The sequence below is a fragment of the Allobosea sp. 01N443 genome (assembly GCF_056399325.1).
This window is the reverse complement of the sequence record NZ_JBFTRC010000034.1, coordinates 1-54625: the sequence shown is the minus strand read 5'-3', so window position 1 is coordinate 54625 and position 54625 is coordinate 1. Positions and strand designations below refer to the sequence as shown.

At 65.5% G+C, this 54625-nt stretch carries 58 protein-coding genes, 2 pseudogenes and 1 riboswitch (1 of these 61 cut by a window edge); of the genes and pseudogenes, 31 read left to right on the top strand and 29 right to left on the bottom strand.

Going from position 1 to position 54625, the window contains the following annotated elements:
* Positions 1-150, bottom strand: partial view of a class I SAM-dependent methyltransferase gene (locus AC1DRP_RS11680; RefSeq protein ID WP_476768560.1) — the 5' end (the start) only. 1107 nt of this gene lie to the left of the window's left edge; the window shows 150 of its 1257 coding nt (coding positions 1-150); it begins with the start codon at positions 148-150; its stop codon lies off the left edge, out of view.
* Between the two features lie 196 nt (positions 151-346).
* On the opposite strand from AC1DRP_RS11680, the gene AC1DRP_RS11675 reads away from it, so the two are divergent.
* Positions 347-1039 (top strand): methyltransferase domain-containing protein, encoded by a 693-nt coding sequence (locus tag AC1DRP_RS11675; protein ID WP_476768559.1) that lies wholly within the window; start codon positions 347-349, stop codon positions 1037-1039.
* 108 nt (positions 1040-1147) lie between these two features.
* Here AC1DRP_RS11675 and AC1DRP_RS11670 read toward each other — a convergent pair whose 3' ends face one another.
* The 4 genes from AC1DRP_RS11670 to AC1DRP_RS11655 all read right to left on the bottom strand — a co-directional run bounded on the left by AC1DRP_RS11670 (position 1148) and on the right by AC1DRP_RS11655 (position 4761).
* On the bottom strand, positions 1148-1555 hold the full coding sequence (locus tag AC1DRP_RS11670) for a GtrA family protein (RefSeq protein WP_441505268.1): 408 nt from the start codon (positions 1553-1555) through the stop codon (positions 1148-1150).
* A gap of 188 nt (positions 1556-1743) precedes the next feature.
* Entirely contained in the window at positions 1744-3045 is a 1302-nt protein-coding gene (locus AC1DRP_RS11665; RefSeq protein WP_441489405.1) for a hypothetical protein, read from the bottom strand.
* Between the two features lie 54 nt (positions 3046-3099).
* Positions 3100-4314 carry a zinc metallochaperone GTPase ZigA gene (zigA, locus tag AC1DRP_RS11660; protein WP_476768558.1) on the bottom strand — a complete coding sequence of 405 codons (1215 nt, stop codon included), beginning with the start codon at positions 4312-4314 and terminating at the stop codon, positions 3100-3102.
* Positions 4315-4404: 90 nt separating this feature from the next.
* Entirely contained in the window at positions 4405-4761 is a 357-nt protein-coding gene (locus AC1DRP_RS11655; protein WP_476768557.1) for an ArsR/SmtB family transcription factor, read from the bottom strand.
* A 122-nt stretch (positions 4762-4883) separates the two neighbouring features.
* On the opposite strand from AC1DRP_RS11655, the gene AC1DRP_RS11650 reads away from it, so the two are divergent.
* The 5 genes from AC1DRP_RS11650 (at position 4884) to AC1DRP_RS11630 (ending at position 11325) form a co-directional block, all read left to right on the top strand.
* Entirely contained in the window at positions 4884-6095 is a 1212-nt protein-coding gene (locus tag AC1DRP_RS11650) for an MFS transporter (protein ID WP_441505265.1), read from the top strand.
* 147 nt (positions 6096-6242) lie between these two features.
* Positions 6243-9575 (top strand): carbamoyl-phosphate synthase large subunit, encoded by a 3333-nt coding sequence (carB, locus tag AC1DRP_RS11645; RefSeq protein WP_476768556.1) that lies wholly within the window; start codon positions 6243-6245, stop codon positions 9573-9575.
* Between the two features lie 102 nt (positions 9576-9677).
* Positions 9678-10151, top strand: coding sequence for a transcription elongation factor GreA (gene greA / locus AC1DRP_RS11640; RefSeq protein WP_113513985.1), 474 nt, complete (start codon positions 9678-9680; stop codon positions 10149-10151).
* 76 nt (positions 10152-10227) lie between these two features.
* On the top strand, positions 10228-10737 hold the full coding sequence (locus AC1DRP_RS11635) for a hypothetical protein (protein ID WP_441489410.1): 510 nt from the start codon (positions 10228-10230) through the stop codon (positions 10735-10737).
* A 126-nt stretch (positions 10738-10863) separates the two neighbouring features.
* Entirely contained in the window at positions 10864-11325 is a 462-nt protein-coding gene (locus tag AC1DRP_RS11630; protein ID WP_441489411.1) for a hypothetical protein, read from the top strand.
* On the opposite strand, the gene AC1DRP_RS11625 is transcribed toward AC1DRP_RS11630, so the two are convergent.
* Together AC1DRP_RS11625 and AC1DRP_RS11620 are read right to left on the bottom strand one after the other, a co-directional pair.
* Positions 11310-11705 carry a GNAT family N-acetyltransferase gene (locus AC1DRP_RS11625; RefSeq protein ID WP_476768555.1) on the bottom strand — a complete coding sequence of 132 codons (396 nt, stop codon included), beginning with the start codon at positions 11703-11705 and terminating at the stop codon, positions 11310-11312. The two genes, AC1DRP_RS11630 and AC1DRP_RS11625, sit on opposite strands and share 16 nt — an antisense overlap.
* Before the next feature lie 185 nt (positions 11706-11890).
* Positions 11891-12355 carry an Lrp/AsnC family transcriptional regulator gene (locus AC1DRP_RS11620; RefSeq protein ID WP_441489413.1) on the bottom strand — a complete coding sequence of 155 codons (465 nt, stop codon included), beginning with the start codon at positions 12353-12355 and terminating at the stop codon, positions 11891-11893.
* Positions 12356-12441: 86 nt separating this feature from the next.
* Here AC1DRP_RS11620 and AC1DRP_RS11615 point away from each other — a divergent pair, with 86 nt between their 5' ends.
* The 3 genes and pseudogenes from AC1DRP_RS11615 to AC1DRP_RS11605 all read left to right on the top strand — a co-directional run bounded on the left by AC1DRP_RS11615 (position 12442) and on the right by AC1DRP_RS11605 (position 15378).
* Entirely contained in the window at positions 12442-13425 is a 984-nt protein-coding gene (locus tag AC1DRP_RS11615; RefSeq protein ID WP_476768554.1) for a mitochondrial fission ELM1 family protein, read from the top strand.
* A 92-nt stretch (positions 13426-13517) separates the two neighbouring features.
* Positions 13518-14344: pseudogene (locus tag AC1DRP_RS11610) on the top strand (FAD-dependent oxidoreductase).
* A gap of 143 nt (positions 14345-14487) precedes the next feature.
* Positions 14488-15378, top strand: a complete 891-nt coding sequence (locus AC1DRP_RS11605; RefSeq protein WP_043233503.1) for a LysR family transcriptional regulator — start codon at positions 14488-14490, stop codon at positions 15376-15378.
* Between the two features lie 324 nt (positions 15379-15702).
* Here AC1DRP_RS11605 and AC1DRP_RS11600 read toward each other — a convergent pair whose 3' ends face one another.
* Positions 15703-16263 (bottom strand): NADPH-dependent FMN reductase, encoded by a 561-nt coding sequence (locus tag AC1DRP_RS11600; RefSeq protein WP_441489416.1) that lies wholly within the window; start codon positions 16261-16263, stop codon positions 15703-15705.
* 128 nt (positions 16264-16391) lie between these two features.
* Here AC1DRP_RS11600 and AC1DRP_RS11595 point away from each other — a divergent pair, with 128 nt between their 5' ends.
* Positions 16392-16736 (top strand): winged helix-turn-helix transcriptional regulator, encoded by a 345-nt coding sequence (locus AC1DRP_RS11595; RefSeq protein WP_441489650.1) that lies wholly within the window; start codon positions 16392-16394, stop codon positions 16734-16736.
* A gap of 9 nt (positions 16737-16745) precedes the next feature.
* Here AC1DRP_RS11595 and AC1DRP_RS11590 read toward each other — a convergent pair whose 3' ends face one another.
* The 4 genes and pseudogenes from AC1DRP_RS11590 to AC1DRP_RS11575 all read right to left on the bottom strand — a co-directional run bounded on the left by AC1DRP_RS11590 (position 16746) and on the right by AC1DRP_RS11575 (position 21201).
* A complete protein-coding gene (locus tag AC1DRP_RS11590) occupies positions 16746-17312 on the bottom strand; it encodes a methylated-DNA--[protein]-cysteine S-methyltransferase (protein WP_476768553.1) in 567 nt (188 codons plus the stop codon).
* 26 nt (positions 17313-17338) lie between these two features.
* Positions 17339-18295, bottom strand: coding sequence for a protein-methionine-sulfoxide reductase catalytic subunit MsrP (gene msrP, locus AC1DRP_RS11585; RefSeq protein ID WP_441505261.1), 957 nt, complete (start codon positions 18293-18295; stop codon positions 17339-17341).
* Positions 18296-18461: 166 nt separating this feature from the next.
* A pseudogene (gene leuB / locus AC1DRP_RS11580) lies at positions 18462-19329 on the bottom strand (3-isopropylmalate dehydrogenase).
* Positions 19330-19611: 282 nt separating this feature from the next.
* Positions 19612-21201: an ABC transporter substrate-binding protein gene (locus tag AC1DRP_RS11575; protein WP_476768552.1), complete on the bottom strand. Its 1590-nt coding sequence runs from the start codon at positions 21199-21201 to the stop codon at positions 19612-19614.
* A 156-nt stretch (positions 21202-21357) separates the two neighbouring features.
* Positions 21358-21469: riboswitch (TPP riboswitch) on the top strand.
* Positions 21470-21535: 66 nt separating this feature from the next.
* Here AC1DRP_RS11575 and thiB point away from each other — a divergent pair.
* From thiB to AC1DRP_RS11560, 3 genes are read left to right on the top strand one after another with little or no spacing between them, the layout of a single operon-like run.
* On the top strand, positions 21536-22555 hold the full coding sequence (gene thiB / locus AC1DRP_RS11570) for a thiamine ABC transporter substrate binding subunit (RefSeq protein WP_441489421.1): 1020 nt from the start codon (positions 21536-21538) through the stop codon (positions 22553-22555).
* Between the two features lie 4 nt (positions 22556-22559).
* Complete coding sequence (locus AC1DRP_RS11565; protein ID WP_476768551.1) at positions 22560-24101, top strand: ABC transporter permease family protein; 1542 nt, start codon at positions 22560-22562, stop codon at positions 24099-24101.
* Positions 24094-24792, top strand: coding sequence for a thiamine ABC transporter ATP-binding protein (locus AC1DRP_RS11560; RefSeq protein ID WP_476768550.1), 699 nt, complete (start codon positions 24094-24096; stop codon positions 24790-24792). Before AC1DRP_RS11565 ends, AC1DRP_RS11560 begins: the two co-directional genes overlap by 8 nt.
* A gap of 15 nt (positions 24793-24807) precedes the next feature.
* Here the strand turns inward: AC1DRP_RS11560 and AC1DRP_RS11555 are convergent, their stop codons facing one another.
* Both AC1DRP_RS11555 and AC1DRP_RS11550 read right to left on the bottom strand, forming a co-directional pair.
* Positions 24808-25209 carry a RidA family protein gene (locus AC1DRP_RS11555; protein WP_476768549.1) on the bottom strand — a complete coding sequence of 134 codons (402 nt, stop codon included), beginning with the start codon at positions 25207-25209 and terminating at the stop codon, positions 24808-24810.
* Positions 25206-26384, bottom strand: coding sequence for a lytic murein transglycosylase (locus tag AC1DRP_RS11550; protein ID WP_476768548.1), 1179 nt, complete (start codon positions 26382-26384; stop codon positions 25206-25208). Before AC1DRP_RS11550 ends, AC1DRP_RS11555 begins: the two co-directional genes overlap by 4 nt.
* A 137-nt stretch (positions 26385-26521) precedes the next feature.
* On the opposite strand from AC1DRP_RS11550, the gene AC1DRP_RS11545 reads away from it, so the two are divergent.
* From AC1DRP_RS11545 to AC1DRP_RS11530, 4 genes are all read left to right on the top strand, one after another.
* Positions 26522-26782: a SemiSWEET transporter gene (locus AC1DRP_RS11545; protein ID WP_476768547.1), complete on the top strand. Its 261-nt coding sequence runs from the start codon at positions 26522-26524 to the stop codon at positions 26780-26782.
* Positions 26783-26852: 70 nt separating this feature from the next.
* Positions 26853-27209 carry a DMT family protein gene (locus AC1DRP_RS11540; protein ID WP_476768546.1) on the top strand — a complete coding sequence of 119 codons (357 nt, stop codon included), beginning with the start codon at positions 26853-26855 and terminating at the stop codon, positions 27207-27209.
* 5 nt (positions 27210-27214) lie between these two features.
* Positions 27215-27976, top strand: a complete 762-nt coding sequence (locus tag AC1DRP_RS11535) for a class I SAM-dependent methyltransferase (RefSeq protein ID WP_476768545.1) — start codon at positions 27215-27217, stop codon at positions 27974-27976.
* Positions 27977-28137: 161 nt separating this feature from the next.
* Positions 28138-28440, top strand: coding sequence for a hypothetical protein (locus AC1DRP_RS11530; RefSeq protein WP_069879702.1), 303 nt, complete (start codon positions 28138-28140; stop codon positions 28438-28440).
* Between the two features lie 17 nt (positions 28441-28457).
* Here the strand turns inward: AC1DRP_RS11530 and AC1DRP_RS11525 are convergent, their stop codons facing one another.
* The 3 genes from AC1DRP_RS11525 to AC1DRP_RS11515 all read right to left on the bottom strand — a co-directional run bounded on the left by AC1DRP_RS11525 (position 28458) and on the right by AC1DRP_RS11515 (position 32083).
* Positions 28458-29591 carry a PQQ-dependent sugar dehydrogenase gene (locus tag AC1DRP_RS11525; protein ID WP_476768544.1) on the bottom strand — a complete coding sequence of 378 codons (1134 nt, stop codon included), beginning with the start codon at positions 29589-29591 and terminating at the stop codon, positions 28458-28460.
* Between the two features lie 49 nt (positions 29592-29640).
* Positions 29641-30945: an NAD(P)H-dependent oxidoreductase gene (locus tag AC1DRP_RS11520; protein ID WP_476768543.1), complete on the bottom strand. Its 1305-nt coding sequence runs from the start codon at positions 30943-30945 to the stop codon at positions 29641-29643.
* Positions 30946-31108: 163 nt separating this feature from the next.
* Positions 31109-32083, bottom strand: coding sequence for a Bug family tripartite tricarboxylate transporter substrate binding protein (locus tag AC1DRP_RS11515; protein ID WP_476768542.1), 975 nt, complete (start codon positions 32081-32083; stop codon positions 31109-31111).
* A gap of 141 nt (positions 32084-32224) precedes the next feature.
* Here AC1DRP_RS11515 and AC1DRP_RS11510 point away from each other — a divergent pair, with 141 nt between their 5' ends.
* Positions 32225-33037 carry a crotonase/enoyl-CoA hydratase family protein gene (locus AC1DRP_RS11510; protein WP_476768541.1) on the top strand — a complete coding sequence of 271 codons (813 nt, stop codon included), beginning with the start codon at positions 32225-32227 and terminating at the stop codon, positions 33035-33037.
* A gap of 60 nt (positions 33038-33097) precedes the next feature.
* Here the strand turns inward: AC1DRP_RS11510 and AC1DRP_RS11505 are convergent, their stop codons facing one another.
* The gene (locus AC1DRP_RS11505) at positions 33098-33577 is read right to left on the bottom strand and encodes a YaiI/YqxD family protein (RefSeq protein WP_476768540.1); all 480 of its coding nucleotides are present in this window, start codon (positions 33575-33577) and stop codon (positions 33098-33100) included.
* 133 nt (positions 33578-33710) lie between these two features.
* Between AC1DRP_RS11505 and AC1DRP_RS11500 the strand changes: the two genes are divergently transcribed.
* The 4 genes from AC1DRP_RS11500 (at position 33711) to AC1DRP_RS11485 (ending at position 34920) form a co-directional block, all read left to right on the top strand.
* The gene (locus tag AC1DRP_RS11500) at positions 33711-33896 is read left to right on the top strand and encodes a hypothetical protein (protein WP_441489433.1); all 186 of its coding nucleotides are present in this window, start codon (positions 33711-33713) and stop codon (positions 33894-33896) included.
* A gap of 10 nt (positions 33897-33906) precedes the next feature.
* A complete protein-coding gene (locus tag AC1DRP_RS11495; protein WP_441489434.1) occupies positions 33907-34137 on the top strand; it encodes a hypothetical protein in 231 nt (76 codons plus the stop codon).
* 137 nt (positions 34138-34274) lie between these two features.
* A complete protein-coding gene (locus tag AC1DRP_RS11490; RefSeq protein ID WP_476768539.1) occupies positions 34275-34586 on the top strand; it encodes a hypothetical protein in 312 nt (103 codons plus the stop codon).
* Between the two features lie 199 nt (positions 34587-34785).
* Complete coding sequence (locus tag AC1DRP_RS11485) at positions 34786-34920, top strand: hypothetical protein (RefSeq protein ID WP_280114129.1); 135 nt, start codon at positions 34786-34788, stop codon at positions 34918-34920.
* Between the two features lie 291 nt (positions 34921-35211).
* Here the strand turns inward: AC1DRP_RS11485 and AC1DRP_RS11480 are convergent, their stop codons facing one another.
* Positions 35212-36024 carry a transglutaminase-like domain-containing protein gene (locus AC1DRP_RS11480; RefSeq protein ID WP_441505244.1) on the bottom strand — a complete coding sequence of 271 codons (813 nt, stop codon included), beginning with the start codon at positions 36022-36024 and terminating at the stop codon, positions 35212-35214.
* A gap of 249 nt (positions 36025-36273) precedes the next feature.
* Between AC1DRP_RS11480 and AC1DRP_RS11475 the strand changes: the two genes are divergently transcribed.
* Positions 36274-37476: a pyridoxal phosphate-dependent aminotransferase gene (locus AC1DRP_RS11475; protein ID WP_476768538.1), complete on the top strand. Its 1203-nt coding sequence runs from the start codon at positions 36274-36276 to the stop codon at positions 37474-37476.
* Between the two features lie 51 nt (positions 37477-37527).
* The gene (locus tag AC1DRP_RS11470) at positions 37528-37950 is read left to right on the top strand and encodes a rhodanese-like domain-containing protein (protein WP_476768537.1); all 423 of its coding nucleotides are present in this window, start codon (positions 37528-37530) and stop codon (positions 37948-37950) included.
* Here AC1DRP_RS11470 and trmD read toward each other — a convergent pair.
* The 6 genes from trmD to ffh form a co-directional block, all read right to left on the bottom strand.
* On the bottom strand, positions 37941-38639 hold the full coding sequence (gene trmD / locus AC1DRP_RS11465; protein WP_441489438.1) for a tRNA (guanosine(37)-N1)-methyltransferase TrmD: 699 nt from the start codon (positions 38637-38639) through the stop codon (positions 37941-37943). The two genes, AC1DRP_RS11470 and trmD, sit on opposite strands and share 10 nt — an antisense overlap.
* Positions 38636-39313 (bottom strand): HAD family hydrolase, encoded by a 678-nt coding sequence (locus AC1DRP_RS11460; protein ID WP_476768536.1) that lies wholly within the window; start codon positions 39311-39313, stop codon positions 38636-38638. Before AC1DRP_RS11460 ends, trmD begins: the two co-directional genes overlap by 4 nt.
* On the bottom strand, positions 39303-39827 hold the full coding sequence (rimM, locus tag AC1DRP_RS11455; RefSeq protein ID WP_476768535.1) for a ribosome maturation factor RimM: 525 nt from the start codon (positions 39825-39827) through the stop codon (positions 39303-39305). The genes AC1DRP_RS11460 and rimM overlap by 11 nt, the downstream gene beginning before the upstream one ends.
* Positions 39828-39939: 112 nt before the next feature.
* The gene (gene rpsP, locus AC1DRP_RS11450; protein WP_043233545.1) at positions 39940-40299 is read right to left on the bottom strand and encodes a 30S ribosomal protein S16; all 360 of its coding nucleotides are present in this window, start codon (positions 40297-40299) and stop codon (positions 39940-39942) included.
* Positions 40300-40311: 12 nt separating this feature from the next.
* Positions 40312-40845 (bottom strand): GNAT family N-acetyltransferase, encoded by a 534-nt coding sequence (locus AC1DRP_RS11445; protein WP_441489441.1) that lies wholly within the window; start codon positions 40843-40845, stop codon positions 40312-40314.
* Positions 40842-42416: a signal recognition particle protein gene (gene ffh / locus AC1DRP_RS11440; RefSeq protein WP_476768534.1), complete on the bottom strand. Its 1575-nt coding sequence runs from the start codon at positions 42414-42416 to the stop codon at positions 40842-40844. Before ffh ends, AC1DRP_RS11445 begins: the two co-directional genes overlap by 4 nt.
* Before the next feature lie 294 nt (positions 42417-42710).
* Here ffh and AC1DRP_RS11435 point away from each other — a divergent pair, with 294 nt between their 5' ends.
* The 5 genes from AC1DRP_RS11435 to AC1DRP_RS11415 all read left to right on the top strand — a co-directional run bounded on the left by AC1DRP_RS11435 (position 42711) and on the right by AC1DRP_RS11415 (position 46281).
* Positions 42711-43310, top strand: coding sequence for a CAP domain-containing protein (locus AC1DRP_RS11435; RefSeq protein WP_476768533.1), 600 nt, complete (start codon positions 42711-42713; stop codon positions 43308-43310).
* A 35-nt stretch (positions 43311-43345) separates the two neighbouring features.
* Positions 43346-43780: a hypothetical protein gene (locus AC1DRP_RS11430; RefSeq protein WP_441505239.1), complete on the top strand. Its 435-nt coding sequence runs from the start codon at positions 43346-43348 to the stop codon at positions 43778-43780.
* A 108-nt stretch (positions 43781-43888) separates the two neighbouring features.
* Positions 43889-44515 carry a LysE family translocator gene (locus AC1DRP_RS11425; protein WP_476768532.1) on the top strand — a complete coding sequence of 209 codons (627 nt, stop codon included), beginning with the start codon at positions 43889-43891 and terminating at the stop codon, positions 44513-44515.
* Positions 44516-44532: 17 nt separating this feature from the next.
* Positions 44533-45135 carry a class I SAM-dependent methyltransferase gene (locus AC1DRP_RS11420; protein ID WP_476768531.1) on the top strand — a complete coding sequence of 201 codons (603 nt, stop codon included), beginning with the start codon at positions 44533-44535 and terminating at the stop codon, positions 45133-45135.
* Positions 45136-45222: 87 nt separating this feature from the next.
* A complete protein-coding gene (locus AC1DRP_RS11415; protein WP_441489447.1) occupies positions 45223-46281 on the top strand; it encodes an MBL fold metallo-hydrolase in 1059 nt (352 codons plus the stop codon).
* Positions 46282-46356: 75 nt separating this feature from the next.
* On the opposite strand, the gene AC1DRP_RS11410 is transcribed toward AC1DRP_RS11415, so the two are convergent.
* On the bottom strand, positions 46357-47283 hold the full coding sequence (locus tag AC1DRP_RS11410; protein WP_476768530.1) for a GyrI-like domain-containing protein: 927 nt from the start codon (positions 47281-47283) through the stop codon (positions 46357-46359).
* A 139-nt stretch (positions 47284-47422) separates the two neighbouring features.
* Here AC1DRP_RS11410 and dapF point away from each other — a divergent pair, with 139 nt between their 5' ends.
* Positions 47423-48307, top strand: a complete 885-nt coding sequence (dapF, locus tag AC1DRP_RS11405; RefSeq protein ID WP_441489449.1) for a diaminopimelate epimerase — start codon at positions 47423-47425, stop codon at positions 48305-48307.
* Positions 48307-49581, top strand: coding sequence for a tRNA (N(6)-L-threonylcarbamoyladenosine(37)-C(2))-methylthiotransferase MtaB (gene mtaB / locus AC1DRP_RS11400; RefSeq protein WP_441505235.1), 1275 nt, complete (start codon positions 48307-48309; stop codon positions 49579-49581). The genes dapF and mtaB overlap by 1 nt, the downstream gene beginning before the upstream one ends.
* Before the next feature lie 24 nt (positions 49582-49605).
* Here the strand turns inward: mtaB and AC1DRP_RS11395 are convergent, their stop codons facing one another.
* The 3 genes from AC1DRP_RS11395 to AC1DRP_RS11385 form a co-directional block, all read right to left on the bottom strand.
* A complete protein-coding gene (locus tag AC1DRP_RS11395; RefSeq protein ID WP_476768529.1) occupies positions 49606-50712 on the bottom strand; it encodes a sulfite oxidase in 1107 nt (368 codons plus the stop codon).
* Positions 50713-50820: 108 nt separating this feature from the next.
* On the bottom strand, positions 50821-52536 hold the full coding sequence (locus AC1DRP_RS11390; protein WP_476768528.1) for an AMP-binding protein: 1716 nt from the start codon (positions 52534-52536) through the stop codon (positions 50821-50823).
* Positions 52537-52694: 158 nt separating this feature from the next.
* The coding region (locus tag AC1DRP_RS11385) for an elongation factor G (protein ID WP_476768527.1) at positions 52695-54625 on the bottom strand (1931 nt) is incomplete at its 5' end.

Genomic DNA, 54625 nt, shown 5'->3' with positions numbered 1-54625 from the left:
CACGGTGACAGCCGGCGCCGTCTTGTTCTGACCTGCGAACAGGATCGCCCCTGGGCCCGGCCCGAAGACATGGCGCTTGTCGTCCGGGGTGATCACCGTCAGGCGTCCTTGCCTGACGAAGCGTTTCAGAAGTCGCGGCAACAGCAGCATGCAAGCCTCCCAGCCTTGCGCGACCTTAAGCCGAGCGGTCGGCGCAGGGAAATGCCGAGCCGGCAGAAGGATGCGGAACTGGCGAGGTGTTGCGCGAACTCCATATCGGCGGTTGCCGATACCCGCAGCGACAGCGTAGTCCTGAGGCCGAAACGGGCGCCCGTGTGTCCGTCACTGAGCGGATGACGGCGAGACGATGTCCTGGCGCGATTTCTGGAACAGCGAGCACGCGATCTATGTCTCGCCCCGTCACAAGCTGCTGCATTACCGCCAGATCGCCACCGACCTGATTCGCCATATCCCCTCGCCCGAGGCGGTCGTACTGGATCACGGTTGTGGCGAAGCCCTCGCCGCCGATCGCGTCGCCGCAGCCTGCGCCAGGCTCTATCTCTGCGAGGCCGCCCCGAGCGTGCGTGAAAAGCTGCGCGCGACCTTTGGCGCGATCCCGGCGATCACCGTCGTCTCGCCGGAGGAGATCGAGGCACTGGACGACGGCGCGCTCGATCTCGTCGTCGCCAACTCGCTGATCCAGTATCTCGACCGCGAGGAGCTGGCGCAGTTGCTCCTGCTCTGGMGGCGCAAGCTGAAGCCCGGCGGACATCTCGTCATCGCCGACGTGATTCCACCCGATGTCAGCGCGCTGACCGACGCCACGCAACTGCTCTCCTTCGCCTGGCGCGGCGGCTTCCTGATTGCCGCGCTCGGCGGGCTCGTACGCACCGCGTTCTCCGACTACCGGAAGCTGCGCGCCGAGTACGGGCTCTCGACCTATAGCGATACCGCCATCGTCACTTTGATCCGAGAGGGCGGGTTCGACGAGATCGAGCGCCAGCCGAACTTCGGCCACAACCCCCACCGCATGACCTTCCGCGCCCGCAATCCGGGCTAAGCCGCCACTAGATCATCGGCCCGGAAATCGTATCCGGACAGATGATCTAACCCTTTGTGTTTGCATCGGCCTTCCCGAAAACCGCAATCCACATTTCGGGCCGATGCTTTAGACGCCTTCGCGATCCGCGAAGGAGAAGAATTTATGGCCGAGGAAGGAGAACACCATCACGAGCAGCGTCGTGACGATCTGCATCGGCAGATAGGGTAGGCCAGCCCGCGTCACGAAGATATGCATCAGGATGCCGGTCAGCACGAAGCCGCCCGCTGCGATCAGCGCAAAGCGCCAGGTCGCTTGGGCGTGGCTGTGCGTAGCGTCAAAGGTCAGCCAGCGATTCAGCGTATAGGACACGACCGCGCCGAGCGTGAAACCGGCAAGCGTAGCCGGCACCGGGGCGACCCCGCCAAGCTCGACCAGTCCGATCAGCAGCGCATAATGCGCCACCGCCGTCACGCCACCGGAGAAAACATAGGCCACGATCTGGCGCGACTGACGGGGAAGACGAGAGAGAGGCATCCCCGCCCTCTACAGCATTTTCCTGCTGGCCAGTACCGGCTCGCGTGAAGGCCCGCGCAAGCCCCGCATGGCACACTCAATCAAGGCAGCCCAGGCAAGGCGCGAGGCGGCGCAGGTCCGGAAGTCATCAGATCGCGGTGTGCCGTGATGGCTTCCGGAATTCCGACCGGAACGCTCCGCGCAGCCCTTCAGCCGGCATCGCCACCGCCGGCGAGATTGGCGGGCATCCCGCCGACCGGCATGTCGAGCCCCTGCTTCAGCGTATCCAAATGAAACTCCCTGATACGACCGCTCGTGGGATCGCTGACGAAGGCGCTGTTCCCGACGATGCCCAGGCTCGGCGTCGGCGATTTCGCGCCGTACTGGCAATCGAAGGCGGGTACCGCGTCGAAGCTGGCGAGTTCTCGCCAGGCCGGCGCGATTTCATAGACGCGGAGCTTGCCGTCCGGTGTGAGGTTCGCCAGGCGGTCGCCACCAGCGTCGAGATCGAACTGGCAGGCTGGCTGACCGCCTGGCACCGGCAGGACATCCGCGACCGAGAGCAAGGTTGCGGCAGGGTCGATCCGCAGAAGCGCATTGTATGGCCCCTTCAGCCCGTAATTGGCGACGGCATAGCGCGCGCCCGTGCGCGCCTTGATGGCACTGACGCGCCGCTCGTCGGGATAGGCGATCTTGCGCGCAGTCCAGCGCCCGGACGTATCCCGGGCGAGGACGAGAACGCCGCCATCCACCCCGTCATTGCAGCCGAAGACGTGGCGCCCCTTGCTCTCGGCATAACCGTGGAAGAGCTTGCAGGAGGCGTCAGTGCGTGCAGGATCGTTGAAGCTTGCGACCCGCTTCCAGCCCTTGCCGCGCTCGAGGATTTCAAAGCCGTCCGGCCGAGACGAGGCGCTGCGGTCCTCGCCCTTGGCGTAGATCGCATTCGGCACCGACATCAGCCACTGCCGGCGCCCGAGCGGAATGGCAATGCCGTGCTGCGGCGCCGGGCTTGGCCATATCTTGCTGACGGGAGACTTGCCATCCAGGCTCTTGAGATCGACCAGCACCGCCTTCGGCTCGCTCTTGCGCTCCCAGGGCCTGTCTCCGTCGAAGAACAGCGCAATCTGCCCATGCCTGGAAACGACATGGGCCGGGCGGTCGCCCTTCACGGCGAAGTCGAGCAGCCTGACCGGCCCCTTGTCGACATCGACGTGATCGCCATGAGATTCATAGCGCAGTCCGCTATCGAGGAAGCGGATGGTGCCAACCTCGTCGCCTGTCTTGATGACGATGAAACGGCCGCCCTCGGCGCTGGCGAAGGACGGGTTGGGTTTCGGCACATCGAAGCTATGCGTCACCTCGCCGGAGTCGAGGTCGAGCACGCGCACGACCGGCTTCTCGTGATCTGCAAAGACGAGCCGGCCACGCAAGGTGGCGTGATCATGGGCAGAGGCCGCAGCTGCGGCGAGAACAAGGGTAAGCGCAGCTCCCGCTGCGAACTGAAAACGCATCGTTGTCTCCTGTGAACGAAGGGCAAAGGTCCGCCGGTATGCGGACCGGATCTCTCAGGCCGCAGCGGCCCGGCGCCAGACCGGAAATGGGTCAGGCAGGTCGCGGTAGCGTTCCGGTTTGAAGCTGATGGTCGGCGTCTCGCCGAGCAGGCAGGCGTCGAGCGCGCTGGTGATGGCCTGCTGGTCCATGCCCGAGCCAATGAAGACCAGCTCCTGCCGCCGGTCGCCCCAGACCGAATGCCAGTGTCGGTTCAGGATTGCGTTCCATTCGGGATGGTCGGGCCAGCGGCTGCGCGGCACGGACGCCCACCAGAACTCCATCGCCTCGGTTCGGCAGACGCTGCCAGCAAGGCTCATCTCGCCGACCCATTCCGGCCGGGTCGCCAGCCAGAAATGGCCCTTGGCACGGATCAGGCCGTCCCAGTCGCGCGCCAGGAAGGCGTTGAACCGCTCCGGATGGAATGGCCGCCGGGCGCGGTAGACGAAGGAGGAGATGCCATACTCCTCGGTTTCCGGAACATGATCCCGGCGGCCATGGAGCTCCTTGTACCAGAGCGGATGCTGCTCCGCCTTCTCATGGTCGAACAGGCCCGTATCGAGGATCGCTGCGAGCGGAGCACGCCCGAAATCGGTTTCGACCAGCTTTGCATCGGGATTGAGCGCCCGGATGATCTTGCGCACCAGATCGCGCTCTTCCGGCGCGACATCCGACACCTTGTTCAGGACGACGACATCGGCGAACTCGATCTGCTCGACCAGGAGATCGACCAGGGTGCGCTCGTCGTCCTCGCCCGCCGTCTCGCCGCGCTCACGCAGGAAGTCGCGCGAGCCATAATCCTTCATCAGGTTGATGGCATCGACGACGGTCACCATCGTATCGAGCCGCGCGAGATCGGAGAGGCTGGCGCCATCCTCGTCGCGAAACTCGAAGGTCGCGGCGATCGGCAAGGGCTCGGCAATGCCGGTGCCTTCGATCAGCAGGTAGTCGAAGCGTCCTTCCCCGGCGAGGCGACGCACTTCGGCGAGCAGGTCATCACGCAATGTGCAGCAGATGCAGCCATTGCTCATCTCGACCAGCTTCTCGTCGGTGCGCGAGAGCTTGCCCCCGCCCTCCCGCACCAGATCGGCGTCGATATTCACCTCGCTCATGTCATTGACGATGACCGCAACCTTGCGGCCTTCCCGATTGTTGAGGACGTGATTGAGGAGCGTGGTCTTGCCGGCCCCGAGAAAGCCGGAGAGCACGGTGACGGGAAGGCGGGAATCCATTCGGCATCCATTATGTTATGTTACAACATAACATAAACAGCGATGCGAAACATTGGCAAGCCGGTTTCGACCGGGATGGGCTGATGCCCCCTACGGAGCGAGCAGCTTGTCTTCGGAAAACCGGGGAAGCGACGGATCGCGCCGCGCCGTCGCAATGATGCTGTCGAGCAGCCCGGGGAAGCGGCCGTCGAGTTCTCCGCGCCGCAGGCTGATGAAGCGGGACGTGCCCTCCGCCCGGGCCCGGGTTATGCCCGCCTCGCGCAGCTTGGCGAAATGATAGGCCAGCAGCGAGGGGGAGGCGAAATCCGTAAAACTTCCGCAGCGCGCCTCGAACTCCTCGGAGTCGGCCAGCGCCAGGACGATGGCGAGCCGCGTCGGATCGGCAAGCGCGCCAAAGACCGTCGCTGCGTCAATGCCGTCCATGTCGGGATGAAAGATCGGCTTCATGCCCCGGACATAGGAGATTGCGGCACTCCTGACAATATTCAACGTTCATTGAAATTAAGATTGACAGCAGATCGAACACGATCTTAAATTCAACGATCATTGAAATTTTGAAGGAATGTCCAATGGACACGCGTCTCGTCTGGCTCGCCGGCGGCGCCTTCGTCATCGGCACGGGAAGCCTGATGATCACCGGCATCCTGCCGAATCTGGCGGCCGCCTTCGGCACCTCGATCGATACGGCCGGCTTGCTGATCTCGATCTTCGCCGTCGCCTATGCATTAGGCTCCCCGGTCCTTTCCACCCTGCTGGGCGACGTCGACCGCCGGATGGTCCTCGCCGGCTCGCTCAGCGTCTTCGCCCTTGCCAATCTGCTTGCCGCTTTCGCGGCGAGCTTCGCCTGGCTGATGGTCGCGCGCATCGCCATGGCGCTCGCGGCCGGCGTCTTCATGCCGTCGGCCAACGCGGTCGCGGTCGCGCTGGTCTTACCGGAGCGGCGTGGCCGGGCTATCGCGCTGGTCACGGGCGGCATGACGGTTTCGCTGATTCTCGGCGTCCCGCTCGGCACCGCCATCACCTCCTATGGCGGCTGGCATCTCGCCTTCCTCCTGGTCGCGTTCATTGGCGCCCTTGGCGTCGCCGGGCTGCTCCTGAACCTGCCTGACGACCTGCCGCGCGGCGCCAATTCGCTCGGCGAGCGCCTGCAGGTCGCTCGCCGCGCCGATGTGCTGCTGGCGCTCGGCACCACCGCGCTTTGGACCACCGGCGCCTTCACGCTCTACACCTATGTCGCGCCCTTCCTCGCGACCCATGCCGGCATCAGCGGCCCCTGGCTCAGCGCCGCCCTGATCGTCTCCGGCATCGGTTCGGCCATCGGCAACCAGGCTGGTGGAATGGCGAGCGACCGCTTCGGCCCGGAGCGCACCCTCACCCTCGTCCTCACGGTGCTCGCATTGGCGCTCGCCTCCGCCTCGCTCATGGCGATCACGCTGCCCCCCGCGGCGGCCGTCTTCGTCGCTCCGGCGATCCTCTTCGTCTGGAGCATGGCCGGCTGGGCCGGGCACCCCTCGCAGATGTCGAGGCTCGCCGCGATGGCGCCCGACGCGACCGTCGTCGCGCTCTCGCTCAATGCATCCGCGCTCTATATCGGCATCGCCGCCGGCTCGGCATTGGGCCAGCAGACCCTGCGCCACGGCGCCTCATGGCAACTCGGTTTCGTCGGCGCGATGTGCGAGATCGGTGCACTTACCCTGCTTTGGATCTCCATCCGGCGACGCCGGACCGCGCGTCGCGAACTGGAAATCGGCAGGGTCCCTGTGGCGACGTCTGTGCGTTGAAGAGAGGTAAGCGCGCTTTTCCCTTCCTTCCGCGGCAACCTCCCTCTATAGCGAGCGCCTAGCATTCATTCAGGCGCTCGCTGACTCCCCTTTCCTCGCGGACGGGGATCCTTCCGGCGCGCGCCCGCACAAGCACTGGCCGGACCCATGCCCAAGCGCACAGACATCAAGACGATCCTCATCATCGGCGCCGGCCCGATCATCATCGGCCAGGCCTGCGAGTTCGACTATTCCGGAACCCAGGCCTGCAAGACACTGAAGGCCGAGGGCTACCGCATCGTCCTGGTCAATTCGAATCCGGCCACGATCATGACGGATCCGGACCTCGCGGATGCCACCTATGTCGAGCCGATCACGCCCGAGATCGTCGCCAAGATCATCGAGAAGGAGCGCAACGTCCTGCCCGGCGGTTTTGCGCTGCTGCCGACCATGGGCGGCCAGACGGCACTGAACTGCGCGCTTTCGCTCAAGAAGATGGGCGTACTCGAGAAATTCGATATCGAGATGATCGGCGCCACCGCCGAAGCCATCGACAAGGCCGAGGACCGCGAGCTGTYCCGCGAGGCGATGACCAAGATCGGTCTCGATACGCCGCGCTCGCACCATGTCAGGACGCTCGGCCAAGCCCTCGAGGCGCTTGACGACATCGGTCTGCCGGCAATCATCCGCCCCTCCTTCACCATGGGTGGAACAGGCGGCGGCATCGCCTACAACAAGGGCGAATTCATCGAGATCTGCGAGCGCGGCATGGACGCTTCGCCGACCAGCGAAGTGCTGATCGAAGAGAGCGTGCTCGGCTGGAAGGAGTACGAGATGGAGGTCGTCCGCGACAAGGCGGACAACTGCATCATCGTCTGCTCGATCGAGAACATCGATCCGATGGGCGTCCATACCGGTGATTCGATCACCATCGCCCCGGCGCTCACGCTGACCGACAAGGAATATCAGATCATGCGCGACGCCTCGCTGGCGGTGCTGCGCGAGATCGGCGTCGAGACCGGTGGCTCGAACGTGCAGTTCGCGGTCGATCCTGCCACCGGCCGGATGATCGTCATCGAGATGAACCCGCGCGTCTCGCGCTCCTCGGCGCTGGCCTCCAAGGCGACCGGCTTCCCGATCGCCAAGGTCGCCGCGCGCCTTGCCGTCGGTTACACGCTCGACGAAATCGAGAACGACATTACCGGCGGCGCGACGCCGGCCTCGTTCGAGCCGACGATCGACTATGTCGTCACCAAGATCCCGCGTTTCGCCTTCGAGAAATTCCCCGGCGCCGAGCCGACCCTGACGACCGCAATGAAGTCGGTCGGCGAAGCGATGGCGATCGGCCGCACCTTCCAGGAATCGCTGCAGAAGGCGCTGCGCTCGCTGGAGACCGGACTCGACGGCCTCGATGAGATCGAAATCGAAGGTCTGGGCCAGGGCGACGACAAGAACGCGATCAAGGCCGCCCTCTCCTCGCCGACGCCAGACCGTCTGCTGCAGGTGGCCCAAGCGATGCGCTTCGGCTTCACCGACGAGCAGATCCACGAAAGCTGCAAGATCGATCCTTGGTTCCTCGAGCAGATGCGTGGGCTGGTCGAGACCGAGGACAAGGTGCGCAAGTACGGCCTGCCGACGACGCCCGGCGCCTTCCGCCAGATCAAGGCGATGGGCTTCTCGGACAAGCGCCTCGCTGCGCTCGCGAACCTGACCGAGGCCGAGGTGACCCAGCGCCGACATGCGCTCGAAGTGCGGCCGGTCTTCAAGCGGATCGACACCTGCGCCGCTGAGTTCGCCTCACCGACCGCCTATATGTACTCGACCTATGCCATGCCCTTCGCCGGCATGCCGGCTGACGAGGCCAACCCGTCCGACCGCAAGAAGGTGGTCATCCTCGGCGGCGGCCCGAACCGCATCGGCCAGGGCATCGAGTTCGACTATTGCTGCTGCCACGCCTGCTACGCGCTGCGCGATGCCGGCTATGAGACCATCATGGTCAACTGCAACCCGGAGACGGTTTCGACCGACTACGACACCTCCGACCGACTCTATTTCGAACCGTTGACCGCCGAGGACGTGCTCGAGATCCTCGAGACCGAGAAGCGCAGCGGCACGCTGCATGGCGTCATCGTCCAGTTCGGCGGCCAGACCCCGTTGAAACTGGCGAATGCGCTCGAAGAGGCCGGCATCCCGATCCTGGGCACCTCGCCCGACATGATCGACCTCGCCGAGGACCGCGACCGCTTCAAGCGCCTGCTCGACAAGCTGCATCTGAAGCAGCCCAAGAACGGCATCGCCTATTCAGTCGAACAGGCGCGCATGATCGCGGCCGAGCTCGGCCTGCCCTTCGTCGTGCGTCCGTCCTATGTGCTCGGCGGTCGTGCCATGGCGATCATCCGCGACGAGCCGCAGTTCGAGGACTATCTGCTCGGCACGCTTCCGAGCCTGATCCCGTCCGAGGTGAAGGCGAAATACCCGAACGACAAGACCGGCCAGATCAACACGGTGCTCGGCAAGAACCCACTGCTGTTCGACCGCTACCTCTCGGACGCGATCGAGGTCGATGTCGACTGCCTCAGCGACGGCAAGGACGCCTTCATCGCCGGCATCATGGAGCATATCGAGGAGGCCGGTATCCACTCGGGCGATTCGGCCTGCTCGCTGCCGCCCCGTTCACTCTCGCTGGCGACCATCGCTGAGCTCGAGCGCCAGACCAAGGCCATGGCGCTGGCGMTCGATGTCGGTGGGCTGATGAACGTGCAATACGCCATCAAGGACGGCGTCATCTATGTCCTCGAGGTCAACCCGCGCGCCTCGCGCACGGTGCCCTTCGTCGCCAAGGTCATCGGCGAACCGATCGCCAAGATCGCAGCGCGCATCATGGCCGGCGAGAGCCTCGCGAGCTTCGGGCTGAAGCCCGCTGCTCTGACCCATGTCGGCGTCAAGGAAGCGGTCTTCCCCTTCGCGCGCTTCCCCGGCGTCGACGTGCTGCTCGGTCCGGAGATGCGCTCGACCGGCGAGGTCATCGGCCTCGACCGCTCCTTCGACATCGCCTTCGCCAAGAGCCAGCTCGGTGCAGGCTCCAAGGTACCGATCAAGGGGACTGTGTTCGTCTCGGTGCGCGACGCGGACAAGCCGCGCATCGTGCCCTCCATGCGCATCCTGTCCGATCTCGGCTTCCGCATCCTTGCCACCGGTGGAACGCTGCGCCTGTTGCAGGAGGAAGGCATTCCAGCCGCCAAGATCAACAAGGTTCTGGAAGGCCGGCCGCACGTCGTCGACGCAATCAAGAACGGCGAGATCCAGCTCGTCTTCAACACGACGGACGGCCCACAGGCACTCGCGGATTCACGCTCGTTGCGCCGCACCGCCCTCTTGCACAAGGTGCCCTATTATACCACCTTGGCCGGAGCGATCGCGGCTGCCGAGGGCATCAAGGCCTATTGCAGCGGCGATCTCGAAGTACGATCGCTGCAATCCTACTTCGTCCGCGCCGCCTGAACGGCCGCGCGGCCGAAGCAGTTCTGAAAACGATCGGAAGCTGAACGCAGGCCGCGGGGGACGCGGCCGGCGGGTTCTGGCTTTCGGAATTGGGACGAGAAGATGGATAAGGTTCCTATGACGGTGGGCGGATTTGCCGCCCTCGAGGTCGAGCTGAAGCAACGCCAGCAGGTCGAACGTCAACGCATCATCGCTGCGATCTCGGAAGCGCGCGCACTTGGCGATCTCTCCGAGAATGCCGAGTATCATGCGGCCAAGGAGGCACAGTCCCTCAATGAGGGTCGGATCCTGGAGCTGGAATCGCTGATTGGGCGGGCGGACATCATCGATGTCACCAAGCTCGGCGGCGACACGATCAAATTCGGCGCGACCGTCCATCTGATCGACGACGACACCGAGGAAGCCAAGATCTATCAGATCGTCGGCGAGCCGGAATCCGACGTCCGCTCCGGCAAGGTCTCGATCGGCTCGCCGATCGCGCGCGCCCTGATCGGCAAGAAGGTCGGCGATTCCGTGCAGGTCAACACCCCCGGCGGCGGCAAGTCCTACGAAGTCGTGAGCGTCAGCTTCCGCTGAGGCCTCCGGGGGCATAGAATTGATGCCCCCGGACGATTATCTCGTCGGTGATGCATTGGCATCGGGAGATACAGTCATGACCACCCGTCGCGCGTTTCTCATGTCATCATTGGCGGCCACGGCGCTCGCGTCGTCGCCGCTTGGAGCCGCATCGGCGCTTGCCCAGGCGCAAGGTCCGATCGGCGGCATCCATGTCGATGTCTCCCGCCTCGTCGAGCAAGGCTGGGGGGCCAATGCCGGCACGATCAAAGCCGGCATGGAACGGGAACTTCGGACCGCCTTTGCCGGCGCCATCCAGCGCGGAGGGCCGGTTCTCGTCGTCAAGGTCCGCGGCATTTACCTGACGAGTTACGCTGGCAATGGCGGCGGCCGTTGGGGCGGTGGCGGCGGCCAGAACAACGACAATCTCGACAGTGAGGCGGTCCTGGTCGGCGCAGGCAATCGCGTGCTTGCGTCCTATCCGGTGCTCTCGACGATTTCCGCCAGCTATTCGGGTCCCTGGTATCTGCAGGATATCGATCAGCGCCGCATCGTCAGCCTGATCCAGAACAACGTCGCTTGGATCAAACGTTACGTGGCCGGCTGATCTCGTTCACACGGCCGGGATTGTCGTTGCCGCGTATGGCGCCGCACTCGGTGGCGGCGTAGTTCATTGCTTCAGTTGCGCCCCTGCGGAATGCAGTACGATGTCCCTGTCCGACAGGAGAGAGCCATGCTGAATCGTCGCGCCGTATTGGCCGCCGCACTCGGCGGCACTGCCTCTGCCTTGTTCGCTGTCTCGGTCCAGGCGGCCGCAGGCGGCGTGCGCGTCGATGTTTCCCACCTTGTTCAACAGGGCTGGGGTCCCAACGCCGCCCTTGTGAAGGCAGAGCTGGAACGCGAACTTGCCGGCAGCGGCCGCGCGGGCTCGACGCTTGTCGTCTCGGTGCTTCGCATCAACATGCCGAGCTATTCGGGCGGCGACGCGGAGGAAACCGGCGGCACTGTGGACGGAATGGAATCCGAAGCCCGGCTGATCGCTGCCGATGGACGGGTTATCGCAAGCTACCCGATCGTTTCGTCTTCATCAGCCTCATCCGGAGGCGCCTGGTTCGAGCCCGGCTTCGACAAGCGCCGGCTCGCGGCCCTGGTCCGGACCAACGCCGCCTGGATCAGACGCTATGTCGGCGAATGAGCCGCGGGCCGCCTGATCTCGAAGGCGGTCTTGCTGCGCGAGAACCCGCAGGCCTCGTAGAAACCGAGCACCGCTTCGTCCTTTCGCCCCGTCTGCAGCATGACCTTGTAGCATCCTGCCGAACAGGCCTGCTCGACAGCGGCGCCGATGACCCGCTTTCCAAGCCCCTGGCCCCGAAACCGCGCGTCCGCGACGACATTCTCGATCAGCGCAAAGGGGCTGAGGTTCCGGGTGAGATTCGGCACGACCACGATCACGCAACTTGCGATGGCGGCTCCGCCCAATTCGGCGATGTGAACCGTGATCAGGTCGCTGCCCAGGATCCGGTGCCAGGTCTCGGCGGCCATTTCGGCATTCGGGCGCGGGTCATCGCGATTCAATTGCGCATAGAGCGCCAGGATGGACGGCAGATGCTCGATGCCCGCCTTGCGGATCGCGATCTGCAYCCGCCCCCCGCTAGATCACGCTGCGCTTGGACGAAATCGTCCAAGCGCAGCGTGATCGATTCTCATAGATTAGAGCATGCTTGATGCGAAAAGCCGTTGCCACTTTTTCGCAGCATGCTCTAGCCGAACGGTACGATCGGCTCGTCCTTGACGCGGTCAAGCGCCAGGGCCGTGCGCACATTGCGGACATTCGGCAGCGCAGTCAGCTCTCCGACGAAGTCCTGAAACGCCTTCAGGTCAGGCGCCACGCATTTCAGGATGAAATCGATGTCGCCCGAGAGCGTCCAGCATTCGCGCACGGCACCCCACTTGCGGATGCGCTCCTGGAATATCGCGAGATCGGCCTCGGCCTGGCTGGCGAGATGCACGAAGGCAAAGCAGACGACCTCGATCCCGAGCTTGCGCTCATCGAGTTGCGCCCGATAGCCGGTGATCAGCCCCGCTTCCTCGAGAGCCCGGACACGCCGGAGGCAGGGCGGCGGCGAGATGCCGACCCGGCTCGCCAACTCGACATTGGTCATGCGCCCGTCGGCCTGTAATTCGCGCAGGATACGCAGATCGATTTCGTCGAGTTTGGAACGCACACAGATCCCCAGAGCAAAGTCGCGCTGGTGTAGACGCAGCTCCCACGCGATACAAGGCATCCCAACCACTGCCGCGGAGCCTGCTCTTGCCAGTTGAACCGATCCCGACGATCTGGGTCCTCACCGACGGCAAGGCTGGCGACGAGATACAGTGCCTTGGCGTCGCCGAACGGCTCGGCATCACCCCAGAGATCCGGCACATCGCCCCCGGTCGCCCCTGGAGCTGGCTGATGCCGCGCGGGCCGATCGATCCGCGCGAGGCCTCCCACAGACCTCAAAGCCCGATCCGCCCGCCCTTCCCCGACATCGTCGTCGCTTCTGGCCGCCGCGCCGCCGCCTATTTGCGTGCTATCAAGAAGGCCTCGAAGGGCAGGACCTTCACCGTCTTTCTCAAGGATCCGAGAATCGGAACGGGCGCAGCCGACCTGATCTGGGTCTCCGAGCATGATCGCCTGCGTGGCCCAAACGTGCTCGTCACCGTGACATCGCCGCACCGGCTCTCCCCCGGCCAGCTCGCTCAGGCCAGGCAGAGCCCGCCGCCGGCCATCGCCGCCCTGCCCCGACCGCGCGCTGCGGTCATGGTCGGCGGCGACAGCCGGCATCATAGCTTCCAGCCCCATGACATCGTCCGTTTCGCGAACGCACTCAATGCGCTCGCGGGCTCGGGCGTGGCGCTAATGGGCTCGCGCTCGCGACGTACGCCGGATGCGCTCGACAAGGCCATTGCCGAGGTCTTCGCGCGCCATGGCGGCTGGTGGTGGGATGGCACGGGCGCCAATCCCTATGTGCCGCTGCTCGCCAATGCCGATACCGTGGTCGTCACCGCCGACTCGACCAATATCGTCGGCGAGGCTGCAGCCACCGGCGCCCCCCTCCTCGTCTTCGAGCCGCATGGCGGCCACAGCAAATTCGCTCGCTTCCTCGAGGCGCTGAAGCGGCAAGGCGTTGTGCATCATTTCGAGGGACGGCTTGATGGCACCCGCTATGACCCCATAGACTCCACCGGCGTCATCGCGGAAGCGGTGCGACAGGGCTGGTTGCGGCACCGCGCCGAACTCGGCCTCGCCTGAGCGTGAGCGGGCCTGGGCTTGCGTCCGCCGCACGAGACCGTATCTGACGGAACGAGGACGCAGCGCCACGCTGCGCGAAAAGGACCGAAACCATGGCTCATACCCATGCCCGCGTAATGATCATCGGCTCGGGCCCCGCCGGCTATACCGCCGCGATCTATGCGGCCCGCGCGCTGCTTGAACCGGTGATGATCTCGGGCTTCCAGCCTGGCGGCCAGCTGATGATCACCACCGATGTCGAGAACTATCCGGGTTTTGCCGACGTGGTTCAGGGGCCGTGGCTGATGGAGCAGATGCGCGCCCAGGCCGAGCACATGGGCACCAAGATGGTTTCCGACCATATCTCGAAGGTCGATCTGTCACAGCGCCCGTTCCGGCTCTGGGGTGATGGCGGCGCCACCTATAGCTGCGATGCCCTGATCGTGGCCACCGGCGCCCAGGCGAAGTGGCTGGGTATCCCCTCGGAGCAGACCTTCCAGGGCTTTGGCGTCTCGGCCTGCGCCACCTGCGACGGCTTTTTCTTCCGCGGCAAGGAAGTGGTCGTCGTCGGCGGCGGCAATACCGCGGTCGAGGAAGCGCTCTATCTCGCCAACCTTGCTGCGAAGGTCACGCTGGTGCACCGGCGCGATTCGCTGCGGGCCGAGAAGGTGTTGCAGGATCGCCTGTTCAAGCATCCCAAGGTCGAGGTCGTCTGGGACAGCGAGATCGCCGAGATCTGCGGCGGCACGCAGCCGCCGTCAGTCACACATCGCCCGGCACGACGCAAACCAACATCCCCGGCGTTTTTGCCGCAGGTGACGTCACCGATGAGCATTACCGCCAGGCTGTGACGGCTGCCGGCCTGGGCTGCATGGCCGCGCTCGATGCCGAAAGATGGCTTGCCGCCAACGTCACGGAACAGCGTGAAGCGGCCGAATAGGCCGAAAAAGACAACCCATCACGATTGTTGATGGGTTGTCTCACGAGATTCAGTGTGAAAAGAGGCCCCGTCGGCAAAGCAATCGTTGACGTTCCTGCGTTTTACCCCCCAACATGCACGAAACGCATAACGGGGGAACCGCGGTGGATTGGGACCGCATCAGGATTTTTTATACCGTCGCAGAATCCGGCAGCTTTACCAAGGCTGGCGACGTACTTGGTTTGAGTCAATCCGCCGTTAGTCGGCAGATTGGCGCGCTTGAGCGTGAGCTGCGTGCACCGCTGTTTCACCGCCATACGCGCGGGCTCATTCTCACCGAGCAGGGCGAATTGCTCTGGCGCGCGGCACGCGAGATGACGCAGCGCCTGGAGCGGACGCGCGCCCAGCTTTCGGAGACGCGCGAGCATCCATCGGGCGAGCTGAAGGTCACCGCGACACGCGGTCTCGGCGGCCATTGGCTAACCCCAAGGCTGGCGGAGTTCCTCGATCTCTACCCGGACATCAAGGTTGACCTCATCCTCACCGATGAGGAACTCGACCTCTCGATGCGCGAGGCCGATATCGCGATTCGCCTGCGCCAGCCGCAGCAGCCGGACCTGATTCAGCGCAAGCTCTTCACCGTGCATTTCCACGTCTATGGCTCACCGGCCTATATCAAGCGCTTCGGTGAGCCGAAGAGCTACGAGGATCTCGACAATCACCGGCTCCTGTCCTTCGGCAGCACCTCGCCGTCCTATCTGACCGCCGTGCACTGGCTCGGAACCCTGGGCCGCGAACAGCGCAACCCACGCCCGATCCATCTCACCGTGAACAACATCACGGCGATGAAGCGGGCAGTCGACAGCGGCGCGGGCATCGCGGTGCTGCCGGACTATCTGATCGAGACCGGCTCACCCCTCGTCCAGCTCATGCGCGAGACTGAGATGCCGCAACTCGAAAGCTATCTGGTCTACCCGGAAGAGATGAAGTCGGTGGCCAGGGTGCAGGCATTCCGCGACTTCCTGATCCAGAAGGCCCAGCGCTGGACCTACTAAACGGCCGGATGCCCCGGCTATGCGCGCAGCGCGGGTATCCCGCGCTGCGGCGGACGCATGCTTTCAGCCATTTAGGCTAAAATTTGTCGCACATGATGATAGGTCATGCAGTTTCCGCATAGCGGCCCCAAGCTATGCTGCATTGCAAAACGGCACGTGCTGCCCGATATAGCAATCACGGTTGTTCGGAACGGGCTCCGCATTCTCCTCCCGGCGTTGAGTTCGTTCCAGCCGTTCCCCTCTGAGATGTTTGGCGGTAACGCCGGATGTTTCAAACTTCAAAGGCCAGCTCCCTCGGGACGCTGGCCTTTTTTTCATGCGTGGTTATGCAGCCCGGCGCGCGAGCAGGCCCGCAAGTTCGGCGAGTTGGTCGATGAAGGCCTGCAGGAAGGCGCGGGTCGATTCATCGGGGACATCGCCGGCCTCGTCGACCAGATTGGGCTTCAGGCCGATATAGGCCTCGCCGCCCATAACCAGCGCACCAAGATTGCCAAGAATCACCCGCAGATGCTGCTGCGCTATCGCGGCACCGATCGCTCCCGGGCTTGTGCCGGCGATGGCGACAACCTTGCCCCGCCAGGAACTCTTGCCATAGGGCCGCGCCGCCCAGTCGATCGCATTCTTCAGCAGCGCGGGAATCGAACGGTTATGCTCAGGTGTAACGACGAGAACGGCGTCGGCAGCCGCGATCTCGTTCTTGAGGCGCGTCGCGCTTGCCGGCCAGTTCGCCTCGAGATCCTGATTGTAGAGTGGCAGATCGTCGATCGTGATGACGCTCGCCTCGAAGGCGCCGGAGCCGAGTCGCGACAGCGCGACGGCGAGCTTGCCGTTGATGGAATCCTTGCGTGCGCTGCCAATGATGACGGCGAGCTTCAACTTTGCCATGGGAGATTTCCTTGGTTACAAAAAGAGACCAAGGCTCAATAAATGCCTATGTCAAAGCCACGCAAGGAGGCACAATTTTGTCACCAGAGAACCTGCATGTGCCTCACGAGTGCCGCGCCGTTGGCGAGATGCTGTCCCGCGTCGGCGACAAGTGGACGATGCTGGTCGTAGACCTGCTCGGCGGAGGGCCGAAGCGCTTCACCGAGATCAAGCGCGCGCTCGGCAGCATCTCGCAGCGCATGCTGACGCTGACGCTGCGCAATCTGGAGCGCGACGGCCTCGTCACGCGCACACAGTTCCAGACGATTCCGCCACGCGTCGATTATGAGTTGACCGAACTCGGGCACTCACTGCGCTATCCCGTCAAGGCGCTCAGCGATTGGGTCGTCGCGAACCGGCGCGACATCACGGCCGCGCGGAGCCGCTTCGACGAAGCGCAGGAGCCGAAGCGCAAGCTTCTCAAACTCGCCTGAGAGAAAAACTCAGCGCCGCCGCGCTTCCAGCGGCAGCGAATCGAACAGGCTCGGCACATCGCTGGTGCGCGCCTTMTCGATCGTCAGCATGCGCAGCTTGGTCTCCACCCCGCCATCGGCTGAGAAGCCGCCGGTCTTGCCGTTGGCCGCCAGGACGCGGTGACAGGGCACGATGATGGGAAAGGGATTCTCTCCCAACGCGACGCCAACAGCGCGCGCTGCGCCCGGCTCTCCGATCCGCGCCGCGACTTCGCCATAGGTCAAAGTTTCGCCTGGCGGGATGCTCAGGGCAACGGCATAGACCTTTCGGTTGAAGGCCGAGAGACCGTCCATCTCGATAGGCAGGTGAGCAAGGTCCCGCTTCTCTCCCCGCAGCAATGCCATGATCGCGCCAATCGCATCCTGCACGAACGGCGGAGCAGCGCTTTCGACAGCCTCCGGATAGCGCCGAGCCAACCGCTGGCGGGCTCGCGCCTCATCCTGCTCCGGCAGTTGCGCACCGATCAGGCGTTCGGCATTCCAGACCAGCGCGCAGGCGCCGATTGCCGTATCGAACAGGCAGAAACCCTGGCTCATCACGCCTCCCGACGGAAGCGGCGGCCTCAGACGTAGAGCCGCTCGCCTTCAAGCCCTTTGTACATCGCTGCGACCTGCTCGCCATAGCCGTTGAAGAGCAGTGTCGGTCGACGCTCGCGCGAACCGAGAACCTGCTCGCTGGCCTGGCTCCAGCGTGGATGCGGCACCTCCGGGTTCACATTGGCCCAGAAGCCGTATTCCGACGATTGCAGAGCCTCCCAGAAGGTCTTGGGCCGCTCGGCGACGAAGCTGATCCGCGCAATCGACTTCACCGATTTGAAGCCGTACTTCCACGGCGTGATCAGGCGAACCGGCGCACCATGCTGATTCGGCAGTGGCTTGCCGTAGATCCCCGTCACCATCAGCGTCAGGTCGTTATTCGCCTCCGCCATGGTCAGCCCCTCGGTATAGGGCCAGGGATACCAGCGTTGCGTCTGCCCGGAGGCGACGCGCGGGTTAAGGAAGGTTTCGAACTTGACGTATTTGGCACTCGAGAGCGGTTTCGCCAGCGCCACCAGGGCCTTCAGCGGAAAGCCGGTCCAGGGCACGGCCATTGCCCAGCTCTCGACGCAGCGGAAGCGATAGAGCCGCTCCTCAAGCGGCATCTTGCGGACGAGATCGTCGAACCCGATCTCGAATGGCTTCTCGACCATGCCGTCGATCGCGATGTTCCAGGGCCGCGTCGGCAGCTTCTTCGCCGCACTGACGACATCCTTGGACATGCCGAATTCGTAGAAATTATTGTAGTTCGCCGCCAGCTCCTCGTCGGTCACCGGCCGGTCGAGCGTGTAGCTCGCATTGCGCTTGGCAGGATAGAGATCGAGCGTCGGATCCGCGCCTTGCGCGGCTGCGATCTGGGGCAATGTACTCCCGGCGATCAGCCCCGCGCTCCCGCCGAGAAAGGCCCGGCGGTTCATGGCGATATGTTCGGGAGTGGCCTGGCTTTCGGGCAATTCCCAGCCAGGGCGGCGTTTGATCAGCATCGACGGACATGCTCCGTTTCAGAGAGCGAAGCTTAGTCCACAGATGAGCTTCAAGTGCAATTCACGAGGGGGAGAGGCATCGGGCCCCTCACCGCATGGCTCCATGCATCCCGGCCCAAGCGAAGCGCAGGACCGGGATGACGTCGGAGTGTTTGGAGTGGACGCGTCAGCCGCGCGCTTCCAGCGCCTTGACGATCGCATCGCCCATCTCGGCGGTCGAGACGGCATTGGCGCCCGGCGCGGCGATGTCCTTGGTGCGGGTGCCGGCGCCAAGCACATCGGCGATCGCGCCTTCGAGCCGGTCGGCCGCCTCGATGGCGCCGAAGGAGTAGCGCAGCGCCATCGCAAAGGAGCCGATCATCGCGATCGGATTCGCCAGGCCCTTGCCGGCAATGTCGGGAGCCGAGCCGTGGACGGGCTCGTAAAGCGCCTTGCGCTTGCCGGTGGCCGGATCTTCAGCACCAAGCGAAGCGGAGGGCAGCATGCCGAGCGAGCCGGTCAGCATCGCCGCGACGTCGGAGAGAATATCGCCGAACAGGTTGTCGCAGACGATGACGTCGTACTGCTTCGGCCAGCGCACGAGCTGCATGGCGCAATTGTCGGCGAGCACATGCTCGAGTTCGACATCCCGGTAGTCCTTGGATGTCGAGCCCCTCGACCACCTCGGGCTTGAGCGAGGAGGCGGAAGCCAGCGCCGGATAGCAGATCGCAGGCCGCAGATTCGCAAACAGGCCAAGATCCTTGCGCAAGCGCAGCAGGCCGGCTTCGGGGCGATGCTGATAGGGCACATCCGCCCATTTCGGGCCGCCCACAGCGCCGAACAACACCGCATCGGCATCCTGGGCGAGCTTCATGTCGCCTTCCGAGATCGCCGCCTTGTGCGCGTCATAGGCAGCGCCGCCGACAAGTCCGCGCTCGATGGCGAAGGAGGCGAGGCCCTGCCTCTCGAACCAGCCGACGATCTTCTCGACCTGGCCGGTCACTTCGGGGCCGATGCCGTCGCCCGGCAGGAGGAGGAGCTTGTGGGTCGCCATGGTCGCCTCACGCGTTTGTCGGATATTGYTGGGGCCAGAGCGGCCTTGCCGGGCTGATTAGGCGGGGAACGGGAGTGACGCAAGCGCAGCCGCGGGGCAGCGCGCCTGCGCGGCAAGCAGAAGCTGTACGATCGGCACCAGCATCGAACCGCTTCACTCCGGCCGGAGTGAAGCGGAGAGCTGGAAGCCGTCGCAGAGCGCGACGATGGTTTCCGGATCGGAGCCGCTAGCGCAGTGCCTTTGGCATCAGCCAGTATCCCGACGGCAACGGGTGCTCCGTCCTCAGGCCTTCTTCTCCATGTTCCAGAAGAACTGGACGGGCGAGAGCACCATGCCGGTCAGGCTCTYGCGATAGGCCATTGGCTGCTGCACCAGCCCCGCCGGCGCATAGGGCACCGTCTCGAAGGCGCGCTTCTCGATCGAGGCGGCCAGCTCCTTCTGCTTGGCCACATCAGGCGTTGCAATCCACTGATCGCGCAGACCTTCCAGCGTGGCATCCTCCGGCCAGCCGAACCAGGCGGCAGGGCCATTGCTGCGCAACAGCGGATGCAGCGCGGGATTGAGCACGTCGGCGCCCGACCAGAGCGTGTGGAACACCGACCAGCCGCCCTGGTCCGGCAATCCGCGGTTGGAGCGCCTGCCGATGAAGCTGGCCCAATCGGTCGCGACCAGATCGACAGTCATGCCGAGCTTCTTCAGCAGTTCCTGTGTCACCAGGCACTGGTTATAGGCGATCGGCTGGTCGGCGGGTGCCAGCAGCAGCACCTTCTCGTTCTTGTAGCCGGCCTCCTGCAGCATGGCCTTGGCCCGCTCCAGATTGTTGCCGAGTGCAGCCTGTCCGCCCGCTCCGGTCGACATCGGCGAGCCCGGCGTGAAGAAGGTCTTGCACTCCTTGTAGTAGTCCTTGCTGCCGACGACCGCCTCCATGTAGTCGGTCTGATCGATTGCCATCATCACCGCCCGTCGGATGCCGGGATTGTTGAAGGGCGGCTGCAGATGGTTGAAACGCATCAGCAGGATCAGCCCGAGCGGCACGTTCTCGATCGCGATCTCGGGATTGCTCTTGAGCAGGGGCAGGAGATCGACCGGCGGCTGTTCGTACCAGTCGACCTCGCCCTGCATCAGCGCGCCGACTGCGGCTGAAACCTCGGTCAGCGGCAACCATTCGATACGGTCGATCTTGGCGACCTTGCCGCCAGCGGCCCAGGACGGAGCCTCCTCTCGTGGCCTGTACTTGGCGAAGCGCTCATAGATCGCGTTCTGGCCCGGCACCCATTGCTTGTCCATGAAGCGCCAGGGTCCGGAACCGATCGCCTCCGTGATGTTCTTGGTTGGCTCCATCATGGCCACGCGCTCGGGCATGATGAAGGGCACGTTCGAGGAGAGCTTGCCGAGCGCGTCCGGCAGCATCGGGAAGGGCTTCTTCAGGCGGATGGCGAAGGTGCGCTGGTCGACGACATCGTAACCCTCGACGAATGTCGCGAAAGTCTGCCCGAAGGCATCGCGCGCCGACCAGCGCTTGATCGAGGCGATGCAGTCCTGCGCCCTGACCGGCTGCTCGTCATGGAACATCAGTCCGTCGCGCAGATGGAAGGTCCAGCGCAGCCCGTCCGGCGCAGTCTCCCAGCTCTCGACCATTTGCGGCTGGATGCGGAACTGCGCGTCCGTCGCAAACAGGGTATCATATATCAGATAGCCGTGATTGCGGATGACATAGCTCGTGGCGACGATCGGATCGAGCGAGGGCAACGGCGTCGACGGAATGAAGCGCAGCGTATTGGCGCGCGACTGCGCGCGCGACGGAAATCCAACGAGGCTGGAAGCGGTTAAAGCGGAACTTCCGGCCAGAATCTGACGGCGATTGAGTCGCATGCGGCATCCCCTTGCTCTTGAGCTTTCGCGCCTGGCGCGCCTGCTTTCTGTTAAGCAAGAGATATACCAGCATGATCATGCGGCCAGACGCAATGCCCCTTGCGATGGCCCGGCGGCATCAACTGGACTCGCCCCGGCCCGCTCGCTATTCCCTTGACCGTCTCAACGGGGTGCCCGGCGATTTCGGGCTGAGAGGGAAGCGCAGGGCTTTCAACCCGTCGAACCTGATCCGGATCGTGCCGGCGGAGGGATTGAGCATTGGCGTCTCGCAACCGGAGACCGCCTTCCCTCTCGACCGTCATGGCCTGCCGTCGAATGCATGCGGGGTGACGCCATGAGCTTTCTGAACAACCGGTTGACCCGGATCGCCGCCGCGCTCTCGGCGCTCCTGCTCGCGACGCCGTCCATGGCCCAGGAGAAACCGGCACTGACGGTCTACACYTATTCCTCCTTCACCGGGAAATACGGTCCCGGCGCGAAAGTGAAGGCGGCCTTCGAGGCGCAATGCAGTTGCACGCTGAACTGGGTCGCAAGCGATGATGCCGGCTCCCTCGTCGCGCGCCTGAAGCTGGAGGGTGAAGCGACCAAGGCCGATGCCGTGCTCGGCCTCGACATGAACCTTGCTGCAGAAGCCAAGGCGACGGGACTGTTCCAGCCCCATGGCCAGGATCGTGCCGCGCTCACTTTGCCCATCGCCTGGACTGACGATACCTTCCTGCCTTTCGATTGGGGGCATCTCGCCTTCGTCTATGATTCAACCAAACTTGCCGCGCCGCCCACCAGCCTGAAGCAGCTTGTCGACGATCCGAATGGGCCAAAGCTCGTACTGCAGGACCCGCGCACCAGCGCGCCCGGGCTTGGCTTCCTGCTCTGGATGCGATCCGTCTACGGCGATGGCGCCGACGCCGCCTGGACCAGGCTCAAGCCGCGCATCGTCACCTTCACCAAGGGCTGGTCGGAGGCCTACGGACTCTTCCTCAAGGGCGAGGCCGACATGGTGCTCTCCTACGCGACATCGCCGGCCTATCACATCGGCGCCGAGAAGAAGACGCAGTACAAGGCCGCCCCCTTCAGCGAAGGCCACTATCTGCATGTCGAACTCGCCGGCATGACGCGCACGACGCGGCAGCCGGAACTCGCCAAACGCTTCCTCACCTTCACGCTTTCGGACGCCTTCCAATCGCTGATCCCGGAAGGCAACTGGATGATGCCGGCGAAACAAGCGACAGGTGGACTGCCGGCTTCATTCGCCGATGTCATCAAGCCGGAACGGACCTTGCTGTTCACGCCGGACGAGGTGCGCACGCAGCGCCGAACCTTCATCGACGCCTGGCTCGCCGCAACGAGCCGCTGAGGCCTTGTTCCGCCCGGCCACGCTCACCGCGCTTGCCATCCTTGCGCTCGCCGGCGCCTCGCTCGCCGGGCTGGCGCGAGCCGGCGGCGACGTCGCGGCCCTGTCGCCGCTCGGCCCCTATCTCGCTCGCCTCGTCGCAGGAGCGACCGTCCAGGCGGGCCTGTCGATGCTGCTCTCGCTCCTGCTGGGCACGGCACTGGCGCTTGCCTTGCTGCGCCGCCGCTTTCCAGGCCGCAACCTCCTGCTCGCCGTGCTGACCGCCGCAGCCGTCGCGCCGACGATCGTGATCGTCTTCGGCGTCATCGCGATCTATGGCCGTTCCGGGCTGCTCGGCGACCTGGCGCGCGCCGTCGGCGCCGAACCACCGGCGATCTACGGGCTCCATGGTATCCTGATCGCGCATGTGCTGATGAATACGCCGCTGGTGACGCGCACGCTGCTTCAGGCCTTCGGCCGCGAACCTGGAGAGCGGAGGCGCTTGGCCTCGGCGCTCGGCTTCTCCGCCGCCTATTGTTTCCGGCATCTCGACTGGCCCGTGATCCGAAGAGAGGCCCCGGCGCTTGCCACCTTCGTCTTTCTGCTCTGCTTCACGAGCTTTGCCGTCGTGCTCTCGCTCGGTGGCGGCCCTGCCAATGCGACGCTGGAAGTCGCGATCTACGAAGCGGTCCGTTTCGAGGCCGATTTCGCCCGCGCTGCCGCTCTCGCCGGACTCCAGCTTGTGCTCTGCCTCGGACTTGCAACTGCGCTCGCCGCACTCGTGCCGGCGGCCCGCGACGAGGCAAGTGCCGAGCGCCATGCAATGCGCCCCGATATCCTCGCCCCTTGCCTGCGGCGGCTGGACTGCCTTGTTCTCATTCTGGCGACGGCGTGGATCGCACCGCCTCTCCTCAGCATCGCAAGCGGCCTCGCAGCCGTACCGATGCTCGCGACCGCCGAATTCGCATCGGCTGCCGCGACGAGCGCGGCGATCGCGCTTGGCGCTGGCCTCCTCGCCTGCCTGTTTGCCGTACTGCTCGCCAGCGCCGCGCGCGGACGCCGGCCGCGCCCGGGACTTCCCGACCTTGCCGCCTTCACCATGCTTGGCCTGCCGCCCTTCGCCTTCGTGGCAGGACTGTACGTCCTGACCCGCAACCTCGCCGATCCCGCAATGCTCGGTCTGCTGCTTGTGCCGCTCGTCAACGCCCTGATGGCACTGCCCTATGCCTATCGGCTGCTGGCACCGCCACTCGCGACCAGCGCCGAGCGCCATGGAAGACTGGCAGAGAGCCTCGGCATTGCCGGCTGGACCCGGCTGCGTCTCGTCGAATGGCCAGCCCTGCGCGCACCGCTGGCGGCCGCCTTCGCCTTTGCCACGGCGCTCTCGCTCGGTGATTTCGGCGTCATTGCTCTGTTCGGTGGCGGCGAGCTCACCACCTTGCCCTATCTGCTGGCGAACCGCCTCGGCGCCTATCGCATGGATGAAGCGGGAGCGCTGGCGCTCGTGCTGGTGCTTTCCGCCGGGGGGTTCGCCTACCTGACCGAGCACTGGAGTGCGCGTCATGCTTGAGCTGGCGGGCCTGTCCCTCAACTATCCCGGATTCGAGGCGCGCTACGACCTCGTCATTCCAGCGGGCGCGCTCTGCGCCGTCATCGGCCCGTCAGGCGGCGGCAAGACCACGCTGCTCCATGCCATCGCCGGCTTCGAACAGCCTGCGGCCGGAACCCTCCGCTTTGCCGGCGCAGATCTGCTGCCGCTCGCACCAGCCAGACGACCGGTCTCGATCCTGTTCCAGGATCACAATCTCTTCCCGCACCTCACGGCAGCTGAAAACGTCGCGCTTGGACTGAAACCGTCCCTGCGGCTCGACGCGTCCGAGCGCGAGCGCGTGGCAGCTGCGCTGACCGCGGTCGATCTTGCCGGCTTCGCAGCCCGCCGACCGGCGGAACTCTCGGGCGGTCAGCGTCAGCGCGTCGCCCTCGCCCGCGCCCTCCTGCGCGGCAAACCGCTGATGTTGCTCGACGAACCGTTCGGCGCACTCGACCCCGGGCTACGCCGCGAGATGATCGAGCGCGTCGATGCGCTGCGCCGCGAACACGGCCTCACCGTGCTGATGACGCTGCACACGCCGGAAGAGGCGGCCGGCCATGCCGACCTCTTTGCCTTCGTTAGGAATGGCCGCGTCGAAGCATCCGGCCCGTGGACGGGCCTGACGGCGTCGGACGGACCAGAGCCTGTCAGGCGCTTCCTGGGCATCTGAAGCGTGCCGTCCCGACTAACCGCGCAGCCGGGCCGTAATTTCGATCTCGATCTTCATCTCGGGCTTCAGTAGCCMGGATACGACATATATGCCGGCCGCTGGCCGGATCTGCCCGAAGATTTCGCCGCAGACGGTGAGAACCGGTTCGCAATAGCTGCGATCCGTGACGAAATACTGCGCGCGCACGACGTTGGCGAGTGCAGAGCCCGCTTCGGTCAGGACCGCGTCCAGCGTCCGGAAGATGTTGCGCGCCTGTTCCGCCGGATCCTCAGGCATCGTCATGGTGACATAGTCATAGCCCGTCGTGCCCGAGACGAAGACGAGGTCGCCATCGACCACCGCGCGCGAATAGCCGAAGGCGAGCTCGAACGGCGAACCGGTGGATATCAGCCGGCGCTTCGGATCCAGCATCGTCATCCCCGTCCACCCTTGAGCGCGCGCAACACCTTGGCGCCCGGCCGGCCGGTCTGCGGCATGCCGATCTGCGATTCGATTTCCTTGATGGCCGCCCTGGTCAGCGAACCGACGGCACCGTCCGGCTCGCCGACATTGTAACCCCGCGCGCTCAGCAGGCGCTGCAATTCGCGACGCTGCTCGCGCGAGAGCGGCGGATCGTCGGTCGGCCAGTCGGCCTGGATTCCCGGCCGGCCGCGGATGCGGTCCGAGAGCAGCGAGATGGCAAGTGCGTAGGAATCCGCACCGTTATAGCTGTAGGCCGCGTCATAGTTCTTGAAGACCAGGAAAGCCGGACCATTGCGGCCGGCCGGCATCAGCAATCCGGCATTGCCCGAGCCGGACAGTCCCGAGCCGTCATATTTGACGATCCCGCGTGCAGCCCAGGATGAGACCGGCTGCTTCGGATTGCGCCCGGTCGGACCGGAATAGCCGTTGGGGACGCGGACCTCGTAACCCCAGGTCGCGCCAGTCACCCAGCCGGCCTTGGCCATGAAGTTGGCGGTCGAATGCAGTGCGTCGGGAATCGAGTCGACGAGATCGCGCCGTCCATCGCCATCGCCATCGACGGCTAGACGCATATAGGTCGAGGGGATGAACTGGGTGTGGCCGAAGGCACCGGCCCAGGAACCCATCAGGCGGTCGGCCCGGACATCGCCGCGCTGGATGATCTTCAGCGTCGCGATCAGCTCACCCTTGAAGAACGCGTTGCGACGCGGTGCGAGACAGGCGCCGGTCGAGAGCGCCTGGACGAGGGGCATCTTTCCGCGCGCCTTGCCGAAATCGCTCTCGACGCCCCAGACCGCGACGATGGTATGGCGGTCGACGCCAAAACGCTGCTCGGCCGCGGCGAGGGTCGAGGCATGCTGGCGCAGCATGTTGCGCCCCTCCGCCACCTTCTCCTCATCGACCAGCGTGCCGAGATAATCCCAGATCGGAGTCTTGAACTCCGGCTGGTTGTTCATCGCCTCGATCACCTTCATGTCGGGCGTGACGCCCGCCATCGCCCGGTCGAAGGTGGCGCCGGACACGCCCTTCGCTGCAGCCTCCGAACGCAGGCCGGCAAGGCAGGACTGGAAGTCCGCCTGGGCGCCGGACGCGAAGAGGATGAGCGGAAAAGCCAGTTTGAATGCGCGCATGAACCCACCGAAACCCAAGGAATGACGCAAAACTAGGGCCGAATGGTTAAAGGAGATTAACCATGCGCGAACTGCGCGCAAAAGTCGCAAAGGACGGCTATGGCAGGGGCCTGACCTGATTCGAGGCGATGCCGCCCATGCCTGTCGCCACAACCGAGCTCCTCGGCTTCACCGCAGCCGCGCTGACGACCCTGTGCTGGCTGCCCCAGGCCTGGCACACGATCCGGACCCGAGACACACGCGCGATTTCGCTCTGGACGCAGATATTCTTCGCGCTCGGGATTAYTCTCTGGCTGGTCTACGGGCTCCTGCTGATGTCCTGGCCGCTGATCGGCGCCAATGCCGTGACATTGGTGCTGGTCCTCACCATCCTGACCATGAAGCTGCGCTACGGCTGAACCGGCTCTATCGGGAACCCCTCATGCTGGTTAGGCTTTCTGTAGACACAGCCTCGGACCGCCAATCCCCATGCCAGCCCTCTCCCCCGCCCATCTCCTGCCGATCGCCATGCTGATCGGTTCGAATGTCTTCAAGACCTTCTCCTGGTATGGCCATCTCAGCTACAAGAGCACCGCGATCTGGCTCGCCATCCTCGCCAGCTGGATGATTGCACTGCCGGAATACATGCTCGCCGTCCCTGCCAACCGCATCGGCAATGCGGTCTATTCCGCCGCCGAGCGGAAGACGATGCAGGAGGTCATCACCCTCACCGTCTTCGCCGGCTTTTCCATGCTCTGGCTCAAGGAGCCGCTCGGCTGGAACCATGCGATCGGTTTCGCGCTGATTGCGGCCGGTGCCTTCTTCATCTTCCAGGGCAAGGCGTAAGCAGGATGGCCAATCTCCCTTCGCCCGGACATCCCGCGGTCTCCGCCTATCTCGCCAATGGCTATGACGGCGTCGTCGGCATGTCGTCGCGCTTTGCCGCGGCGATCTGCGCGCGGCTGCTGCGCCTGCAAACCGAGGAAGGGCTGCATGGGCCGGTTGCCGAGATCGGCGCCTTCGAGGGACGCTTCTTCATCGCTCTCGCCCATGCGCTCGAGCCGGGCGAGGTCGCTCTCGGCATCGATATCTTCGAGTGGCCGAATCCGGAGGTTGAGCAACGCTTCGAGGCGAATTGCCTGAAGCACGGCATCGCCCCCGAACGGCGCGTCACGATCAAGGGCGATGCGGGAGCGATGGCTCCAGCCGACCTGCTGAAGCACACCGGCGACGCGAAGCTGCGTCTCATCCACATCGACGGCGAGCATTCCCGCCTGGCGCTCGCCAGAGATCTCGCACTCGCCACCGCCTGCCTGGCCGATGGCGGGCTGATCGTTCTCGATGACATGCTTCATCCCGGCTACCCGACGTTGATGGTCGCGGTGCAGGCCTATCTCGATGCACACCCTCAGATTGTGCCGCTCTGCATCATCGACCGTGAGACGATTGTCGGCGCCACCAAATTCGTGCTCTGCGAGCAGCACTGGTTCGAGCGCTATCAGGCTCGGATGCTCGATATCTTCAAGGAGCAGATCTGGCCACTGGGCGCCGACTTCGAACCGCATTGGTGCCTGGTGCTGTCGCTCGACACCCGGCTGGCGGACATCACCTGAGCTGCCGGCGCACTGCCTGCCGTATGTCATTCCGGACACGCCGCTATAGCGCTGCCGTCCGGCACGTCGGGGTCGGTGCCGGGCTCAAGAATGGTTTCCGGCCTTCAGCTTCGCTGCGGCCGGGATGACCGTATCACTCCCGACCACCTAGGAAGACTGCCGTGAAGAAAGCGATCCTCGTCGCCCTATCCATCTTGAGCCTCTCGACGCCGGCGCTCGCCGGCCCGACCTGCAGCCCGAGCGACGACCGCGCCAGGATCCTCGCCTCCGCCAGCACAGGCGACGTCCACCCAACCTGGCGCGGCGGAAAACATGTCGGTTACGGCTGGTCGCTGCAGGTCAAGCGCAACGCCCGCGACGACGCCGGTACGTCCTATTATGTCGGGGATCTCTATGACACGCGCGGTCAGCTCTCGACGCGCAATGCCTTCGTCATCGAGAACGAATGGGATTGCGGTCCCTGACGCGCCCGCTCCGGCGCTCACCGCGCCGGCCTGACCCGCAGGATCTTGCCGTTGGCATCATCGCTCAGCAGGTAGAGATAACCGTCGGGGCCTTGCCTGACGTCACGAATGCGCTCGCTGAGCGTGGTCAACAGCCTCTCCTCGCCGGTGACCGTCTCGCCCTGCGTCGAGAGGCGGATCAGCATCTGCCCGGCAAGGGCGCCAACGAAGAGAGAGTTTTTCCAGGCCGGCCAGATTTGCCCGGTATAGAAGGTCGCGCCGGACGGCGCGATCGACGGGTCCCAGTAGAACAGCGGCTGCTCCATACCGGGTTTCGATGTGCCCTCACCGATCTTCGCGCCGGAATAGTCGATCCCGTAGGTGATCACCGGCCAGCCATAGTTGAGCCCGGCCTTCGGCGTGTTGATCTCGTCGCCGCCGCGCGCGCCATGCTCTGCGGTCCAGAGCTGCCCGGTCTCTGGATGCAGCGTCGCGCCCTGCACGTTGCGGTGGCCGATCGACCAGATCTCCGGTTGCCAGCCCTCCTTTTTTGGATTGCCCGCCGCCGCCTTGCCCTCCGGGCTGATCCGCAGGACCTTGCCAAGGTGATTGCCCGGGTTCTGCGCCTGATCCCGCTGGCTGAAGCGGTCGCCCACCGTGACGAACAGCGCGCCCGTCCGGTCGAAGACCAATCGCGAGCCGAAATGCATGTTGCTGTTAATCGTCGGCATTTGCCGGAAGATCACGCTCATCCCTTCGAGCGCGGTGCCGCTTGCATTGAGACGCCCGCGCGCGACGCTGGTGCCGTTTCCATTGGCGCGCGGCTCCGCGAAGGAGAGATAGAGCAGCCGGTTCTGGGCAAATTGCGGATCGAGCGCGACATCGAGCAGCCCGCCCTGCCCGCGTGCCATGACGCTCGGCACACCCGCGATCGGCCGCGAAATCTCGCCCGCGGCGGAAACCAGCCGCAACCGGCCCGGCCTTTCGGTCACGAGCATGCGCCCGTCAGGCAGGAAGGCGAGGCCCCAGGGATGCTCCAGACCGCTCGCCACCGTCTCGACGACCAGCTCGCCCGCGCTCGATGGGAAGCGCTGCTGGGCATCGGCCGTCGCCGACAGTGCCAGGGCTGAAAGCGTGGCGCTGAAGCAGGCGGCAAGAACGCTGTGGCGCATGGAACTCTCCCTGTCGTAGCGGAACGTCAGTGAGGCAAAACGCGCGGAATCACCACTCGGTTGCTTCGAGTTCACGCCGAAGTGAAACGATCGCCTGGGTCTCGTCGAGCGCGACGTCGTCGCTGGTCACGGCCTGGCCGGCCGCGACATCCCGTTTGAGCTTGACGCCATGCGCGAGCCCGATCGGCAGGGCGCGGACTTCGCGGCTCGCCCGCGCCGGCATCAAGCGGCCATAGACCGTGTATCCGCCCTCCCCGTCCAGCATCTCGCCGGCCTTGAGGTCACGCTTGGCCACTGCAGCAGCGTCTCCGCGCCACTCGCGGGTGCTGCCAGTCGGCTCGCCGCGCAGGGCCGCGTTGAGGACCGACATCGAAAGCTCCAACCCGATCAGGTGGAACGGCTTGTACATCGCCGCATATTGGCCGGTGGAATCGGTCGGCAGGCCGTATTGCTTGAAGCAGGCCGCGGCGTAGTCGTTCGGCGCCTTCAGCACGACATAGACGCCCCAGCGCAGGTCGCGAAACACAGGCCGCCCGTCACGCTCGAGCGAAGACACCACTTCGACCATGCCGTCGCGATCGAGTTGCCCCCCGACCGCCTTCGGCCGCAGCACATGGGCAAGGTCGTCGACGCCGACGGGCGGGAATGCGAGGCCGGCCTCCGGCACATCGAGCCCGCAGGCATTGGCGATCGCCGCCATCTCTATCGCCGACTTCGTTCCATCGAGGAAGGAGTTGAACATTTGCGGGTTCATGCCCGCCGCCTTGGCCGCCTCGGGCGTCAACCCGTAATGGGTCCAGACATCGTCCGGCGTGACCTGATGGTAGGCCGGCAGATATTTCGTGCCCTTGCCAGCCGCCGCAACCGTGAATCCGGTCGCACGCGCCCAGTCGACCATCTCCGAGACAAGCGCCGGCTGGTCGCCATAGGCCATGGAATAGACCACGCCCGCGGCCCGAGCCCGGGTCGCGAGCACCGGGCCGACCAGCACGTCAGCCTCGACATTGACCATCACCACATGCTTGCCGGCGGTGATCGCCGCCAGTGCATGGTGTGCGCCGGCGGCCGGATGGCCGGTTGCCTCGATGACGACCTCGATACCGTCCATCGCAGCCGCCTCGGCGCCGTCCGCGACATAGCGGGTCGCCTCGATGCGGGCCTCGTCCCAGCCGACCTGCCGGCACGCGCGCTTCGCCCGCTCGGGATCGAGATCGGCAATGACAGCGACCTCCAGCCCCGCAATATGGGGCACCTGCGACAGGAACATCGAACCGAACTTTCCGGCCCCGATCAGTGCGACGCGTACGGGCCTTCCTGCGTCGCGACGGGTGGCGAGAAGTGGCATCAGGTTCATGACGACGCTCCGGTGTTCAATGATCTCGGGCAGAGTCACCCGCGTCGAGCCGGCAACAGCGACGCCGCCAGCCCGGATCCGTCATGGGATGCGAYGGATTGGGGGCTCGAGCGGCCAGGCCACATGCCCGGAATGACGGAGGCGGACTGAACGATAACGCCGGTTATTCCGGCTTCACGCCGGCATCGGCGATGATCTGCTTCCAGGTCGCGATCTCCTGGAGGTGATAGGGCTTGAACGCGGCGGGATCGCGCACCTTCAGCGTGAAACCGAGCTTGAGGATCGCCTCGGTTATGGCAGGCTTGGCGATCGAGGCCATGACTGCCTTCGAGAGCGTGTCCAGGATCGGTTGCGGAACCGCGGCAGGTGCGAAGAAGGCCGCCCAGGAATCGGCGTCGGCATTGCTGACCCCCTGCTCGCGCAGGGTGGGGATATCCTTGGCGCGCAGATTGCGCTCCGGGCTCGCCAAAGCCAGCGCGCGCATGCTGCCGGCGTTGATCTGCTCCAGCACGCTCGGCAGCGTTGAATTGGCGATGTCGATGCGCCCGCCGATGATCTCCTGCACCAGCGGCGCGGCGCCGCGGAAGGGCACATGCGTCATCTTGGTGCCGGTGCGCTGCATGAACAGCTCCATCGCCAGATGCGAGCCGGAGCCGACGCCGGTGGAGCCGTAGTTCAGCTTGTCGGGATCCGCCTTGGCCAGCGCGATCAGCTCGGCAATGGTCTTGGCCGGCAGGTCGTTGCGGACGACGAAGGCGTGCTCGAAGGCGCCCACGCCGCAGAGCGGCGCAAAATCCTTCACCGCATCGTAGCCAGGCTCCTTCAGCAGGAACATGTTGTTCCCATGCGTCTGGTTGTTGCCGAAGATGAAGGTGTAGCCGTCCGGTTCCGCCTTGGCCACGGCGCGCGTGCCAACCGCCCCCGATGCACCGGCACGGTTGTCGACCAGCACGTTCTGGCCGATCGAGGTCGAGAGATCCTGCGCGACGAAGCGGGCAATGGCGTCGGTCGGTCCACCCGCCGGATAGGGAACGACCAGCGTGATCGGCTTCGACGGGAACGTCTGCGCCCGAACGATGGCCGGAGCAAAGGCGGCACCGGCAATGATGCCGAGCGTGGTGCGGCGGGTCAGCGACATGAAGGTCCTCCGGGGTGCCCGATTTGGAGACTGGGCTTGTCGCGAGAATTACGGGCAAAGGCGCCATGCGTCCAGCGGCAGGTGCCGGCGCCGCGGGAGGCTGTAGCCTGCGCTCAGCGAGCAACGGGGAACGAGCCGCCCATGACCATCCGCATCGAACGCGACGGCAAGGTCGCGACCGTCATCCACAGCCGCATCGAGGCCCGCAACGCGATGGATCCCGACAGCGCCGAAGCGCTGACGGCCGCCTTCCGCGAACTCGACGCCGATCCTGAAACCGGCGCGATCGTGTTCTGGGGCGAAGGCGGCGCCTTCTGCGCCGGCTGGGACCTGAAATATGCGCAGGCCTTCACCGATGCGGAGCGCTTCCGCACGGAGATCGTCGATGGACTGGCTTTTCCCCATGGCGGTGGCCCGGCCCCACGCGGCCCGATGGGCCCCTCGCGGCTGGAGATGGGCAAGCCCGTGATTGCCGCCATCGAGGGCCCGGCCGTCGCTGGCGGGATGGAACTCGCACTTTGGTGCGATGTCCGGATCATGGCCCAGGACGCCTATTTCGGCGTCTATTGTCGGCGCTGGGGTATCCCGTTGATCGACGGCGGCACCGTGCGCCTGCCCCGCCTTGTCGGCCAGGGCCGTGCGCTCGAGATCATCATGACCGGGCGCAAGGTCGCAGCCGACGAAGCCCTGCGGATCGGGCTCTGCGAGACAGTGGTCCCGCGCGGAGAAGCCCGCGCCGCCGCCGAGGCAATGGCGCAGCAGATCGTCCGCTTCCCACAGGGCGCCATGCTGGCCGACCGCCACAACGCGATTGCCGGGCACGGCCTCGGCGTCCGCGAGGCGCTGGCGCGGGAATGGGCTGGAGCCGTCGAGACCATCGTCAAGGAAGGTGCGGCCGGAGCCGGACGCTTCGCCGGCGGCAAGGGGCGTGGCGGCGACTTCGAGGATATTTGAAGGCTGCCTCTGTCTCGGCCGGGCCGGAATGGCACGCGGTTTCCGCTCGGTCGCCAGGCCCTACCCGCCGAACCCCGCCCGCTTCAGCCGCTGCACCGCGACGTCGAGTGCCTGCAGGAAGGCTGACCGGTCCTTCTGCGAGAAGGGTTTCGGCCCGCCGGTCACCGCCCCGGCGGCACGCAGATCCTCCATCATGTCGCGCGTCGCCAGCGCCATGCCGATCGAGGCTTCGGTGAAGGGTTTGCCTGTCGGCCMGATGACATCGGCTCCGGCCTTGATGCAGCGATCGGCAAGCGGGATGTCGGAGGTGATGACGATCGCACCGCGCGCCACCCGCTCGGCAATCCAGTTATCGGCAGCATCGAACCCGTCGGATACGATCACCCGTTCGATCCAGCTCTCCCGCGGCACCATCATGAAGCTGTTGGCGACAACGAAGACCTTGAGCCCATGCCGCTCGGCCACGCGATACACCTCCGGCTTCACCGGACAGGCGTCGGCATCGACATAGATCGCGATGGTGCTGGGGCTTGGTTCCATGGGGGTCAGCGCATCGCAGGGAACGGCAGGGCATGCAAGGACGGCTTTATGCCGGCCTTATGCGGCAGCGCGTCTTCCACATCGCAAGCTTAGCGGGAGCGGACCTACATCTCGACCATCGATGGAGGTCGAGATGACGACTGATACCGCCTACGCCCATACCTCTCACCAGCGCCGCGCCCGCGCGGTCTATCGCACCGTGGCGAAGAAGCGGCCGGCGACCGGCCTGCTCGCGGCAGAGCTTGCTGCACTGGCCTGCTTTGCGCTCGCGGCCGCCGGCTTCATCGGCCTGCGCGCCTGGCTGTTCCTGCCGAATTGAGCGCTGCGACATGGGACAATCCACGCCGGTCCAGCCGCTCGAAGGAGCGAGCCATCTCTTCCTTGTCGGGCAGTCGAAGCACGGTTTCTGGGTCGCCCGCGACCTCGAAGGCCAGTCTGAAGGCATTTTTCGCGAGAAGAAGGATGCGGTCCGCTTCGCCATGTTCGAGGGCGGCCATCCCAACGCGGTGATGCTCTCGCCCAACGCGGTCGAGCCCAGCTTTGGCATGGGAGTACGCTGATCCTGATCCAGTCTGACGATGCCGTATCTGCTTCGGCCGGGCGCAAGCCCGGCCGCTTGCTTCATGACACCGGCCATTCCCTTTGGGACCACATCTCGACCGTTGAAGCGGCCTACCGAAAGAACCTGCAACGGCCGATGGACCGGCGACTTGAAAGGGAACTCTACGCCATCTTCCTTGCAGCAGCCGGGGCGCTGATCGATCAACTCGTCGAGGTCGGCATCGACGATCCCGGCGATATCGCCCGGCGGCTGAATCGTCGCGGCTTTCCCTGCTGGGGCCGTCCGCGCTGGAGCACGGGAAGCGTCGCAACGATTACGCGGCGCCGGCGCATGGCGGAGGCGCATGATGATGTCGCCCAGGCATCAACCGGGCGACGCGAGATATCCCGAGAAACCGCGTGCACTTCGGCCGGCGCTGGCCTAGGCTCGAACTCTGCTTCGATGTGACAGAGTCCGGCTACCGCCCGGGCCGACCGCGGCAGCCGAAAGCCGGCCGCAGAATGACCGAAGACAGCACGAGTTTCACTGCACAGCGCCGCTTTCGCGCAACCACTCCGAGTATGTCGGTATCCGACCAGGACTGCCGATCTGCCCGTTGACCTGAGAAGGGGCGCAGCCCGCGCCCCTCGAAGCGAGGAATGAGACGATGGCAAAGGGTGAACAACGCGGCAACCGCGAAGCCAAGAAGCCGAAGAAGGACAAGCCGAAGGTCTCGGCAGCGGCCCCTTCGACCTTCGCTGCCGTGGTCGCAAAGGCCGCGGCTCCGCAAAAGAAGAAGTGAGGCGCCGGCAGCCGCTGCCCTGCCTCGCAGCGCCGGCTTTTCCCGACCGCAACGCACCGCCGACAGGACACAGATGATACGCTTCAGGACGATCGAACCGGAGGCGGCGGCGAAACTCACTGCGCCGTCGGCAGCCTCCRCTCAGCCCGCATCAGCCAAGGCCGGGGCACTGGCGGCTGGCTCCAGCAGTGCTGAGGCAGCGGCACAGGAGCTGCCTCAGCAGAAGCCCGTCCGGGCGAAGAAGCAGGGCGCAGCCCGGCTCTTCGACGAATAGCTCCGGGGACCTGCTCGTCAGGCCTCGATGACTTCGTCGGTCCAGACCCTGAAACCGACCAGCGTGTTCGGCCCGAAGGTGGTCGTGATGGCGACATCAGCCGCGTCGCGGCCGCGCGCGATCAGCACCCGGCCGATCCGCGGCACGTTATTGCGCGGGTCGAACATCTCCCAGCCACTGCTCAGGTAAGCCTCGAAGGACGCTGCGAAATCGCCCGGCGGAAACGGGGGAGGCGTGCCGACGTCGCCGAGATAGCACGTGCAATAACGCGCCGGGATGTTCATCGCCCGGCAGAACGCGATCGCGAGATGCGCATAGTCGCGGCAAACGCCACGCCCCTCGCGATAGGCCTCCGACGCCGTCCGCGTCACGCTCGCATCATTGTAGTCGAAGGCGATGCGCTGGTGCACGAAGTCGCAGATCGCCTGCACACGCGGCGCGCCCGGCAGCACATGGCCGAAGAGCTGCCAGGCCAGATCGAGCAAGCGGTCGCTGTCGCAGAAGCGACTGGCGAGCAGAAAGACCAGGCACTCCTCCGGCAACAGCTCGACCGGGACCTGCCCTGCGTCGTGGCGGAGCGTTTCAGGCAGTCCGCTGTCGTTGATCACGGCATCGGCCGAGATTCGCACGCGCCCTTGCGGCGCCACCAGCCGGCTGCACCAATTGCCGAAACCGTCGCGATAAGCGCTGACGCGGACCGGTGGATCCAGGCGCATGTGGTCAGGCTCGTCCAGCTCGGACACCCGGCTGAAATGCACATGCAGCATCAGGATCATGGGGGTTGGTTGCGGAAAGTCGTAATCGAGCTCGTAGCCGATCCTGAGTTTCACGTGATGCCTTCTGCGCGACACTCCGCGCTGGTCACTGGTTGCGCCCCCAAAGGGGCGTCCGGCACCATGCACCTTTCGGGCCGGGATGGCACTGATGGGCGTGGCCCTCCCTCGCCAGCCCGTGCGAGGCGCATCATTCACATTGCTGCTGCCAGCCATGACGCACTCTTGCTTGCGGTGCCGGCACGCGCGCCCTAAACCACGCGCGCGCCATGTGGCGCTATCCGAAAGCTCCGCCGGAGATCGATCATGGCCTTTCTTGCCGATGCCCTGAAGCGCGTGAAGCCGTCCGCGACCATCACCATCACGCAGAAGGCGCGCGATCTGAAAGCCCAGGGCAAGGACGTGATCTCGCTTTCGGTCGGCGAGCCGGACTTCGACACGCCCGATAATATCAAGGAAGCCGCCATCGCCGCGATCAGGCGCGGCGAGACGAAGTACACGCCGGTCTCCGGCATTCCGCAGCTGCGCGAGGCGATTACCCGCAAGCTGAAGCGCGAGAACGGCCTCGACTACAAGCCGAGCCAGACGATCGTCTCCACCGGCGGCAAGCATGTCATCTACAACGCGCTCCTCGCCACCCTGAACCCCGGCGACGAGGTCGTCTGCATCTCGCCCTACTGGGTCAGCTATCCCGAGATGGTTGCGCTCTGCGGCGGCACGCCGACCTTCGCCGAGACCCGCATCGAGAACGAGTTCAAGCTCCAGCCGGAGGATCTCGAGAAAGCGATCACCCCCAGGACCAAGTGGGTCATCCTGAACTCGCCTTCGAACCCGTCGGGCGCCGCCTATAGCCATGCCGAGATGAAGAAGCTCACGGATGTCCTGATGCGCCATCCTCATGTCTGGGTGCTGACCGACGACATGTACGAGCACCTGGTCTATGGCGACTTCCAGTTCGTCACGCCCGCTMAGGTCGAACCCGGTCTCTACGAGCGCACGCTGACCATGAACGGCGTCTCGAAATCCTACGCCATGACCGGCTGGCGCATCGGCTACGCTGCCGGCCCGCAGCATCTGATGAACGCCATGGACCTCGTCCAGGGCCAGCAGACCTCCGGCACCTCGGCGATTTCGCAATGGGCGGCGGTCGAGGCGCTCGACGGTACGCAGGAGCACATTCCGGTCTTCCGGAAGGCCTTCGAGCGTCGCCGCGATCTCGTGGTCTCGATGCTGAACCAGACGCGCGGCCTCAAGTGCCCGACGCCGGAAGGCGCGTTCTACGTCTATCCCGATTGCTCGGCGCTGATTGGCAAGAAGCTGCCGAACGGCAAGGTGATCGAGACCGACGAAGACCTCGTCATGGGCCTGCTCGAGACGGAAGCCGTCGCGGCCGTCCACGGCTCCTCCTTCGGCCTTGGGCCCAATTTCCGMATCTCCTACGCCACCTCGGACGAGAAGCTGGAAGAAGCCTGCCGCCGCATCCAGCGCTTCTGCGCCGAGCTGCGCTGAGCCAGCGATCGTGAATTGCCGCGGGCGCGCCACTCGGCTAGCGCTTGCGGCATGAACCGCCGCTCCTTTCTGATCCTGACGGCCGCCCCGCTCCTCGCGGGGGCGGCCGTGGCGCAATCTGGGCCTCCGTCGCTCTCCGTGCGGCAGGCCTATGACGGAGCCAAGGCCGGCACGCTGATTCTCGTCGATATCCGGACACCAGAGGAATGGGCCGATACCGGCGTGCCGGTCGGCGCCATCAGGTTGGATATGGAGGCCAGCGCCTTCGAGGCGTGGCTTGCCGCGCTACGGCTCGAGAATCCCGGCAAGACCATCGCGCTGATCTGCCGTACTGGAAACCGCAGCAGCTCGCTGCAGCGCAAGCTCGCCGGCCGCGGCTGGCGTGACATTGTCGATGTCCGCGGCGGCCTGCTCGGCAATCCCGGCGACAAGGGTTGGCTGGCCGAGCAGTTGCCGGTGACGGCCTATCCCTGAGATCTGCGGCCCGAAAGCAGGTCCGGCCGCCTTTCGCGCGTGATCGCCTCAGCCTGCTCGCGCCGCCAGCGGGCGATGCGAGCGTGGTCTCCCGACAGCAGCGCCTCGGGCAGCCCCCTGCCCTCCCACTCGCGCGGGCGCGTATAGTGCGGATATTCGAGCAGGCCGTTCTCGAAACTCTCCTCCGAACCGGAGGCTTCCTTGCCCATCACGCCGGGAATCAGGCGCACGCAAGCATCCAGCAGCACCATCGCCGCCATCTCGCCGCCGGAGAGGATGTAGTCGCCGATCGAGACCTCGGTCAGGCCGCGCCCCTCGATCACCCGTTCATCCACGCCCTCGAAGCGCCCGCAGACGATGACGACGCCATCGCCGGCCACCCAATCGCGGACCTGGCGCTGATCCAGCCTGCGCCCGCGCGGGGACATCAGCAGGCGCGGTCTTGGATCGTCGACCGGAACCGCCGCATCGATCGCAGCTGCCAGCACGTCGCAGCGCAGCACCATGCCAGCACCGCCGCCAGCCGGGTTGTCGTCGACATTGCGATGACGGCCGATGCCGTGGTCGCGGATCTGGTGGGTATCGAGCTGCCACAATCCCTTGCGCAATCCCTCCCCCGCCAGGGAAGCACCGAGCGGGCCGGGAAACATCTCGGGATAGAGGGTCAGGATCGAGGCGCGAAAGCTCATGCCGAAGCAAAGCGCAGCGACGGATGCCCGTCCAGCGCTGCGAAATCCCTGGCACTGCCGATGACATTGTCGAAGCCGGAGAAGGCCCCCGCCTCGAGCATCGTCAGGATCGCGACGGCCCGCATGCCGGCACGCTTCGCGGCCTCGACGCCCAGCGGCGCGTCCTCGAAGACGAGGCAGCTTTCGGGAGCCACGCCCATGCGCTCGGCGGCCGCCAGGAACATGTCGGGATGCGGCTTGCCCCGAAACCCCTGCGATGGCGAGACGATCGTGGCGAAGCGCGAGCGCAGACCAAGCGTATCGAGCACGAGGTCGATATTGGCCGGCGGCGCAGCGGAAGCGACCGCCATCGGAATCCCGGCAGTCTCGGCGCGCGCCATCAGAGCGAGCAGACCAGACAACGCCGCGACATGGGGGCGATAGGCCGCGCGATAGAGCTCTTCCTTGCGCAGCCCGCGCGCTTCGAGCTCAGCATCCTCAGCCTCCGGGAAATAGGCAGAAAGGATTTCGAGATTGGCCTTGCCAGCGGTGCGGCTGAAGAAGCTTGCCCGGTCGAAGGCGAGGTTCTCGGTCTTGTGCCACGCCTCCCAGGCATCATCGTGGAAGCGCATGTTGTCGACGATGGTGCCATCCATGTCGAAGATCAGGGCGCGGATCGAGGTTTCACTTGTCATCGACATCCTCGAACAATCCGGCCGGAGGGTCCGCTTCGATCCGTCGCGCCGCGATGTCGATTCGGGGTGTGAAGGCCTTGGTGAACGGCATCAGCACGGAGCGGCCATCCGGAGTGCGGATGTCAAGCAGGTCGCCGGCGCCATAATTGTCGACGGACGTGACCTCGCCGAGAGGCTCGCCTTGCGGCCCGACCACGGAACAGCCGACCAGATCGGCCTGGAGGAACTCGTCCTCATCATCGGCCGGCGGCAGGTTTGCTCGCTCGGTATGGAGCTTGAGCCCAGTCAGGGTTTCGGCCGCCTCGCGGCTGGTCACGCCCTTCAGGCGGGCAATGACCACTTCCTTGGCGGGCCTGATCTCCGCGATTTCGAAACGGCGGCCGTGATCGTCGATCAGCGCGCCATAGGCCGCGATATCGAGCGGATCGGCCGTGAAGGCCTTGATCCGCACCTCGCCTTTGACGCCATGCGGCGCCCCGACGATGCCGAGCGGGACGAGTTCGTTATCAGCCATCAAACGCCATTCCGGGTCACCGCGAAGCGAGCAGCCCGGAACCCATAATCACCAAGGAGTAAAGGAAGAAATCGGCGCGGCCGCCCCGAAAGGCGGCCGCGTCTCAAAAGGTTCACTCAGCAGCTTCAGCCGGAGCAGCGGCCTTCTCGGCCTTCTTCTCGGCGCGCTCCTTGGCCTTCTCGCCGGGAACGGCCTTCGCCGGGTTGTTGCGGGCCGGACGCTTCAGCAGGCCAGCAGCGTCGAGGAAACGCAGGACGCGATCGGTCGGCTGGGCGCCCTTGGCGAGCCAGGCCTTGGCCTTCTCGAGGTCGAGCACGACGCGCTCCGGCGAATCCTTCGCCTTCATCGGATCATAGGCGCCGATCTTCTCGATGAAGCGGCCATCGCGCGGCGAACGGGCGTCGGCGACGACGATGCGGTAATAGGGGCGCTTCTTGGCGCCGCCGCGGGTGAGGCGGATCTTCAGGGACATGATAATCTCCAGTCAGTTCAGGTTTGCAGGCTTCTGTTTCGCAGGCTCGGCAGCCGGGTGCCGGTAGATGCCGACCTCCCAGCCACGGATCACGAAGGGTTTCTCGAATCTGGCGCCGAGACGCTCGGCAACCTGGATCGAGGGTCGATTGTCGGGGTGGATGAAGCTCATCAGCGTCGTCCAACCCAAGTCACGATAGGCATAGTCACGGGCGCGCAGAGCAGCTTCGGTCGCGTAGCCGCGCCCATGCTCACCGGCGAAAAGGCTCCAGCCGATCTCCGGCTCGGGCCAGCCTTCCGGCGAGAGCAGCCCACACCAGCCGACGAGCCGGCTGTCTTCCTTGGCCTCGAGGGCCCAGAGACCGAAACCCAGCAGGGACCAATGGCCAGCCATGCTGGCAAAGCGACGCCACGAATCCTCGCGCCCGCTGGCGCCACCGACGAAACGGGTCAGCTGCTCGTCGCCCAGGAACGCGGCCACGCGATCGAAATCGCCCTTGGCCCAGCCGCGCATCACCAGGCGCTCGGTCTCGAGGACGGGGATCACTTCTTCTTCCCGCCGAACGGATTGCCGCCGAGACCAGGCAGGCCGCCCAATCCGGGCAGTTTCGGCATCATGCCGGCGGGCGGCGTCACGCCCTTGGGCAGGCCGGGGAAACCGCCCGGCGGCAGCGAAGGCAGCCCGCCGCCAGCGCCGAGCTGCTTCTGCAGATCCGCGAGCTGGGCCGGGTCCATCTTGGACGGATCAGGCATGCCCGGCGGCAATCCGCCGCCGCCCATGCCGAACATCTGGCCAAGCTTGCCGAGCATGCCGCCCTTCTGCTTCGACATCGCCTTCATTGCGTCGGCCATACCGCGATGCATCTTGAGCAACTTGTTGATCGACTCTGCCGAGGTACCTGACCCTGCCGCGATGCGCTTCTTGCGGCTGTTCTTGAGAAGGTCGGGGTTCTTGCGTTCGGCCGGCGTCATCGAGTCGATCGCCGCGATCATGCGCTTGAACATCTGGTCGCCCACGCCAGAACTGGCGAGCTGGCTCTGAGCCTGCTTCATCCCGGGCAGCATACCCATGATGCCGCCGAGCCCGCCCATCTTCTCCATCTGCTGCAACTGCGTGCGCATGTCGGAGAGATCGAAATTGCCCTTTGCCATACGCTGGGCGACGGCCTGCGCCTGCTCGGCATCGATCGTCTCGGCCGCCTTCTCGACGAGCGAAACGATGTCGCCCATGCCGAGGATACGATTGGCGACCCGCGAGGGATGGAAATCCTCGAGGGCATCGGTCTTTTCGCCCGTGCCGACCAGCTTGATCGGCTTACCGGTGACGGCGCGCATCGAGAGCGCCGCGCCACCGCGCGAATCGCCATCCATACGGGTCAGCACGATGCCGGTGAGCCCAACGCGCGCGTCGAAGGCACGCGCCGTATTGACCGCGTCCTGGCCGGTCAGCGCGTCGGCGACGAGCAGCACCTCATGCGGGTTCGTCGCAGCCTTCACATCGGCGACTTCCGCCATCAGCGCCTCGTCGAGCGTGACGCGACCGGCGGTGTCGAGCATGACGACATCGAAACCGCCGAGCTTGCCGGCCTCGATCGCGCGGCGCGCGATCTGGACGGMCGACTGGCCGGCGACGATGGGCAGCGTATCAACACCGACCTGCTGGCCGAGGATAGCCAACTGCTCCATGGCAGCGGGGCGGCGCGTGTCGAGCGAGGCCATCAGCACCCGCTTCTTGTGCCGGTCGCTAAGGCGCTTGGCGATCTTGGCGGTCGAGGTCGTCTTGCCCGAGCCCTGCAGGCCGACCATCAGGATCGGCACCGGCGGCACCGAATCGAGCGTGATGCCTTCGCCCTCGCCGCCAAGGGTGTCGATCAGGACGTCGTTGACGATCTTGATGACCTGCTGGCCGGGCGTGACCGATTTCAGAACCTCGGCGCCGACCGCGCGCTCACGTACCTTGTCGGTGAAACTGCGCACGACCTCGAGCGCGACATCCGCCTCCAGCAGCGCGCGGCGAACCTCGCGCAGGGCTGCGTTGACGTCGTCCTCGGTCAGCGAGCCCCTGCGGGTCAGGCCCGAGAGGATGCCGGAGAGTCTGTCGCTCAATGTGCCGAACATGCGGCCCCTTGTCGGTTTTGTACGGCTCTTTCATCCAACAGAACGGACATCACCCCCAAGCGGTTTCGCGCCCGAGGGCGCAGACGCGCTGTCGGGCGTTGACCTCCGGGCTCTCATGGCTCATGCGAGCGGCCCGGTCGGCGGATGCGGTCTCGTCGATGTCGGCGAAACGAATGCTGGGGTTAAAGCGTCAGAATGTGGCGAAAGTCAAGATTGCGGACGCATGGTGGCAATCTCGCCGCGATTGACCGCTAGCTGATCTGACCCGATCAACAACAGAATCGTCCTGATCGCATGACCCGAACCGCCGCTGCCGCCCTTCTCGCCACCGCCCTCCTGGCTGCTGGCTGCGCCACCGAACCACTGCGCACGGGCCCCATCAATCCGAAATCCGCCGAGAAGCTGGCCGCGGTACAGGTCGACCGCGCCGCAGCAGCGCGAATCCTGAACAACTACCGCGCCAGTCTCGGCCTCGGCCCCGTGCGGCTCGACCCCGCGTTGACGGCGATGGCCCAGCGCCAGGCCGACGCGATGGTCGCCGGCAACGCGCTCTCGCACGATGTCGGCGGCAACTTCACGGCCCGCGTGCATGCGGCCGGGCTGAATACGGGCCGTGCAGCCGAGAATCTGGGAGGCGGCTACTATTCAACCGAGGAGGCTTTTGCGGGGTGGCGTCAATCGTCGGGACATGACGCGAATTTGCGCATGCCCGAGGCGACGCGCTTCGGCATTGCGCTGGCAAAGGACCCACGCACTCAGTACCGCGCCTATTGGGCCCTGGTTGTCGCAGCTGATCCGCAGCCCCGTAGGACGGTAGATGCCGGGCCGCTCGTTCCGGTGGAAAGTTTACGCAGGGTTCGCGCTGAAGGTGACAGGCAGATTGCAGGGCGGTAGTTGTCGCGTCCCCCCTTTTGAATACGGATTGCGAGATGCCTTACGCTGCGCCGAAATTGATCGCCCTTGCGGCAGCCTCCCTGTTTGTCGGCCTGTCCCAGGCTCAAGCTCAGGCCCAACCCTGCGCCAGCAACTTCAAATCGGCCGGTGTTCCGATGCTCACCGCCCTCACCTACCGGACCTGGGATCTCATCCCCAACCGGGCGCCGGCCGTGGTGCTGCCCGCGCTTGCCAGGGCCGTGGCGGCCGACGGCTTCGACGGCATCCAGGTCGACAAATCACTCGGCACGATTTCCGCCCTCCAGGAAGTGACCGGATCCGGCCGCCCGCAAACGCTTCGCGTGACCGCACGCCCGAGCGGCAAGGGTACGCGGGTCGACATCGTCTTCACCGTGCAGCCGGGACAGATCGCGGAGGAAGGCGGCACCCGCGCGGCGATGTGCAAATTCATCTCGAGCGCTCGTCGCTGAGGCCGCATTACGCGCCTCGTAGCGGCCGCGGCGGTTGAGGCTGCGGCGGCCTCTTTACAAAGTCTCGCGCCTCGGGATTGCTCGGGCTGCAACCTCGGGAGCCTCGCCATGACCTTCGAAGCCTGGGCCGCCTTCGCGGCCGCAACCGCCGTCCTGCTCGTTATCCCGGGCCCTACGATCCTGCTCGTGATGTCCTATGCCCTGGGCCAGGGCTGGCGCACCGCCTTCCCGATGGCAGTCGGCGTCGCGCTCGGCGATTTCACCGCAATGACGCTCTCGATGCTCGGGGTCGGCGTTTTGCTGGCAGCCTCGGCGACTGTGTTCACCGCGCTGAAATGGGTTGGCGCAGCCTATCTCGTCTATCTCGGCGTGAAACTCTTCCGCGCCGGCGGGAGCCTGAATGCCGAACCCCGCAAGGATGCTGCCTCGGCCTTGAAGATGCTCGGCCATGCCTGGCTGGTGACAGCTCTCAACCCGAAGAGCATCACCTTCTTCGTCGCCTTCCTGCCGCAGTTTCTCGACGCCAAGGCCGATTTCTGGACACAGATGCTGATCTTCGAGGCAACCTTCATCACGCTCGCCTTCGCCAATGCATTGGGCTACGCGCTGATCGCCTCGCGTGCCCGTTCGGTGGTCAGCAATCCGCGTGCGATCGGCCTGTTCAACAAGGCCGGCGGAACGCTCCTGATCGGTGCCGGCATCGCGACCGTGGCGATGCGCTCGGGCAACCACTGACAATGGGCAGAGCCAGCATGCGCGACGGCAAGGACAGCCACACGCTCGATTTCTACGCGAGCGAGGCCGAAGCCTATGCGTCGCGCGGCCAGGAGGCGAGCCGCGCGAAGCTTCAGGGCTTCATGTCGCTGCTGCCGCCCGGCGGACGCGTGCTCGAACTTGGATGCGGCGCCGGACAGGACAGCGAGGCGTTGCTGGCGCAGGGCTTCGACGTCTTGCCGACCGATGGCTCTCCAGAACTCGCGGCACAGGCAGAGCGCCGCCTCGGTCGTCCGGTGGCTGTCCTCCTGTTCGAGGACCTCGCCGAGCATGAGGCCTTTGACGGAATCTGGGCCAATGCCTGCCTGCTCCACGTCCCCCGTGCGGCCCTGCCTGCCATGATCGCACGCGTGCATGCCGCGCTGAAACCTGGCGGCGTCTTCTATGCCAGCTTCAAGGCTGGAGAGCAGGACGGCCGCGATCGCTTCGGCCGCTATTTCAACTACCCGTCGCCCGAATGGCTGCGCGGCGCGTACGGCACTGGGCGCTGGTCCAGGCTCGACATCGTCGAGGAAATCGGGAGCGGCTATGACCGCGAGCCCACCGATTGGCTGCATGTCACAGCGTTCAAGATGCCGTGACGATGCGGTTTCCTGTGGGCGGGGCCCTCTTTCCGGGGCAGGATCGCAGGGCTTGACCCCGCCGCAACAGGCCCCACTTCTCCCGCCATGAACCGCCGCAAACTCCTCTCGCTTCTCGGTGTCTCCGCTTTGCTCAGCTCGACTGGCATGGCCTGGGCCGCATTCTCACGCTCGCGCAACCCCTATTACCAAGGGCCGGTCAGCGAGAATTTCGACGGACTGCGCTTCACCGATGGCCGGCCGGTCAACAAGGGCCTGCTCGACGTCCTGAGATGGCAGACCTCGAAGCGCGAGCGTGAGGCCTTTCCGGCGCATTACCCGGCCCCGACGCAGGACAAGCCACCTGCGCGTGTCGAGGGCCTGCGCATCGTCCATCTCGGCCACGCCTCGTTCCTCTACCAGATCGCCGGGCTCAATGTGCTGGTCGACCCGGTCTATTCCGAGCGCGCCAGCCCCTTCTCCTTCGCTGGCCCACGACGCGTGAACGCTCCGGGCGTCGCCTTCGACGACCTGCCGAAGATCGATGTCGTGCTGATCACGCATAATCATTACGACCATCTCGACCTCGCGGCACTCGACGCGCTCCACCGGCGCGACAAGCCGCGGATGATCATGCCGCTCGGCAACGACACGATCATCCGCGCCCGCAATCCCGCCATCCACGCCGAGGCCTATGACTGGAAAGCGAAGGTCGCCCTGTCCGACGCCGTCTCCGCGACATTGGTTCCGACCTATCACTGGTCGGCGCGCGGCGCGCTCGACCGCCGCATGGCGCTCTGGTGCTCCTTCGTCATCGAAACCCCACTGGGCAAGGTCTTCCATATCGGCGATACCGGCTATCACGATGGCTCGCTCTACGAGCGGCTCGGTGCCGAGCATGGCCCGTTCCGCCTGGCCGTGCTGCCGATCGGCGCTTACGAGCCGCGCTGGTTCATGGGCGACAACCACATGAATCCGGAAGAAGCCGTCAGGGTCATGCTCTCGCTACGCGCCGAGCAGGCGCTCGGACACCACTGGGGCACATTCCAACTGACCGACGAAGGCATCGAGCGTCCGCCCGAAGCCCTGAAGCTCGCCCTTGCGCAAGCGAACCTGCCCGAGGAGCGCTTTCGGCCGATGCGCCCCGGACTGAGCTGGAACGCCTGAGGACGATCTGCTGGCGGCACATCGCGACCGGCTGAGAGCTGCCGGCCGAAGCAAGGCGCTCGCTAAAGCCAAAGCCTATTGCGGTTGCACGTAGACGTTGATCTCGAGGTTCGGATCGCCCGGGTCCTTGAGATCGGTGACATATTCCTCGAGGAAGGCGTCCTTCACCTTGATGTTCTTGGCCTCGAGATAGGCCGTGATCGTCTCATAGGTGGAATCGATGTCGTCATAGGGCGCTGTATGCACGAAGCGCAGCGAGAGCCCGGCCGGGCTCGTGCTCGACCGCACGCCATTGGCGAGCGGCGCCGCACCGTCCGGCGCCCGGTCGACAGGCAGCATCGCCTCGAAGCGGAAGCCGTTATCGTCCGTCTCGATGAAGAGCGTCAGCGGCCGGCCTGCAACCGAAAGCCCCGATCGCGAGGCCTGTTCGCGCAGGATGCGGAAACTCTCGACCAAACGCTGGAAGCCCTGATCCCAGCTCGACTGGCCGGAGATCGCGAGCACCGGCTTGGGCACCAGTTGCACCTCGTCGACATCGCTCGGGTCGCCCGGTTTACCCGCGAGCGTCGCGTTCGGATCGGGCACAACGGTCGACTGCCGCTGCTGCGGTGCGACCGGAGGAGCGGGAAGCGGCGGAGCGGGCGGCGCCTCCGGCGTGGCCGGGGCAGGAACCGGAGGCGGAGGCGGCGCGGGAGGTGGCGGCGCAGCGCCCTGCGGGATCGGCCCACTCGGCGCAGGCTGGCCCGCCGATGGCGGCGGCGTCACGGGCGGCGCCGGCAGCGGCACGGGCGGGGGCGTCAGGCTGTCTGCCGGGGCCTGTGCCGGCGCCTGCACGGGCACCGCCTGGACCGGAGCCGGGCTCGGCGATGCGGCGCCCGGCGGCGGCGCAAGGGGAGCAGCCTCCACCGGCGTGGGCGGAGCCACCCGGGTTTGTGCGATGGCGAGGGAGCCGGCGGCGACGCCTGCGACAGCCAGAATTCCAACCCGGAAATGCCGCATCATCTTAGCCCTGACAGAGAGGAGCGATTCGCGCCCTTGCGCCGCAGCATAGAATGTCCGTGAGCGCGCAGGAACGGCTGGAAGGGTGGCTTTTTCGCGTCAGCTCCCTCATATAGCCGCTCTTTGTTGGACCTGTGACCAAATGAACGCATTGGCGCATCGCCGGTTCCTGAAAATGAACGGGCTCGGCAACCAGATCACCGTGCTCGACCTGCGCGGCACCAGGCTGAAAGTCAGCGAAGCGGAGGCGCGTGCCATCGCCGCGGAGCCGCGCGCGCATTTCGACCAATTAATGGTGCTGCACGATGCGCGCACGCCCGGCACGGATGCCTTCATCCGCATCTACAACACGGACGGCTCGGAAGCCGGCGCTTGCGGCAATGGCACGCGCTGCGTCGCCTGGGCCATGCTGGCCGATCCCMGGATGGGTGACAGCAACCGGAGCGAGCTGATGCTGGAAACCAAGTCGGGACTGCTCCCCGCCTCGCGCATCGACGATCTCGTCTTCACCGTCGACATGGGCCGACCGAAGCTGGCCTGGGACGAGATCCCGCTGGCAGATCCGTTCCACGATACCAGCCGCTTCGAGCTGCAGATCGGGCCGATCGACGAGCCGATCCTGCACACGCCTTGCGCGGTCAATATGGGCAACCCCCACGCCGTCTTCTTTGTGGACGATCCCTACGCCTTCAACCTGGAGCAGATCGGCCCGTTGCTCGAAAACCACCCGATCTTCCCTGATCGGGCCAATATCGAGTTGGCCGCGGTGAAGGCTCCCGATCATATCGTGCTGCGCGTCTGGGAACGCGGGGCCGGCATCACCCAGGCTTGCGGCTCCGGCGCGTGTGCCGCGCTCGTCGCCGCCGTGCGGCGCGAACTGTCGGCGCGCAAGGCGGTGGTCAGCTTGCCGGGCGGCGATCTCATCATCGAATGGCGCGCAAGCGACGACCATGTCCTGATGACCGGCCCAGTCGCGTTCGAGTGGGAGGGCGTGCTCGAGCCGGCGCTGTTCGAAAGCGCGGCTTGATGACGCTCGAAGTCGTCACCTTCGGCTGTCGCCTCAATATCGTCGAGAGCGAGGCAATCAGGACGCAGGCGGAGGCAGCCGGCCTTGGCAACGTCGCGATCGTCAACTCCTGTGCCGTGACGACGGAGGCCATGCGGCAAGCACGCCAGGCCGTCCGGCGTCTCAAGCGCGAACAGCCTGACAGGCCCGTCATCGTGACCGGATGCGGCGCGCAGGTCGAATCCGGCGTCTTCGCGGCGATGCCGGAGACCGCGCGCGTCCTCGGCAACGCCGAAAAGATGCGGGCCGAGACCTGGATATCGCTCGCCCGTTCGAACAGCCTGGCCTCGGACGCCGAGGTCAATCCCGAGGACAAGACGACCGTCTCCGACATCATGCGCGAGACCACGCTGCAGACGCTGTCGCCCAACGCCTTTGCAGCCCATACCCGCGCCTTCGTTCAGGTCCAGAACGGCTGCGACCATCGCTGCACCTTCTGTGTCATTCCTTATGGCCGGGGCAATTCACGCTCGCTCGGCGTCGCAGCGGTCCTCGGCCAGTGCCGCAAGCTGGTTGAGAATGGCGCCCGCGAAATCGTGCTGACCGGCGTCGACCTGACGAGCTATGGCCGGGACCTGCCGGAGCTCCCGACGCTCGGCGAACTCGTGCAGACCATCCTGCGCGCCCTGCCCGCCCTGCCGCGCCTGCGCCTCTCCTCGATCGACGCGGTCGAGGTCGACGATGCGTTGCGCCAGGCCATTGCGACCGAACCGCGGCTGATGCCGCATCTGCATCTCTCGCTCCAGGCCGGCGACGACCTCATCCTGAAGCGGATGAAGCGGCGCCATTGCCGCGAAGACGCCGTCCGGTTTTGCGCGGAGATGCGGGCGCTGCGCCCCGACATCGTCTTCGGCGCCGATCTCATTGCCGGATTTCCGACCGAGGATGAGGCGATGTTCGCCCGCTCGCTCTCGCTGATCGACGAATGCGGCCTGAGCTATGTTCACGCCTTCCCCTATTCGGCCCGGCCCGGCACCCCGGCCGCCCGGATGCCGCAACTGCCCGGCGAGATCGTCAGCGACCGGGCCGCACGCCTGCGCGCCGCGGCACAGGCCGCCCATGCGCGCCATCTGCAGGCCCGTATCGGCCGGCCGCTCAGCGTGCTGACGGAACGCGGCAATACGGGCCGCGCCGAGGATTTCACGCTGCTCCGTTTCGCGCGCGATGTGGCGGCCGGAGAGATCGTCGAAGCCTGCGCCACCGGCGCCAGTGGCAATGCCCTGCTGGCAGCCTGACGGCGAAGGCGCAGAACGGCGCGATCAGTGCACCATTCCGGCTACGCGGTGGACCTGATTGTTGCAGTACCCGCGCGGATTCCAGGGCGTCTCGAGTGGCTGAACCCGGCCTTCGACATCCCGCGCGCGAGCCATGATCGTCACCGGCCCCGCCACGGCAATAGTCAGCATCGTCTGGAAACGGCGCCAGGCGAATGCGCCTTCCGCCGGCTCGAGTGCGACGTCGCACCAGGTTTTGCCGCCATCCGACGATAGGTCCATCGCCGCTATCGGGACCGCTCCGCTCCAGGCAAAGCCGCGAACCGCGAATGGCGTTCCGGCCACAGCCGTGAAGCCCTCAAGGGGCGCCGTGACCAGCGACTTCACAGGCATGTCGGTGAGCACGGCGAACAGGCTTTCGTCTATCGCTTCACCCGGGCGCATCGGCACGACCGGCATGCGATAATCGGTGCCCCGCATTTTCTCGCCGTCATGCTCGCGAGGGCGGATGGTGATCCGGTCCAGCCATTTCTGCCAGGCAGAGCCCGGAAAGCCGGGCGCGACAATGCGCAGCGGTCCGCCATGCAGACGCGGCAACGGCTCGTCATTCATCGCGAAGGCGACAAGCGTCTCATCGCTCATCGCCTTGGCGATCGGCAGGCCACGCGAGAGCGCGTCCTTGGTTTCGTCCTTGATCGCACGGTCGGGGCTGTAATGCGCCGCATAGACAGCGCTGGGCAGCAAACCCGCATGAGCCAGCAGGTCCTTGAGCCGAACCCCGGTCCAGCGCGCGCAGCCCACCGCGCCGAGCCGCCATTGCAACCCATCGGTCCTGGGCGAGAACTGCACGCGCCCGTTGCCGGCGCATTCGAGCACGGCGGTGACAGTGACGGTCTCGAACTCGCGCTGAAGTTCCTGAAGCGTCCAGGTCGCCGGCCGCTCGACCTCCCCGTCGAGCGTCAGCGTCCATGCTTCAGGGGCAGCAATCTCAGGCAAGGCGCCATTGTTGCGAATGAAGAAAGCATCGACCGGTGTGATCGGAGTATCGAGCAGCCCGATCGCCGGCTCGGCATTCAGCGCCTCCTCGTCATGGACATAGAGCCCGGGCTTGAGGCGGCGCAGCAGCGGCAGTTCGATGAGTCGACGGGGCAAATAGCTGCCTTGTTCCGAGCGGGCGGGACGGTCGGCGCTGCACGATCACGGCCACCGGATTCCGTGCAAACGCTAGTCAAACCCACCCGCTCGATCAAGTCGTGCCGTTCAGCCCTTGGCCGTGACCTCCTCGCGCAGGGCGCGGCGCAGCACCTTGCCGACATTGGTCTTCGGCAGGCTGTCACGGAAGATGATCTGCTTCGGCACCTTGTAGCCGGTGAGATTGTCCTTGCAGAAGCTGCGCAACTCGTCGGCTGTCAGGCTGGCGTCCCTCTTGACCACGAAAGCCGTCACCGCCTCACCGGAATGCTCGTCGGGCAGGCCGATGACGGCAGATTCGAGCACGCCCGGATGGGTGGCGAGGACGTCCTCGACCTCATTAGGATAGACGTTAAAGCCGGAGACCAGCACCATGTCCTTCATCCGGTCGACGATCTTGATCTGCCCGTCGGGCAACAGAACACCAATATCGCCCGAGCGGAAATAGCCGTCCGGGGTCATCACCTTCGCGGTCTCGTCCGGTCGCTGCCAATAGCCGCGCATGACCTGCGGGCCGCGGATGCAGACCTCGCCCGGCTCGCCCATCGGCATGTCATTGCCGTCGACATCCCGGATCGCGAAATCGGTCGAGGGCAGCGGATACCCGATCGTGCCGGTGAACTCGGCAATGTCGGGCCGGTTGGCCGAGGCGACTGGCGAGGTCTCGGACAAACCGTAGCCCTCGACGATCGGCCGCCCGGTGACCTCCCGCCAGCGCTTGGCGACCACCGCTTGCGTCGCCATGCCGCCCGCCACCGCAAAACGCAATTCCGAGAAATCGACATTCTCGATCTCTGGATGGTTGGCCAACGCATTGTAGAGCGTGTTGACACCGGAGAAGAGCGTGAAGCGGCTCGTTTTCAGGATCTTGATGAAGCCCGCGATATCGCGTGGATTGGCGATCAGGAGCCCCTTTGCGCCGATCCGCAGCATGAACATGCAGCAGCAGGTCAGCGCGAAGATATGATAGAGCGGCAGCGCCGTGACCATGACATGCTGGTAGTCGCTGCGGCCGAGCGGTGGCTCGAGCCCCCAGCCCAGCCAGAGCGCGCATTGCTCGACATTGGACGCGACGTTGTGATGGGTCAGAGTCGCGCCCTTGGCGACGCCGGTCGTACCGCCGGTATACTGCAGGAAGGCGACATCCTCGGGCAGGACGACGACCGGTGTCATCGTCGATGGGCCGGCGAGAATAGTCTTCAGCGGGACCGCGCCCGGCAGGTTGAACGGCTTGACGACCTTCTTGATCCTGCGGGCCACGAAATTGACGATGGCCCCCTTGAAACCCATCAGGTCGCCGGCCGTCGCCAGGACAATCTGGTCGAGCTTGAGATTCGGTCGGGCCTCCTCGACGACATGGGCAAAATTCTCGATCACCACGAGCACGCGGGCGCCCGAGTCGTTGAGCTGATGGGTCAGCTCACGGGCCGTATAGAGCGGATTGACGTTCACCACCGTGTAGCCGCCGAGCAGCGTTCCGAAGATCGCGGCCGGATTGGCCAGGATGTTGGGCATCATCAACGCGATGCGGTCGCCCTTCTTGAAGCCGCGGGCCTGCAGCCAGGCAGTGAAGGCGCGGGCGGCTTTCCCGACCTCCGCAAAACTGATCGCCTTGCCGAAGCTCTCGAAGGCCGGGCGCGCGGCATAGGTCGTGACGGCATGGCTGATCAGATCTGCGAGCGTTCCGACCTTGGCCTGATCGATCACCGGCGGAACCGCCGGCGGATAATGCGCCAGCCAGGGCCGCGGATCCGCTGCTGCCTGTGCGGCGCTCGTCACCTTCATCGTCGCTCCTCCCGTCTCGCAGGCATTTTCCCACTCACGCGAGCGTTTCTGCCTTGTTGTAACCATACAGTGCGGAACGAAAGCGGCGGGCGCAAGCGCCCGCCGCTCTGCCGTTGCCACAAGGTTTATATATGAACCTTTTAGGTCACACCTGGGTTTCAGCGCCCATGCGCCAGGGCCTGCGCCGCCACGACGGCATCGGCCGATTTGCCGGCGAGTTCTGCAAGATGGTCGAACCTGACGCTGAAGGAACCGACGCCCGAGGTCGCCGAGCGCAGCTCCACGATCAGACCGCCCATTTCCGCTTCCGGGATCAGGGCGTTGATCTGATCCCAGCCACGCCATCCCGGCCGGGCGTCGTAGCCCAGGATCTGGCCGCGCCTTGCAGAAACGATGGCCGAGGCCCGCGACATCGCGTCCGATGGAATGACGACCTCGACGGCGAGGATCGGCTCGAGCAGCACGGATCTGGCCTGCGGGATTGCGTCCGCCATGGCCAGCCGCGCTGCCTGCCTGAACGCCATGTCGGAGGAATCGACGGTATGGTAGGAGCCGTCGGTCAACGTCACCTCGATATCGACGAGCGGGAAGCCAAGCGGCCCGTGCTGGCAGAAATCCCGCACACCGGCCTCGACGGAAGAGATGTACTGTCTCGGCACGACGCCGCCCGTGATGCGGTCGACGAACCGAATGCCCTCGCCGCGCTCGATCGGCGCCACCTCGAGCACCACATCGCCATACTGGCCATGCCCGCCGCTCTGCTTGCGATGCCGCCCACGCGCGCTAGCCTTGCCGCGAATAGTCTCGCGATAACCGATCTCAGGTGGATGATTCTGAGCCGAAACGCCGTAGCGCCCGGACAACCGCTCCATTGTCACGCGCAAATGCATCTCGCCCTGCCCCGAGAGCCGCACCTCGCCGAACTCCGGCAGGTGCGACACGGTCAGCGCGGGATCTTCCTCCGCGATGCGCCCGAGCGCAGCGGTGAGCCGGACGTCATCCTTGCGATCCTTGACGCTGATCCCGAGCGCATGGACCGGCTCGGGCGGAGCAACCGACGTCACGACGCCTGGACGGACCTTGCCAGCAGCCAGCGCATCCCCCGTGCGCACCCCTTCCAGCCGGGAAAAGGCGGCAACCTGTCCCTCTTCTGCGGCAGGCTTGCGCGTCTGCTCGGCTCCCTTCAACTCGATGACACCGCCGATGCGCGTCTCGACACCGCTGGACGAGGTCACGACGTCGCCCTCGGCGAGCCGCCCGCGCAATACGCGGGCCAGTGAGATCTTGCCGCCCTGGCTCGAATGCCAAGTCTTCATCACCTGCGCCAACGGCGCGCCATCCTCGACGACGCCGATGCGCCCGCGGGTTTCCGGAAGCGAAGGCGCTTCATGCCGCAGGGCCTTGAGCAGCCGCGTGACGCCATTGCCCCGCTCGGCCGCGCCAATCAGCACCGGCACGACGTGGCGGTGCTGCAGCTCCCGCGCGAGATCGTCGAAAATCCGATCCTGCGGGGGCTCCATGTCGCCCAGCAGATCCTCCATCAGCTCATCATCATAGTCCGCAAGCTTCTCCAGCATCGAGAAGCGCGCCTCCTTCTCGCGGCCAACCTCCTCCGACCCGAGGGGCACGATCTCGCTCGGCGCATGCTCGCGGTAGATGAAGGCCCGCTCGAGAGCGAGGTCGATGAAACCAACGGCGATGCCCTTCTGCCAGATCGGGATCTGACGCAGCAGCAGCGGCGTACGCGAGGCGCGCTGCAGGATGCCAAGTGTCTCGCGCACCCGGCGCGTTGCCGTGTCGATCTTGTTGAGGAACAGGAAACGCGGAATATCCGCCTCCTCGAGCTCGCGCAGGACGAGTTCGAGCGCCGGTGCCTTGCGGTCGTCAGCCTCGCATACCACCACCGCGGCATCGACGACAGGCAGGACGTGACGCATCTCGTGCAGGAACTCGACCGAGCCGGGACAATCGATGAAGCTGTAGCTCTCCCCGAGGAAATCGACGGTCGCGACATTCGGCTCGGTGCTCATCTGGTGAGCCCGTGCCTCCGCGGAGGCATCGCCGGCACTGTTCTTCGCCTTGACGGAGC

What these genes read in the sequence shown, in the direction of transcription:
- mtaB (WP_441505235.1), top strand. Translation starts at nt 48,307, where the DNA reads ATGACGCTCGAAGTCGTCACCTTCGGCTGTCGCCTCAATATCGTCGAG.
- AC1DRP_RS11535 (WP_476768545.1), top strand. Translation starts at nt 27,215, where the DNA reads ATGGCCAATCTCCCTTCGCCCGGACATCCCGCGGTCTCCGCCTATCTC.
- AC1DRP_RS11515 (WP_476768542.1), bottom strand. Translation starts at nt 32,083, where the DNA reads ATGTCGCTGACCCGCCGCACCACGCTCGGCATCATTGCCGGTGCCGCC.
- AC1DRP_RS11410 (WP_476768530.1), bottom strand. Translation starts at nt 47,283, where the DNA reads ATGATGCGGCATTTCCGGGTTGGAATTCTGGCTGTCGCAGGCGTCGCC.
- rpsP (WP_043233545.1), bottom strand. Translation starts at nt 40,299, where the DNA reads ATGTCCCTGAAGATCCGCCTCACCCGCGGCGGCGCCAAGAAGCGCCCC.
- AC1DRP_RS11490 (WP_476768539.1), top strand. Translation starts at nt 34,275, where the DNA reads ATGGACCGGCGACTTGAAAGGGAACTCTACGCCATCTTCCTTGCAGCA.
- AC1DRP_RS11630 (WP_441489411.1), top strand. Translation starts at nt 10,864, where the DNA reads ATGCTGAATCGTCGCGCCGTATTGGCCGCCGCACTCGGCGGCACTGCC.
- AC1DRP_RS11415 (WP_441489447.1), top strand. Translation starts at nt 45,223, where the DNA reads ATGAACCGCCGCAAACTCCTCTCGCTTCTCGGTGTCTCCGCTTTGCTC.
- AC1DRP_RS11550 (WP_476768548.1), bottom strand. Translation starts at nt 26,384, where the DNA reads ATGCGCGCATTCAAACTGGCTTTTCCGCTCATCCTCTTCGCGTCCGGC.
- AC1DRP_RS11600 (WP_441489416.1), bottom strand. Translation starts at nt 16,263, where the DNA reads ATGGCAAAGTTGAAGCTCGCCGTCATCATTGGCAGCGCACGCAAGGAT.
- AC1DRP_RS11635 (WP_441489410.1), top strand. Translation starts at nt 10,228, where the DNA reads ATGACCACCCGTCGCGCGTTTCTCATGTCATCATTGGCGGCCACGGCG.
- msrP (WP_441505261.1), bottom strand. Translation starts at nt 18,295, where the DNA reads ATGCTGATCAAACGCCGCCCTGGCTGGGAATTGCCCGAAAGCCAGGCC.
- AC1DRP_RS11420 (WP_476768531.1), top strand. Translation starts at nt 44,533, where the DNA reads ATGCGCGACGGCAAGGACAGCCACACGCTCGATTTCTACGCGAGCGAG.
- AC1DRP_RS11425 (WP_476768532.1), top strand. Translation starts at nt 43,889, where the DNA reads ATGACCTTCGAAGCCTGGGCCGCCTTCGCGGCCGCAACCGCCGTCCTG.
- rimM (WP_476768535.1), bottom strand. Translation starts at nt 39,827, where the DNA reads ATGGCTGATAACGAACTCGTCCCGCTCGGCATCGTCGGGGCGCCGCAT.
- AC1DRP_RS11435 (WP_476768533.1), top strand. Translation starts at nt 42,711, where the DNA reads ATGACCCGAACCGCCGCTGCCGCCCTTCTCGCCACCGCCCTCCTGGCT.
- AC1DRP_RS11500 (WP_441489433.1), top strand. Translation starts at nt 33,711, where the DNA reads ATGACGACTGATACCGCCTACGCCCATACCTCTCACCAGCGCCGCGCC.
- AC1DRP_RS11560 (WP_476768550.1), top strand. Translation starts at nt 24,094, where the DNA reads ATGCTTGAGCTGGCGGGCCTGTCCCTCAACTATCCCGGATTCGAGGCG.
- greA (WP_113513985.1), top strand. Translation starts at nt 9,678, where the DNA reads ATGGATAAGGTTCCTATGACGGTGGGCGGATTTGCCGCCCTCGAGGTC.
- AC1DRP_RS11540 (WP_476768546.1), top strand. Translation starts at nt 26,853, where the DNA reads ATGCCAGCCCTCTCCCCCGCCCATCTCCTGCCGATCGCCATGCTGATC.
- AC1DRP_RS11430 (WP_441505239.1), top strand. Translation starts at nt 43,346, where the DNA reads ATGCCTTACGCTGCGCCGAAATTGATCGCCCTTGCGGCAGCCTCCCTG.
- AC1DRP_RS11520 (WP_476768543.1), bottom strand. Translation starts at nt 30,945, where the DNA reads ATGAACCTGATGCCACTTCTCGCCACCCGTCGCGACGCAGGAAGGCCC.
- AC1DRP_RS11390 (WP_476768528.1), bottom strand. Translation starts at nt 52,536, where the DNA reads ATGAAGGTGACGAGCGCCGCACAGGCAGCAGCGGATCCGCGGCCCTGG.
- AC1DRP_RS11485 (WP_280114129.1), top strand. Translation starts at nt 34,786, where the DNA reads ATGGCAAAGGGTGAACAACGCGGCAACCGCGAAGCCAAGAAGCCGAAG.
- AC1DRP_RS11670 (WP_441505268.1), bottom strand. Translation starts at nt 1,555, where the DNA reads ATGCCTCTCTCTCGTCTTCCCCGTCAGTCGCGCCAGATCGTGGCCTAT.
- AC1DRP_RS11510 (WP_476768541.1), top strand. Translation starts at nt 32,225, where the DNA reads ATGACCATCCGCATCGAACGCGACGGCAAGGTCGCGACCGTCATCCAC.
- AC1DRP_RS11525 (WP_476768544.1), bottom strand. Translation starts at nt 29,591, where the DNA reads ATGCGCCACAGCGTTCTTGCCGCCTGCTTCAGCGCCACGCTTTCAGCC.
- AC1DRP_RS11665 (WP_441489405.1), bottom strand. Translation starts at nt 3,045, where the DNA reads ATGCGTTTTCAGTTCGCAGCGGGAGCTGCGCTTACCCTTGTTCTCGCC.
- trmD (WP_441489438.1), bottom strand. Translation starts at nt 38,639, where the DNA reads ATGAGCTTTCGCGCCTCGATCCTGACCCTCTATCCCGAGATGTTTCCC.
- zigA (WP_476768558.1), bottom strand. Translation starts at nt 4,314, where the DNA reads ATGGATTCCCGCCTTCCCGTCACCGTGCTCTCCGGCTTTCTCGGGGCC.
- AC1DRP_RS11655 (WP_476768557.1), bottom strand. Translation starts at nt 4,761, where the DNA reads ATGAAGCCGATCTTTCATCCCGACATGGACGGCATTGACGCAGCGACG.
- AC1DRP_RS11495 (WP_441489434.1), top strand. Translation starts at nt 33,907, where the DNA reads ATGGGACAATCCACGCCGGTCCAGCCGCTCGAAGGAGCGAGCCATCTC.
- AC1DRP_RS11460 (WP_476768536.1), bottom strand. Translation starts at nt 39,313, where the DNA reads ATGACAAGTGAAACCTCGATCCGCGCCCTGATCTTCGACATGGATGGC.
- AC1DRP_RS11650 (WP_441505265.1), top strand. Translation starts at nt 4,884, where the DNA reads ATGGACACGCGTCTCGTCTGGCTCGCCGGCGGCGCCTTCGTCATCGGC.
- AC1DRP_RS11595 (WP_441489650.1), top strand. Translation starts at nt 16,392, where the DNA reads ATGCTGTCCCGCGTCGGCGACAAGTGGACGATGCTGGTCGTAGACCTG.
- AC1DRP_RS11470 (WP_476768537.1), top strand. Translation starts at nt 37,528, where the DNA reads ATGAACCGCCGCTCCTTTCTGATCCTGACGGCCGCCCCGCTCCTCGCG.